The sequence below is a fragment of the Gordonia sp. UBA5067 genome (genome assembly GCF_002414845.1).
Lineage (GTDB): Bacteria > Actinomycetota > Actinomycetes > Mycobacteriales > Mycobacteriaceae > Gordonia > Gordonia defluvii.
The window spans coordinates 39,749-86,781 of the sequence record NZ_DIAX01000010.1 but is presented as its reverse complement, the minus strand read 5'-3'; the positions used below and the strand labels follow the sequence as shown (position 1 = coordinate 86,781).

At 67.1% G+C, this 47,033-nt stretch carries 51 protein-coding genes and 1 riboswitch; of the genes, 33 read left to right on the top strand and 18 right to left on the bottom strand.

What is annotated here, in order from left to right; all coding sequences use genetic code 11:
* Together aceA and B4M62_RS02000 are read right to left on the bottom strand one after the other, a co-directional pair.
* On the bottom strand, positions 1–952 hold a 952-nt coding region (gene aceA / locus B4M62_RS02005), incomplete at its 3' end, for an isocitrate lyase (RefSeq protein ID WP_290704398.1).
* A gap of 347 nt (positions 953–1,299) precedes the next feature.
* Complete coding sequence (locus tag B4M62_RS02000; RefSeq protein WP_290704396.1) at positions 1,300–2,079, bottom strand: hypothetical protein; 780 nt, start codon at positions 2,077–2,079, stop codon at positions 1,300–1,302.
* Between the two features lie 24 nt (positions 2,080–2,103).
* Here B4M62_RS02000 and ramB point away from each other — a divergent pair, with 24 nt between their 5' ends.
* The 9 genes from ramB to B4M62_RS01955 all read left to right on the top strand — a co-directional run bounded on the left by ramB (position 2,104) and on the right by B4M62_RS01955 (position 9,730).
* On the top strand, positions 2,104–3,564 hold the full coding sequence (ramB, locus tag B4M62_RS01995; protein WP_290704393.1) for an acetate metabolism transcriptional regulator RamB: 1,461 nt from the start codon (positions 2,104–2,106) through the stop codon (positions 3,562–3,564).
* A gap of 113 nt (positions 3,565–3,677) precedes the next feature.
* A complete protein-coding gene (locus B4M62_RS01990) occupies positions 3,678–5,102 on the top strand; it encodes a lipase family protein (protein WP_290704390.1) in 1,425 nt (474 codons plus the stop codon).
* A 78-nt stretch (positions 5,103–5,180) separates the two neighbouring features.
* Complete coding sequence (locus B4M62_RS01985; protein ID WP_290704387.1) at positions 5,181–5,711, top strand: carboxymuconolactone decarboxylase family protein; 531 nt, start codon at positions 5,181–5,183, stop codon at positions 5,709–5,711.
* 25 nt (positions 5,712–5,736) lie between these two features.
* Positions 5,737–6,378, top strand: a complete 642-nt coding sequence (locus B4M62_RS01980; RefSeq protein ID WP_290704384.1) for a class I SAM-dependent methyltransferase — start codon at positions 5,737–5,739, stop codon at positions 6,376–6,378.
* A 73-nt stretch (positions 6,379–6,451) separates the two neighbouring features.
* Positions 6,452–7,243, top strand: a complete 792-nt coding sequence (locus B4M62_RS01975) for a methyltransferase domain-containing protein (RefSeq protein ID WP_290704381.1) — start codon at positions 6,452–6,454, stop codon at positions 7,241–7,243.
* A gap of 74 nt (positions 7,244–7,317) precedes the next feature.
* The gene (locus B4M62_RS01970) at positions 7,318–7,683 is read left to right on the top strand and encodes a cupin domain-containing protein (protein WP_290704379.1); all 366 of its coding nucleotides are present in this window, start codon (positions 7,318–7,320) and stop codon (positions 7,681–7,683) included.
* Positions 7,684–7,699: 16 nt separating this feature from the next.
* The gene (locus B4M62_RS01965; RefSeq protein ID WP_290704377.1) at positions 7,700–8,167 is read left to right on the top strand and encodes a hypothetical protein; all 468 of its coding nucleotides are present in this window, start codon (positions 7,700–7,702) and stop codon (positions 8,165–8,167) included.
* Positions 8,168–8,171: 4 nt separating this feature from the next.
* Entirely contained in the window at positions 8,172–8,945 is a 774-nt protein-coding gene (locus B4M62_RS01960; RefSeq protein WP_290704375.1) for an ABC transporter ATP-binding protein, read from the top strand.
* The gene (locus B4M62_RS01955; protein ID WP_290704373.1) at positions 8,942–9,730 is read left to right on the top strand and encodes an ABC transporter permease; all 789 of its coding nucleotides are present in this window, start codon (positions 8,942–8,944) and stop codon (positions 9,728–9,730) included. The genes B4M62_RS01960 and B4M62_RS01955 overlap by 4 nt, the downstream gene beginning before the upstream one ends.
* Positions 9,731–9,842: 112 nt before the next feature.
* Here the strand turns inward: B4M62_RS01955 and lpdA are convergent, their stop codons facing one another.
* Entirely contained in the window at positions 9,843–11,228 is a 1,386-nt protein-coding gene (gene lpdA, locus B4M62_RS01950; protein WP_290704371.1) for a dihydrolipoyl dehydrogenase, read from the bottom strand.
* Positions 11,229–11,338: 110 nt separating this feature from the next.
* Between lpdA and B4M62_RS01945 the strand changes: the two genes are divergently transcribed.
* The 4 genes from B4M62_RS01945 to B4M62_RS01930 all read left to right on the top strand — a co-directional run bounded on the left by B4M62_RS01945 (position 11,339) and on the right by B4M62_RS01930 (position 16,474).
* Complete coding sequence (locus B4M62_RS01945) at positions 11,339–11,902, top strand: TetR/AcrR family transcriptional regulator (RefSeq protein WP_290704369.1); 564 nt, start codon at positions 11,339–11,341, stop codon at positions 11,900–11,902.
* Between the two features lie 48 nt (positions 11,903–11,950).
* Positions 11,951–13,153 (top strand): NADH:flavin oxidoreductase, encoded by a 1,203-nt coding sequence (locus B4M62_RS01940; protein WP_290704367.1) that lies wholly within the window; start codon positions 11,951–11,953, stop codon positions 13,151–13,153.
* 122 nt (positions 13,154–13,275) lie between these two features.
* On the top strand, positions 13,276–14,382 hold the full coding sequence (locus tag B4M62_RS01935) for a linear amide C-N hydrolase (RefSeq protein ID WP_290704365.1): 1,107 nt from the start codon (positions 13,276–13,278) through the stop codon (positions 14,380–14,382).
* A 25-nt stretch (positions 14,383–14,407) separates the two neighbouring features.
* A complete protein-coding gene (locus B4M62_RS01930; RefSeq protein WP_290704356.1) occupies positions 14,408–16,474 on the top strand; it encodes a prolyl oligopeptidase family serine peptidase in 2,067 nt (688 codons plus the stop codon).
* On the opposite strand, the gene B4M62_RS01925 is transcribed toward B4M62_RS01930, so the two are convergent.
* The 7 genes from B4M62_RS01925 to B4M62_RS01895 all read right to left on the bottom strand — a co-directional run bounded on the left by B4M62_RS01925 (position 16,471) and on the right by B4M62_RS01895 (position 24,486).
* Positions 16,471–17,349: an SGNH/GDSL hydrolase family protein gene (locus B4M62_RS01925; protein WP_290704351.1), complete on the bottom strand. Its 879-nt coding sequence runs from the start codon at positions 17,347–17,349 to the stop codon at positions 16,471–16,473. The genes B4M62_RS01930 and B4M62_RS01925 overlap by 4 nt on opposite strands.
* Positions 17,350–17,897: 548 nt before the next feature.
* Positions 17,898–18,410, bottom strand: a complete 513-nt coding sequence (locus B4M62_RS01920) for a DUF6764 family protein (RefSeq protein WP_290704348.1) — start codon at positions 18,408–18,410, stop codon at positions 17,898–17,900.
* Positions 18,407–18,847 carry an SRPBCC family protein gene (locus tag B4M62_RS01915; RefSeq protein WP_290704345.1) on the bottom strand — a complete coding sequence of 147 codons (441 nt, stop codon included), beginning with the start codon at positions 18,845–18,847 and terminating at the stop codon, positions 18,407–18,409. Before B4M62_RS01915 ends, B4M62_RS01920 begins: the two co-directional genes overlap by 4 nt.
* Positions 18,848–18,881: 34 nt before the next feature.
* Positions 18,882–19,556, bottom strand: a complete 675-nt coding sequence (locus B4M62_RS01910) for a DUF4166 domain-containing protein (RefSeq protein WP_290704342.1) — start codon at positions 19,554–19,556, stop codon at positions 18,882–18,884.
* A gap of 170 nt (positions 19,557–19,726) precedes the next feature.
* Positions 19,727–21,352, bottom strand: a complete 1,626-nt coding sequence (gene groL, locus B4M62_RS01905; RefSeq protein WP_290704339.1) for a chaperonin GroEL — start codon at positions 21,350–21,352, stop codon at positions 19,727–19,729.
* A 209-nt stretch (positions 21,353–21,561) separates the two neighbouring features.
* Positions 21,562–23,016 (bottom strand): alkaline phosphatase, encoded by a 1,455-nt coding sequence (gene phoA / locus B4M62_RS01900; protein ID WP_290704336.1) that lies wholly within the window; start codon positions 23,014–23,016, stop codon positions 21,562–21,564.
* A gap of 60 nt (positions 23,017–23,076) precedes the next feature.
* Positions 23,077–24,486, bottom strand: a complete 1,410-nt coding sequence (locus tag B4M62_RS01895) for an amidase (RefSeq protein WP_290704499.1) — start codon at positions 24,484–24,486, stop codon at positions 23,077–23,079.
* 96 nt (positions 24,487–24,582) lie between these two features.
* On the opposite strand from B4M62_RS01895, the gene B4M62_RS01890 reads away from it, so the two are divergent.
* The 8 genes from B4M62_RS01890 (at position 24,583) to B4M62_RS01855 (ending at position 30,225) form a co-directional block, all read left to right on the top strand.
* Positions 24,583–25,782: an acyl-CoA dehydrogenase family protein gene (locus tag B4M62_RS01890; protein WP_290704334.1), complete on the top strand. Its 1,200-nt coding sequence runs from the start codon at positions 24,583–24,585 to the stop codon at positions 25,780–25,782.
* A 15-nt stretch (positions 25,783–25,797) separates the two neighbouring features.
* On the top strand, positions 25,798–26,928 hold the full coding sequence (locus B4M62_RS01885) for an acyl-CoA dehydrogenase family protein (RefSeq protein WP_290704331.1): 1,131 nt from the start codon (positions 25,798–25,800) through the stop codon (positions 26,926–26,928).
* Between the two features lie 4 nt (positions 26,929–26,932).
* Positions 26,933–27,358, top strand: a complete 426-nt coding sequence (locus tag B4M62_RS01880; protein ID WP_290704328.1) for a DUF350 domain-containing protein — start codon at positions 26,933–26,935, stop codon at positions 27,356–27,358.
* A 73-nt stretch (positions 27,359–27,431) separates the two neighbouring features.
* Positions 27,432–27,905, top strand: a complete 474-nt coding sequence (locus B4M62_RS01875) for an SRPBCC family protein (RefSeq protein ID WP_290704325.1) — start codon at positions 27,432–27,434, stop codon at positions 27,903–27,905.
* Positions 27,906–27,907: 2 nt separating this feature from the next.
* Positions 27,908–28,621 carry a phosphatidylserine decarboxylase gene (locus B4M62_RS01870; RefSeq protein ID WP_290704322.1) on the top strand — a complete coding sequence of 238 codons (714 nt, stop codon included), beginning with the start codon at positions 27,908–27,910 and terminating at the stop codon, positions 28,619–28,621.
* 104 nt (positions 28,622–28,725) lie between these two features.
* A complete protein-coding gene (locus tag B4M62_RS01865) occupies positions 28,726–29,535 on the top strand; it encodes a CDP-alcohol phosphatidyltransferase family protein (RefSeq protein WP_414651756.1) in 810 nt (269 codons plus the stop codon).
* Between the two features lie 25 nt (positions 29,536–29,560).
* Complete coding sequence (locus tag B4M62_RS01860; protein ID WP_290704319.1) at positions 29,561–29,965, top strand: DUF302 domain-containing protein; 405 nt, start codon at positions 29,561–29,563, stop codon at positions 29,963–29,965.
* The gene (locus B4M62_RS01855; RefSeq protein WP_290704492.1) at positions 29,965–30,225 is read left to right on the top strand and encodes a metal-sensitive transcriptional regulator; all 261 of its coding nucleotides are present in this window, start codon (positions 29,965–29,967) and stop codon (positions 30,223–30,225) included. Before B4M62_RS01860 ends, B4M62_RS01855 begins: the two co-directional genes overlap by 1 nt.
* Before the next feature lie 4 nt (positions 30,226–30,229).
* Here B4M62_RS01855 and B4M62_RS01850 read toward each other — a convergent pair whose 3' ends face one another.
* Complete coding sequence (locus B4M62_RS01850) at positions 30,230–30,673, bottom strand: hypothetical protein (RefSeq protein WP_290704318.1); 444 nt, start codon at positions 30,671–30,673, stop codon at positions 30,230–30,232.
* Between the two features lie 87 nt (positions 30,674–30,760).
* Here B4M62_RS01850 and B4M62_RS01845 point away from each other — a divergent pair, with 87 nt between their 5' ends.
* From B4M62_RS01845 to B4M62_RS01820, 6 genes are read left to right on the top strand one after another with little or no spacing between them, the layout of a single operon-like run.
* Entirely contained in the window at positions 30,761–33,598 is a 2,838-nt protein-coding gene (locus B4M62_RS01845) for a Na+/H+ antiporter subunit A (protein ID WP_290704315.1), read from the top strand.
* Positions 33,598–34,260, top strand: coding sequence for a Na(+)/H(+) antiporter subunit C (locus B4M62_RS01840; RefSeq protein WP_290704312.1), 663 nt, complete (start codon positions 33,598–33,600; stop codon positions 34,258–34,260). The genes B4M62_RS01845 and B4M62_RS01840 overlap by 1 nt, the downstream gene beginning before the upstream one ends.
* The gene (locus B4M62_RS01835; RefSeq protein ID WP_290704309.1) at positions 34,257–35,933 is read left to right on the top strand and encodes a Na+/H+ antiporter subunit D; all 1,677 of its coding nucleotides are present in this window, start codon (positions 34,257–34,259) and stop codon (positions 35,931–35,933) included. Before B4M62_RS01840 ends, B4M62_RS01835 begins: the two co-directional genes overlap by 4 nt.
* A complete protein-coding gene (locus B4M62_RS01830) occupies positions 35,933–36,643 on the top strand; it encodes a Na+/H+ antiporter subunit E (protein ID WP_290704305.1) in 711 nt (236 codons plus the stop codon). The genes B4M62_RS01835 and B4M62_RS01830 overlap by 1 nt, the downstream gene beginning before the upstream one ends.
* Positions 36,640–36,912 carry a monovalent cation/H+ antiporter complex subunit F gene (locus B4M62_RS01825; protein ID WP_290704302.1) on the top strand — a complete coding sequence of 91 codons (273 nt, stop codon included), beginning with the start codon at positions 36,640–36,642 and terminating at the stop codon, positions 36,910–36,912. Before B4M62_RS01830 ends, B4M62_RS01825 begins: the two co-directional genes overlap by 4 nt.
* On the top strand, positions 36,909–37,244 hold the full coding sequence (locus B4M62_RS01820) for a monovalent cation/H(+) antiporter subunit G (RefSeq protein WP_290704299.1): 336 nt from the start codon (positions 36,909–36,911) through the stop codon (positions 37,242–37,244). Before B4M62_RS01825 ends, B4M62_RS01820 begins: the two co-directional genes overlap by 4 nt.
* A 3-nt stretch (positions 37,245–37,247) precedes the next feature.
* Here B4M62_RS01820 and B4M62_RS01815 read toward each other — a convergent pair whose 3' ends face one another.
* From B4M62_RS01815 to B4M62_RS01800, 4 genes are read right to left on the bottom strand one after another with little or no spacing between them, the layout of a single operon-like run.
* Positions 37,248–39,194 carry a hypothetical protein gene (locus tag B4M62_RS01815; protein WP_290704296.1) on the bottom strand — a complete coding sequence of 649 codons (1,947 nt, stop codon included), beginning with the start codon at positions 39,192–39,194 and terminating at the stop codon, positions 37,248–37,250.
* Between the two features lie 8 nt (positions 39,195–39,202).
* The gene (locus B4M62_RS01810; RefSeq protein ID WP_414651758.1) at positions 39,203–39,892 is read right to left on the bottom strand and encodes a superoxide dismutase family protein; all 690 of its coding nucleotides are present in this window, start codon (positions 39,890–39,892) and stop codon (positions 39,203–39,205) included.
* 5 nt (positions 39,893–39,897) lie between these two features.
* On the bottom strand, positions 39,898–40,392 hold the full coding sequence (locus tag B4M62_RS01805; protein WP_290704290.1) for a LytR C-terminal domain-containing protein: 495 nt from the start codon (positions 40,390–40,392) through the stop codon (positions 39,898–39,900).
* A 47-nt stretch (positions 40,393–40,439) separates the two neighbouring features.
* Positions 40,440–40,778: a DUF3263 domain-containing protein gene (locus tag B4M62_RS01800; RefSeq protein ID WP_290704288.1), complete on the bottom strand. Its 339-nt coding sequence runs from the start codon at positions 40,776–40,778 to the stop codon at positions 40,440–40,442.
* Between the two features lie 158 nt (positions 40,779–40,936).
* Between B4M62_RS01800 and B4M62_RS01795 the strand changes: the two genes are divergently transcribed.
* From B4M62_RS01795 to B4M62_RS01775, 5 genes are read left to right on the top strand one after another with little or no spacing between them, the layout of a single operon-like run.
* The gene (locus tag B4M62_RS01795) at positions 40,937–41,554 is read left to right on the top strand and encodes a peptide deformylase (RefSeq protein ID WP_290704285.1); all 618 of its coding nucleotides are present in this window, start codon (positions 40,937–40,939) and stop codon (positions 41,552–41,554) included.
* A gap of 3 nt (positions 41,555–41,557) precedes the next feature.
* On the top strand, positions 41,558–42,205 hold the full coding sequence (locus tag B4M62_RS01790) for a hypothetical protein (RefSeq protein ID WP_290704282.1): 648 nt from the start codon (positions 41,558–41,560) through the stop codon (positions 42,203–42,205).
* An 11-nt stretch (positions 42,206–42,216) separates the two neighbouring features.
* Entirely contained in the window at positions 42,217–42,717 is a 501-nt protein-coding gene (locus B4M62_RS01785; protein ID WP_290704279.1) for a ribonuclease domain-containing protein, read from the top strand.
* Entirely contained in the window at positions 42,714–43,193 is a 480-nt protein-coding gene (locus B4M62_RS01780; protein WP_290704276.1) for a barstar family protein, read from the top strand. Before B4M62_RS01785 ends, B4M62_RS01780 begins: the two co-directional genes overlap by 4 nt.
* Positions 43,194–43,196: 3 nt before the next feature.
* Positions 43,197–43,979: an exodeoxyribonuclease III gene (locus B4M62_RS01775; RefSeq protein WP_290704273.1), complete on the top strand. Its 783-nt coding sequence runs from the start codon at positions 43,197–43,199 to the stop codon at positions 43,977–43,979.
* Positions 43,980–44,022: 43 nt separating this feature from the next.
* On the opposite strand, the gene B4M62_RS01770 is transcribed toward B4M62_RS01775, so the two are convergent.
* From B4M62_RS01770 to B4M62_RS01760, 3 genes are read right to left on the bottom strand one after another with little or no spacing between them, the layout of a single operon-like run.
* The gene (locus tag B4M62_RS01770; RefSeq protein ID WP_290704270.1) at positions 44,023–45,123 is read right to left on the bottom strand and encodes an alpha/beta fold hydrolase; all 1,101 of its coding nucleotides are present in this window, start codon (positions 45,121–45,123) and stop codon (positions 44,023–44,025) included.
* Positions 45,124–45,159: 36 nt separating this feature from the next.
* On the bottom strand, positions 45,160–45,918 hold the full coding sequence (locus B4M62_RS01765; protein WP_290704267.1) for a siderophore-interacting protein: 759 nt from the start codon (positions 45,916–45,918) through the stop codon (positions 45,160–45,162).
* 54 nt (positions 45,919–45,972) lie between these two features.
* Positions 45,973–46,347 (bottom strand): GNAT family N-acetyltransferase, encoded by a 375-nt coding sequence (locus tag B4M62_RS01760; protein WP_290704264.1) that lies wholly within the window; start codon positions 46,345–46,347, stop codon positions 45,973–45,975.
* A 137-nt stretch (positions 46,348–46,484) separates the two neighbouring features.
* Positions 46,485–46,597: riboswitch (TPP riboswitch) on the top strand.
* Between B4M62_RS01760 and B4M62_RS01755 the strand changes: the two genes are divergently transcribed.
* Positions 46,587–47,033 (top strand): phosphomethylpyrimidine synthase ThiC (locus B4M62_RS01755; protein ID WP_290704260.1); only part of this gene is annotated, 447 nt, incomplete at its 3' end. It overlaps the preceding riboswitch by 11 nt.

Below are 47,033 nucleotides of genomic sequence, written 5' to 3'. Positions count from 1 at the left end.
GCGAGCAGTTGTAGGCCAGCAGCTGGTCGGGGAACTCGCTCTTCACGGCCTCGGCGAACTTCTTGGCGACCTCGAGATCGGGCTTGCCGGTCTCCATCCAGATGAGGTCGGCGTACGGGGCGTAAGCCTTGGCACGCGCGATGCAGGGATCGATGCCGTTCTTGATGCCGTAGAAGCCCTCCGACGTGCGGGTGCCATCAAGGAAGGGGCGGTCACGCTCGTCGACATCAGAGGTCAGCAGCGTTGCGGCCTCGGCATCGGTGCGGGCGATGACGACGGTCGACGTGTTGGCGACGTCGGCGGCCAGGCGGGCCGCAGTGAGGGTGCGGATATGCTGCTGGGTCGGGATCAGCACCTTGCCACCGAGGTGGCCGCACTTCTTCTCCGAGGCCAGCTGGTCCTCCCAGTGGGTACCGGCGGCACCTGCGGCGATCATGGCCTTCTGCAACTCGTAGACGTTGAGCGCGCCACCGAAACCGGCCTCGCCGTCGGCGACGATCGGGACCAGCCAGTTGTCGACGGCCTGGTCGCCCTCGACGCTGGCGATCTCATCAGCGCGCAGCAGTGCGTTGTTGATGCGGCGGACGACGGCCGGAACCGAGTTGGCCGGGTACAGCGACTGGTCGGGGTAGGTGTGGCCCGAGAGGTTGGCGTCGCCGGCGACCTGCCAGCCGGACAGGTAAATGGCCTTGAGACCGGCACGCACCTGCTGCACGGCCATGTTTCCAGTGAGGGCGCCCAGTGCGTTGATGTAGCTGTCGTCGCCCTTGGTCACGCCTTCCCACAGGATCTCGGCGCCTCGGCGCGCGAGGGTGTGATCCTCGACGACGGTGCCCTGAAGCTCGACCACCTGGTCGGCGGTGTAATCGCGCGTGATGCCCTTCCAGCGGGGGTTGGTATCCCAGTCCGCTTGGATCTCAGCGGCGGTGCGTGGCTTTCCGACGTTGCTCATTAGTGCATTCGCTTTCTTCTACTTTCGAAAGGCCGAAGCGGATTGCGAAGAATCCGAAGCCTCTAGGCGGTGCCTGATGCAAGGGTGCCACAGAACAAACACGCAGGTCCATTCGGTGCTGGGTGTAAATTTGAGCCATCTTTTGCCGGAATTTTGCAAAGTTTGCGAAACTACGCCTGTGAAAGCCGCGGTCGGGGGGCTTAAAAAGTACGCCCGTACTGGGATTTCTTCCGCACACCGACCGGCCGGCCGCGGTGCGGCCCGCCGAGGACCTCGGCCTGCGCCCACACCTCCCCGACGCAGTATGCAACCGGTCACACTCGTCGCGTCGCCCCCGGTGCGAACGCTCAGCGCTGCGCCGCGGCCGCGAGTGCCTTGCTGAACAACTCGACGAACTCCTGGTCCGACATCGGCTCGGCAACCTCGGGAAACGGTGTCGCGAAGGGAGTCGAGTCGCCGGCCACCGTCACCGCAATCGTGTAGTCGCCGGTCGCCGCCGGCCCCGGCGTGCGCGCCGCGGCATAGGCGGCGAACGACACCGCCCGCGAGGTGGCGCCGTCGGGCAGGGTGGTCGTGGTATCGGTCCGGACGACGAACATCTGCGCAATCGCTAGCCGACCGAGCCGGCCGAGCCGGCCGGGCGCCACGCCGTTGAGAATCGGGGGCGCCAGCCTGCGGTGCTCAGCGGTGACGACCGCACCCGCACGGGCGCCGCCGACGATCGTCGTACGCGTCGTCGCACAGGCACCGGTTCGTTCGCGTACATCAGCGTCAATGTCACGGGTACCGGCGAAAACGAGGTTGCTCAGCGCCGCCGCCGAGCTGCGCGCGGCGAGCACCGCCGCATTATCGTCGTCGAGTCGTTTGTTGAGATCGGCGTCGGCGGTGGGCCGGCATTCCAGCGGTGCGATCGGGGCCCGCGACGCGGCCGCCAGCGGACCCGCGTTGGCGGCCACCAACTCGGCCACTGTCGCGGCGACGGCGGTGAACCCGGCCGGCAAGGCCGTGGGCGCCAGGAGCATCGACGCAGGTTTGGGCGGACTCGGGTCTACCGTTGGGGAACAGCCCACCAGCCCGGCGGCCACGACCACGGCGGCCACCGCCGACAATGTTCTTGGAGAACCCATGCGCGACACCGTACCGGCAACCACATGACCAGTTCACCGTCGCCGGCCAAGGGTAACGATGTGCGCCGGCCCGCTGGCCAATACGTCGGCTCCCGCCTCCGGGCATTGCGGGCCGAACGCGGTCTCTCACAGGTTCGCCTGGCCGCCGATCTCGGCATCTCAGCGTCGTACCTGAACCAGATCGAACATGACACCCGGCCCCTCACTGCCCCCGTGCTGGGCCGGATCTCCGAGGTGTTCGGGATCGACGCCCGGTTCTTCGACCCGCAAGACGACATCCGGCTCGTCGCCGAACTCCGTGAAGCCCTCATCGAAGAGCACGTGGAAGCGGCCGAGACCGCGACCGACCCCCAAGAGCTCGCCGACATGGTGGCCGCGCACCCGGCCATCGCCGAAGCGGTCGTCAACCTGCACCGCCGCTATCGAGTCGCGACCGATCAGCTCGCCGCAGTCATCGACGAGCGCGGCGACCGCAGTATGCGGGGGTCGATCAGCGCCCCCCACGAAGAAGTGCGCGACTTCTTCTCCGCGCATCACAACTATTTCCACGACCTCGATGTCGCCGCGGAAGAGATGGTGACCCGGATGCGCATGCACTCCGGCGACGTCCGGGCCGAAATCGGCAACCGGCTCGAAACCGTGCACGGAGTGCAGATCGTCCGGCGGGTAGACCTGGGCGACGACGTCCTGCACCGCCTCGACGCCCACACCGGCCGACTCGAAGTCTCCGCGGCACTGGGTCCCGGGCAGCGGACGTTCAAACTCACCTCCGAACTGGCCTACCTGGAGTACGGCGACCTGATGCGCAAGCTGGTCGAGGAGGCGAACTTCACCTCCGACGATGCCCGCACCCTCGCGATGTCGGGGCTGGCAAACTACGTCGCCGCCGCCGCCGTCATGCCCTACGAGCAGTTCCACGGTGCAGCCGAGGACTTCCGCTACGACATCGAACGGCTCTCCGCCTTCTATTCGCTGTCCTACGAAACGATCTGCCACCGGCTCTCGACACTGCAACGTCCCAACCTGCGGGGCATACCTTGGTCCTTCGTCCGTGTCGACCGGGCCGGCAACATGTCGAAACGCCAGTCCGCCACCGGTTTTCACTTCTCCGCCAGTGGCGGCACCTGCCCGCTGTGGAACGTGTACGAGACCTTCGCCTCTCCCGGCAAGATCCTCACCCAGGTCGCGCAGATGCCCGATGGCCGCGAATACTTCTGGGTGGCGCGCACCGTGGAGCGGCGCGCCGCACGCTTCGGCCAGCCGGGCAAGACCTTCGCCATCGGGCTGGGCTGCGAACTGCGCCACGCGGGTCGCGTCATTTACTCCGACGGCCTGGAGATCGGGCCGCAGGCGCGGGTCACCCCCATCGGTTCGGGCTGCCGGACCTGTGAGCGCGTGCAATGCCCCCAACGCGCGTTCCCCCCGCTGGGCGTGCCGCTGCACATCGACGAACATCGCAGCAGCATTTCGCCCTACGACGCCTGATTCCCGCCGACTGTGCCCAGAATTTCGCCGACCAGACCCTAGATCTGAGAACAGTCGTCACCCAGACGTTCTATTCTGTAGTCACACTTCACGGCTGTGTAGAGGCAGGTGAAATGAGACCGCTACCGCTCGCCCTCGTCGCGCTCACCGCCATGACTCTTGTGCTCGGCACCGCACAGCCGTTCCCGCCCGCGGCGAACGCAGAGCCGTTCAATGTCGCCCCGGCGCCGCCGGCGGTGCGGGACTTCATGAACAGGGCCGTGCCACCGCCCCGTGTCCCCCGCCCGATGCGCCCCGATCCGCGTGCCGCGTCGCCCACAATCGACCGGCAATCCCAAGCCCTTCGGGCCGCCCTCCTCCCCTCCCCGACTGGTGACCCCTTCTTCGACCGGTGGCCGGCAAACCTGGCCCGGATGCGCCCCGGCACCGTCCTCACGGTTCGGACCGTCACACCCACCGCAGGTCCCGCGCTCGACCATCCCATTCGGCGAGCAGTGCAACTCAAGTTCGCCACCACCGATTCCCACGGCGCACCCTCGGTCGGCACGGCCACCCTGGTCTACCCGACGGTCCGCTGGCCCGGCCGCAAACCGACGCCGGTGCTGGTGAACAACGTCGCGATCGATTCACTCGGGATGCGGTGCACACCGGGCTACACGATGTCCCACGTGCGCGACGCGGGCACCAACGCCCCCGACCGGGTGCCGCCGACGATCCAGTGGGCACTCGACCGCGGCTTCATCGTGCTCGTTCCCGATCACGAGGGAGCCCGGATGGCTTACGCCGAGCCGATTGCCGCCGGCCGGGTGGTGCTCGACTCCATCCGGGCGATGCTCAACCAGGACGACCAGACCGGCGGCAACCTCGGTATCGGCACCGCACCACTGGTGATGTCCGGGTTTTCCGGTGGCGCGATCGCGGCCCACGGGGCGGTGAAGGAGCTCGACCGCTACGCGCCTGAGCTGACCGGCCGAATCCTCGGCACCGCGCTCGGCGGCCTCCCCGCCGACTTCGCCATGCTGCCCGGGTCGATGAATGCGAATTTGGCCACCGGCGTGCTCCACGTCGCAACACTGGGAATCATCCGGGAGCGCCCCGAACTGCTAGCCGACGCGAACAACCTCGCACAGTGGATGATGATGTCCCCGATCAAGGACGCGTGCACTGTGCCGGCCGGACTGCTCGGTCCGACGATGTGGCCGATGCAACTGCTTTCCAAGAGCGGCGATCCATTCCACTCCCCCTTGGCCAAACAGTTGTATGCGATTACCGCGATGCGCGGGATACCGTCCGCCACACCGCTTTTCGTGTATCACGGCACGTTTGAGTGGTGGGTGCCCGCCGCTGGGGCACGACAGTTCGTCGCCGAGCAGTGTCGGCTCGGCGTCTCCGTCGAGTACCACGAGTTTCCCGCCGAACACTTCGGCAGTGCCTTCCTCGGCTATCCCGACGCGCTGACCTGGTTGGCGTCGCGGGTCAATCGAACCCCGTTCCGGCCGTCGGTGATTCCCCGCACGATCAGCGGCTGCGCGAACTGAGCACGCGCCGATGCCCGGGTCCGCCATCCGCGGCAAACGCCACCCCCGCCACCGCGCGCCTCGCTACGGTTGAACGCCATGAGCACTCCACGCATCGAACCCGGCGGCTTACGTGAACTCGGCTTGTTCAACTGGGTTTTCGCCCGCGGGGCCTCGAAGGTCCAAGGCGTCGACGACGCGCACATCTTCTCGACGCTCGGTCGGTCCAAAGGGCTGTTCCGCGGCTGGCTGTACTACTCGTCGCGAATGATGCCGTTCGGCAAGCTGTCCCGCAAAGACACCGAGATGATCATCATTCGCGTCGCACACCTGCGTTCGTGCGACTACGAGATGGATCACCACCGCAAACTCGGCAAACGCGCGGGGATCGACGAGGCGACGATGGGGCGGATCCTCGAGGGCCCCGACGCCGGGTGGGGGGACCGGGAGCGATCGCTCCTACTCGCCGTCGACGAGATGGTGCAGGCCCGGGATATCTCGGACCCGACGTGGGCCGGGTTGGCCCGCCACCTCGACGAGCCGAAACAGATATCCCTCGTCCTGCTGGTCTCCCAGTACGACTCGCTCGCCACGACGCTGGGCGTCCTGCGCGTGCAGCGCGACGCCTGACCGGCGAATCGGACAGACCCGAGCCATGGCCACCCTCGCCCAACGCTTCATGACCAACCCGGTGTTCTCCGCAGTCTATGAGGGATTGTGGCGTCCGGCGTTCACCCGGCTGTTCAGCCTGGGTGGGCCCGGGACCGCCGAATTCGACAAAGCCCTCACGGCCTACCTCGCCCGCTCCGGCGACCGCACCATCCTGGACGTCGCGTGCGGACCCGGGCTGTACACGCGACGCTTGGCCGCCAACTTGACAAGCGACGGACGCTGCGTCGGCATCGACTTTTCCGGCGCCATGCTCGCGCAGGCGGTATCTAAGCCGCTTGCGCGAACCTCGTACGTCCGAGGCGACGCGCACCACCTCCCGTTCCGGGACGGTGCTTTCGACACGGTGGCCTGCTTCGCCGCGCTCTACCTGATCCCCGACCCGCTGCCCGTCGTCGACGAACTCGTCCGGGTCACCCGCCCAGGCGGAGAAATCGCGATCTTCACGTCGGTCACCACGCCGGTATCGCAACTTCCCGGGGTCGAAACCATCGGCAAGCTGGCCGGATTCCACTTTTTCGGCCGTCACGAGATCACTGATCGATTGCGCGCGGCCGGGGTCACTCGCATGGAACACACAATTGTCGACCAGGGGCAATTCGTCCTTGCCACCAAGGACCAAAGTTAATTAAGGCTAGCCAAATTAGGGTGACATAACTTACCGTAGGCTTATCCTCCAGAATCAAAGGAGTGTGAGCCCGATGGCCACCACCGATCTGCCCTACGCCGACCGCCGCGACGAAGACATGCCCGGACACTGGATCCTGGCCAAGCTCGGGAAGCGCGTCCTGCGCCCCGGCGGACTGGAACTGACCGAGCACCTGCTCGCCGATGCCGACCTCGCGGACGCCGACGTCCTGGAGATCGCACCCGGTCTGGGGCGGACCGCCACCGAGATCCTCGCCCGATCGCCGCGCAGCTACCGCGGCGTCGAGGCCGACGAGGCGGCCGCGATGCTCGCCCGCGAAGCCGTCGGCGACCGCGGCACCGTCACCACCGGCGAGGCCCAGGCCACCGGCCTCGCCGATGACAGCGTCGACGTCGCCATCGGCGAAGCCATGCTCACCATGCAGTCGGACAAGGTGAAGACACAGATCGTCGACGAGGCCGTCCGCGTCCTGCGCCCCGGCGGGCGCTACGCGATCCACGAACTCGCACTGCACCCCGACACCCTCACCGATGAGCAGAAGACCGAGATCCGCCAGTCGCTGGCACGGTCGATCAAGGTCAACGCGCGTCCACTCACCGAAGCCGAGTGGCGCGAACTGCTCACCAACGCCGGATTCATCGTCGAGCAGGTGCGTTTCGCGCCGATGGCGCTGCTGCAGCCGCGACGGATCATCGCCGACGAGGGGCTCGGCGGCGCCTTGCGCTTCGTCGCGAACGTCATCCGCAACGGCGACGCACGCAAGCGTGTTCTCGGCATGCGCCGGACGTTCCGCAAGTACCAGGGCAACCTGGCGGCGATCGAGGTCATCGCCGTCCGCACCTGAGGCAGCCGAGGTTCTACCCTTCACCTAGACCCCGGCTCCGGATTCCCCGGCGGCCCCAATGAAGGAGAAGCACAATGTCCGAGTCCCCCGCCGAAACCGTCATCACCGGGCTCGCCGACACCGCCGTGAGCCGACCCGACTCCGGCGGTCCGGACATCAAGGCCCTCGCCCACCTCAACGGCGCAACCGTTGTCCGGCTCAGTTTCCGCAGCGGCCAGACGATGGCCGAGCACAACGCGCGCTGGCCGATCCTCGTCGTCAGCCAGGCCGGGCGCGTCGAGTTCACCGTCAATGACGAGACAACGGTGCTGACTCCCGGCACCGCGATCCACGTCGAAGCCGAGATCCCACACTCGCTGACCGCGACGACGGACTCGGCACTGTCCTTGATCGTATTGACCCCCAACCACACCGAGCACGCCACGCACCACTCCAAGTAGTCCCGAAAGGTCACCGATGAGATTCCTGCACACCACCCTGATCACCGGCGTGGCCGCACTGACCGCACTGGTCGGCGGCGCCACCATCGGGGGCACTGCGGCGGCCCTCCCGGCCAACTTCACCGTTTCGGCCACCAATCCGTCGGTCGCCGATTTCAACAGCATCGTGCAGTTCCTCGTCGCGACGCCGGCGTCGGACACGGCGAAGGCCGCCAACATCGAAGGCGGCGAAAGCGCCGTCGTGGTCCCGCGCACCGTCTACAACCTGGGCCTGTTCCGGGCCCCCAAGGGCTCCGCCGGCGTCAGCGGCCCGATCGTCCGTACGGACAGCCGCGCGACGCTGAAAATGCACGCCCGCTCGGCCGGCCGACCCGACATCAGCATGCCGATCGACTTCGTCTACCAGGGCAACTGGAAGTTGGCGTCGAGCTCGATGTGCCAGGGCGTGAAGACCGTCGGACTGCCGATCTACTGCAACGCCTGATGCAGTGAGCCTTTGCGCCCACGACCTGACGAAGCGTTACGGCGGGCGCACCGTGTTGCGCGGTGTTTCCGCGGTGGTGCCCGACGGGTCCCTGACCTATCTCCTCGGCCTCAATGGCGCGGGCAAATCCACCCTGCTGCGCTGCATGAGCGGGATCGCCACACCAGACCACGGGACCGTCGGGATCGACGGCCCGACGCTGGGAACGAGAGTGAACGGTCAGGGTTCAACACGCCCGGCCCGCCCCGGACCGCGCCTGCGGGAGCTGGGCGTGCACCTCGATCACGATGCCTTCCTCCCCCGCCACACCGGCCGGCGCCACCTGCGCTGGCTGGGTCGTTCGGCTGGGATCGGCCCGGGCCGTGTCGAGGAGGTGCTGGCCCTCGTCGGGCTCGCCGACGTCGCGGACCGCCGGATCGGCGACTACTCGCTGGGCATGCGGCAACGCGTCGGCATCGCCGGGGCGCTGCTCGGCGACCCACCGGCGCTGATCTTCGACGAGCCTTTCAACGGGCTCGACATCGCCGGCATCATCTGGCTGCGCACGCTGTTGCGCGAACTCGCCGACGACGGGCGGGCCGTCCTCGTCGCCTCCCATCTGCTCGACGAGGTGCGGCGCAACGCAGACCGGATTTTGGTGCTGCGCGACGGGGAGCTGATCGCCGACGACAAACTCAGCGGCTTCCTCAGCGACGCGGTCGACCTCGAATCGGCCTACCTGCGCACCGTCGGCGCGGCGCCACCGGCCGCCGGGCCGGGGACCTGTGGCGCGCCATGACGACAATCGCTCCCGCGGTCGCCGCCGAAGCGACGCGCGCCGGCGGCCGGCGCAGCCCATGGTGGTTGGTCGCCGTGCCGCTCGGGGTCGCCGTGCCAGTGGGGACGACCTACGCCGTTGCGGCCATCTCGGAACGCTTCGCAACGATGACCACGACGACGATCAGCGTCTCGGCGGCCGAGTCCACTAATTCGGTCTACTGGGTGATCAATCTGGGCGTACTGATCCTGGCGGTCGGCGCGGCCTACGCGCAGGCGTCGGCGACCCGCGGCGCGACCGCCGATACCGAGCGCTACCTGTTCGGCTCACCGTCGACAACCATCGCCGCGCGCGTCCTCTTCTACGGGTCGATCGCGGCAGGCCTGGCCCTGGCCATGGTCATCGGGCTGATGACGACCCTTCCCCGGCTGTTCCCCGTCGTGTATGGCACTGTCCGCCTGGCGTCGTCGGCCGGTCTCCGATTCTGCTGGACCGTCCCGCTCTTCGCGTTCTGTGCCGCTGCGCTCGGAGTCGGCTTGGCGGCACTTCTCGACTCCGCGGTCGCCACCGTTGCGGCTATCCTGCTGTGGGTCGGCATTGTCGAGAACGCCATCGCCCTGATTCCGAACGGCATGCGGGTACAGCAGTACATGCCGTACCTCAACGGGATCTACGGGACTGGCCAGCAGCTCGGCCTCAGCCCGCCGTGGGGGATCAACGGCGCCCTGGCGTACTTCTGCGGGATCGCCGCGGTGGCGGTCGCCGGTGGGATGGCGGCGGCCGCCCTCCGACGGATGCGGGACTGATCGCGCGTAGGTCGCACGGCCGCTACCCGGACTACCGCGCCACGCGAGGACAACCCCTCATCGTTTCGTCCATACAACACCGATTGGTGTTGTATGGACGAAACCATGCGGGTTAGAGGTTGATCATGTGGCCGATCGCGCCGTGGAAGACCTCTTGCAACGCCTCCGACATGGTCGGGTGCGTATGCACGTTGCGGGCCAGTTCATTAGCGGTGAGATCCCATTTCTGCGCGAGCGTCAGCTCCGGCAGGAACTCCGACACGTTGTCCCCGACGAGGTGCGCGCCGAGCAACTCGTCATGCGTCGTGTCGGTGATCAGCTTGACGAAGCCGGCGGTCTCGGCCAAACCCTGCGCCTTGCCGTTGGCCGAGAATGGGAACTTGGTCACCTTGACCGCATAGCCCTCGTCGCGCGCCTGCGCCTCGGTGAGCCCGAAGGAGGCAACCTGCGGCTGACAGAAGGTGGCGCGCGGCATCATCCGGTAGTCGCCGAGCGTCATGGTCTCAGCGCCGGCGATGGTCTCGGCCGCGACCACGCCCTGCGCCTCGGCGACGTGGGCGAGCTGCAGCTTCGCGGTGACATCGCCAATCGCGTAGATGCCGGGCACGTTGGTACGCATGTGGTCGTCGATGGCGATGGCACCGCGACCGGTGAGTTCGACGCCGGTGGTCTCGAGCCCGAACCCGGCGACCCGCGGTGCAAAGCCGACGGACATCAGTACCCGGTCGACGGTGAGCTCGCCCGGCTGATCCTTGGCGTCGGCGTACGTGACGGTGACCGACGAGCCGTTGTCGGCGACGGTCTGCACCTTCGTCGAGGTCAACAGCTTCACGCCGAGCTTCTTGTACTGCTTGGCGATCTCCTTGGAGATGTCCGCATCCTCGTTGGGCAGGACCCGATCCATGAACTCGATGATCGTGACGTCGACGCCGTAGTTGGCCAGCACGTAGCCGAATTCCATGCCGATTGCCCCGGCGCCGACGATGGCGATCGACGACGGCAGGTCACGGCTCATGATCTGGGTTTCGTAAGTGACGACATTGTCGGACAGTTCGACGCCGGGCAGCAGCTTCACCTCTGAACCGGTGTCGATGATGACATTGTCGAAGGTGATCTCGCGGTCGCCGACCATGATGGTCTTGGCGTCCCGAAACACTCCGTAACCGTCGATCTCGGTGATCTTGTTCTTCTTCATCAAGAAGTGGACACCCTTGACGATGCCGTCGGACACCGTGCGGCTGCGGTCGAAGGCGGCACCGAAATCGAAGGCCACCTCCCCGCTCATCCCGAAGATCGACGCCTGGTGGTTGAAGATGTGCGCCAGTTCGGCGTTGCGCAGCAATGCCTTTGACGGGATACAGCCGACGTTGAGGCAGACACCTCCCCACCACTTCTCTTCGATGACGGCAGTGGTGCGGCCGAGTTGGGCGGACCGGATCGCGGCCACGTACCCGCCGGGCCCAGCACCCAGGACAACGGTTTCAAAGTGTTCTGACACGACCTCAGCGTAGCGTCCGCGTCGTCGCGTCGCAGGGGACCCACGCCTACCCGTGAGTAACTTTCAATCGTCGATTGAATCACTGCTTGAGAAGTGGTGTACTGAGACCCGTGCCACCTGAAGCCGCGACCCGTGAGCGCCTCCTCGCCAGTGCCGAGGAACTGTTCACCACTGCCGCGTACGACACGGTGTCCGTACGCGCGATCTGCACCGCCGCACAAGCCAACGTGGCGGCCGTGCACTACCACTTCGGGACCAAGGAGGACCTCGTCGTCGCTCTTCTCGACGACCGGCTGGTCCCCCGCTGGACGTCGGCACTGACAGCGCTGACCGCGTCGTCGACCGTGCCCGATCTCGTCGACGCCGTACTCAGCCCCTTCACCGAGATCCAGTCCGAGGCCCTCGGCAGGACCTACCTGCACCTCCTCGCGCGGATCGTCGCCGATGCCCCACAGACTCGGTGGCCGGCCGCCTCGGGCGGCTGGACGTCACTGCGCCAGTGGAGCGGCCGACTTCCCGGCCTTGACGAGAAGGCCGCCCGCACGCGCTGGTCCCTCGCCTTCGATTTGATCCTCACCGCGTTCGGTCGCGCCGACCGCGCCCCGCTCGCCGACGATGAACTGCGCGCGCTGCGCGCCTTCGTGATCGCCGGCCTTGCCGCCCCACCCGTCTGACGCACCTCCCCCGTTCCATCCGCCCATCCCACCCCGAAGGCAACCACCATGACGACACCGATCCGCGACCCCTTCGCCCCAGCCCGACTCGGACCGCTGCGCACCCGCAATCGCCTCATCAAATGCGCCACCTTCGAAGGGATGACGCCCGACGCGCTGGTCACCGATGAGCTGATCGAGTTTCACCGCGAGGTCGCCGCCGGTGGTGCCGCCATCAGCACCGTCGCCTATTGCGCCGTCGCGCCGGAGGGCCGCACCGACCGTCATCAGATCTGGTTGCGCCCCGACGCGGTCGCAGGGCTGCACCGCCTCACCGACGCGATTCACGCCGAAGGCGCCCTGGCCGCAGCACAGGTCGGGCACGCCGGCGCGGTGGCCAATTCCGCTTCCAACGGCGCCCGGGCCCTGTCCGCAAGCCGCATCCCGGCCCCGATGGGGATGTCGATGACTCATTCCCCCGATGCCGATGAGATCGCCGCCCTGGTGCGCACCTTCGCCGACGGCGCCCGGCTCGCCGTCGACTCCGGATTCGACGCGCTGGAACTGCATTGCGGCCACAATTACCTGCTGTCCAGCTTCCTGTCACCGCTGCTCAACCGCCGCCGCGACGGTTACGGTGGTTCCCTGGTCAACCGAGCACGCTTCGCCCGCGAGGTGGCGGCAGCCGTGCGGGACGCGGTCGGCGACGACGTCGCGGTGTGGGTGAAGCTCAACATGTACGACGGGACTCCCCGGCGTGGGCCGCTGCGCGGGTTCGACGTCGACGAGGCCTGCGAGGTCGCCCGGCTCTTCGAAGCCGACGGACACCTCGACGCCATCGAGCCGACGGCCGGCAGCTCGCTGCTCAACCCGATGTACCTGTTTCACGGCGACGCGCCGCGCAAGGAGTTCGCCCAGGCTTTCTCCGGTGCGATGCGCTGGGGCCTCAAGGCCGGCGGACCGATCTTCTTGAAGCACTACCCATACCACGACACGTACCTGCTCCCGCTGGCGCGAGAGCTCCGCGCTGCGGTGCGAATGCCACTCATCCTTCTCGGCGGCGTCACCGATCGGGCATCGATCGCGACCGCGATGAACGAGGGGTTCGACTTCGTCGCCATGGGCCGGGCGCTGCTGCGCGAGCCGGACCTGCCCAACCGGCTGGCGCTCGACCCGACCGTCCAGTCGCGTTGCACTCACTGCAACTTGTGCATGCCAACGATCTACACCCACACCCGCTGCCCGATCCGTACCGGCGAAGTTCCCGAGTGAGGACCACGTCTTCTCGGCTTGACCGACAAAACCGCTGAGACAGCCGTAGCGTCATCGGCAGGTGGGCCCGGAAACCACGGCACCGGGATCAACGACACAGAAAGTAGTAGGTGGCAACACGTATGTGCACTCGTGTGATGTGGCCCAATGCCAACGGCGCCGTCGTCGTCGGACGCAACATGGACTTCCACATGGATCTTCGCACCAACCTGTGGAAGCTGCCCCGCGGCGTCAAGCGCGACGACCGGGTCGAGGGAAAGCTCAGCTGGACGGCCAAGTACGGCAGCGTCATCGCCGGCGTCTTCGACATCCTGTCCACCGACGGCATGAATGAGAACGGGCTGGCCGGGCACATCCTGTGGCTCGCCGAGTCCGAGTACGGCGTGCCGGACGACTCGCGCCCCCAGCTCGCCATGTCGGTGTGGCTGCAGTACTACCTCGACAACTTCGCGACCGTTGCCGAGGCGGTCGACTGGACGCAGGAGAACGACCCGCAGATCATTCCCATGGCCGACCCCACCGGCGGCAGCCAGCCGGCATTACACCTCGCACTCGATGACGCGGCCGGCGACTCGGCGATCTTCGAGTACCTCGACGGCACGCTCAATATTTATCACAACAAAGACTATGTGGTGATGACTAACTCGCCCAGCTACGATCAGCAGCTCGAGTTGGTCAAGAAGTTCTCCGGACTGGGTGGCGACGATCCGCTCCCGGGGACGTGTGACGCCGCCGACCGGTTCGCCCGCGCGCTCTACTACGTCGGTCGCCAGGTGCAGCCGACCACCCCGACCCAGGGCATCGCGGCGATGTTCAGCATCATCCGCAATGCCGCACAACCGTTCCGGACGCCGGAGCCGGGCAAGCCCGATGCCTCGCAGACGGTGTGGCAAACCGTCAGCGACCTCACCAACCTGCGTTACTTCTTCGAGTCCACGACCCGCCCCAATATCGTCTGGGTGGATCTGAAGGAGATGGACTTCAGCGACGGCTCCGGCGAGGAAAAGCTCGACCTCATCAATCGACTCGAAGTCGAGAACGGGCTCTCGGGAAACGTCACCAAGAAGTTCAAGAAGCATCACCGGCTGCACATCGTCTCAATCAAGCAGGCCAAGCTCCTGGGCGAGGCGGTCGTAACGGCGAAGGCCCTCGTCGGCGACGCCAAGAAGCACACCGAGGTGCAAGACCTCGTCGACGAGAAGCGCGCCGAACTCCTCGCCGCCGAGTAGTACCGGGCCCTGACATGATGGACCGATGACCGACACCGATCCCAACGCATGGCTCGAAGACATCGACGGCGAGCGGCAGCTCGAATGGGTGCGCGAGCAGAATGAGCGGGCGCTGGAAACCCTTGCTGCCACACCGCACTTCGAGAAGATTCGCAGCCAGACGCTGGAGATTCTCGACGACGACAACCAGATCCCCGGTGTCGTGCGCCGCGGCGAGCACCTCTACAACTTCTGGCGCGACGCGACGAACCCGCGTGGATTATGGCGACGCACCTCCCTCGATTCTTATCGGACCGACGCGCCCGACTGGGATGTCCTCATCGACGTCGATACCCTCGCCGAGCACGAGCAGGAGAACTGGGTGTGGGCCGGCGCCCGAGTGCTGCGCCCCCGCGACGGGTCCGGTCTGTGGCGCCACGTGCTGGTCTCGCTGTCGCGCGGTGGGGCCGACGCCTCGGTGATCCGCGAGTTCGACTTGCATACGCGCACCTGGGTGGCACCCGAAGCCGGCGGATTCGCGCTGCCGGAGGCGAAGTCGACGATGAGTTGGCTCAACCCCGACACCGTCTACGTCAGTACCGACTTCGGCGAGGCGCCCGATGGACATCGGTCTCTCACCGAATCGGGCTACCCACGCATCACCAAGCGGTGGGTTCGCGGCACCCACCTGGCCGATGCCAACACCGTCTTCACCGGCGAGTACACCGATGTCTCCGCGGGCGCCTCGTACGACAGCACGCCCGGCTTCGAGCGACACTTCGCCGCACGCTCCACTGACTTCTACAACTCGTTGACCTATCAGTTCGAACCGGGCACCGGTGAACTAACACTCATCGACGTGCCCACCGATGCACACGCCGCGCCCTATCGTCAGTGGCTCTTCGTCATCCCACGATCGCCGTGGGAGAGCGGCGGCACCGTTCACGTGCCGGGCAGCCTGCTGGTCTTCGACTACGAAGCATTTCTCGCCGGCGACCGTACCGCCGTCGTGCTCTTCACCCCCGACGCCTCGACCAGCCTCGCCGATTACGCGATGACCCGCTCGCACCTGATTCTGACCACGCTGCACGATGTCTCGACCCGGGTCTGCCTGCTGACCCTGGGGGAATGGGAGCGGGCGACGCTCAACGGCCTGCCCGAACTGGCGACCATCTCGATTCTCGGCACCGATCCCGAGGACGGCGACGAACTCTTCGCGTCAGCAAGCACGTTCACCACGCCGCCGACGCTGCTCCACGGCACCACGGTCGACGGCGTGGAGCCGATCAAGCACTCGCCCGAGTTCTACGACGCCAGCGATGTGATCGCCGAACAGTTCTTCACCCCCTCCGACGACGGGACGGCCATCCCCTATTTCGTCGTGCGCCGGCGGGACGTCGAATCGGGCCCGACCCTGCTCTACGGCTATGGCGGATTTCAGAATGCGCTGGTTCCCGGCTACGCGGCCGGCCCGGGCCGGAACTGGATCACCGACGGCGGGATATACGTCATTGCCAATATCCGGGGGGGTGGCGAATACGGGCCGACCTGGCACACGCAGACCCAGAAGTCCGGGCGGCACAAGGTCTACGAGGACTTCTCGTCGGTTGCCAAAGCGCTGGTCACCAACGGCCTCACCACCGTCGCACAGTTGGGGGCGATGGGCGGGTCCAACGGCGGCCTACTGATGGGAGTGATGGCGACCCGTTATCCCGAACTCTTCGGCGCATTGGTGTGTCAGGTGCCGCTGATCGACATGCGCCGCTATCATACGATGCTCGCCGGGGCATCGTGGATGGCCGAGTACGGCGACCCCGACGATCCCGACGAATGGGCGTTCATCGAGCCGTTCTCGCCGTACCACAACGTCCGGGCAGACGTCGACTACCCGCCGATTCTCATCACGACCTCGACGCGCGACGACCGCGTGCACCCGGGGCATGCGCGCAAGTTCGCCGCGCTACTGGAGCAGACCGGACACCACGACGTCTGGTACTACGAGAACATCGAGGGTGGACACGGCGGGGCCGCCGACCACAAACAGGCGGCCTTCCTCGCCGCGCTGGCGTACGAGTTCCTCTGGCAGCGGCTGCGGGCCGGCACCGACGGTTAATGGTCCATCGTTGCGGCGACGTACCGGCCGATGGCCACCATGCCCAGCGCTGTCGGGTGCAGCGGCGCGCCGACGCTCGCCGGGACGAGGCCGAAGAAGTACTGCCGGTTCGGCGGTGCGCACATGTCATGGCCCGCGCTCATCGCGGCAAGGTCCACGAACTGCATCCCGCGCCGCTGCGCCTGCCCGGCCATCACCGTGTTGGCATGGGCGACCACCGCGCGCAGATAGTCGGCGTCGGCGGGGGTGACCGGCTGGGACGCGCACCCGCCGGCGCGCACGTAAGTGCCGTAGCCGACGACGACGACCTTCGCGTTGGGGGCGGCGCGGCGGATCGCATCCAGCGTTTGGCCCCACTTCGGCCGCTGGCGGTCGATGCGGATCTCGAGTTCGTCGATCCCGCCCCGGCGATAGCGCTGACTACAGGGGACTGACCCGGGCAGTTCCGCGCAGGACAGTGCGACGGAGAACATCTTCACGTCGTTGAGGCCGATCGTCAGCGTCACCAGGCGGGTGTGCACCGAGAGCAGCGACGTCTGCACCGGGACTGTTCCGGCCGGGGTGCGCTGCAGGACGGCGGACACGTTCTCCGACGTTGCCGACGAGCACGTCGCATCGCGCAGCCGCACCCCGATGCGGTCGGCCAGGACGGCCGGATAGTTCCGCTGCGCGCGCAGACATCCGGGCACAGTCAAGTCCTGCGGCGCAATCAGCGGACCGGCCGCCGCGGAGTCGCCGAGCGCCACGTACTCGCCGCGGAGCGGCGTCGCGCCAGCCGGCTGCGCGCACAACGTTCCCAGGGCCAACACTGTTCCGATGACCAACACTCCGGCAGCGATCGCCGCGAACCGCGGACCTCGAGGCAACTGAGGCACCACACCCCCTTCAGATCACCCAGGTGAATTGATACGCGGTCGAGACGACGATCAGCCCGCCGAAGCAGGGCACCGCGATCTCTCGCGGCGCCCTGCTTCTCGAGGACTCGGCGTGGCAAGCCGTGCGCTAACCGCGAACGGCGCTACGGACTACGCCTGGATCAGATACACCAAACCAACGCTGCGGAGCCAGGCATCGGGATGGTGATGCAGAAGTTGAGTGAACCCTTGACAGGGGTCGCCTTTACCGCCGGGGACGGCGCCGTGGCGGGAGCGGCATAGGCGGCCGGAGCGGCAAACACGCCAACAGCCAAGGCGCCGCCGACGATGCCCATCGCGAGTGGAATTCGATTCATCATGACTTCTCCTGTTGTTCCAGACTGGGCCGGTTCTCCGGTCACTGACGCCTGACTCGTCGAGTGTATTCCTCGATCGCCGCCGATCGGGGACGTCGGATCAAAAAAAATGTGCGCCGCCATTTTGCCGTGCTGGTTGGTGATTGGCTGTTCGATGGAAGCCGACGCCGGCGGCCCCCGGTTGGCGGCTGCTCAGTTCGAGTAGCGAATCGAACCGCTGCTCAGGCACACCTTGCCGGAGTTGGACTCCCAGGCGAAGGCGAAGCCGCCGGCGCACGCGGTCCCGCGTGGCGTCGATATGGCTTTGCCGCCCCAGCCGCCGACGGCCAGCGACTGCCCGCCGCGATCGGCCTGCGCAACGGAGAAGGCGCCGGGCCCGGTAGCGAACGATTGTGCGTTGCCGCCGCGCTGCGCGCCGGCCAGTGCCGTCGACTTGCGATCCAACGTGCGGGCATCTGCTCGGCCGCGACTCGTGGCGACGGCGACGGCGGTCCCCTCCCCGCTGGTGTCCTCGGCACGGGCGGTGCTGCCCTGCCCGGCACGGGCACCGCATCCGCTGTCGCCCAGCACCTTCTGCTGACTGGAACCGTTCACCGCCTGGCACAGGGTGCCCGCCGACGCTGACGTGGCGCCACCGACAACGACGGAGAGCCACGCCCCCGCCGCGATCACGCCGGCAGCGGCGACGACTCGGGCGACCATCATCCTTTGGCCCGCTTCAGCACCTCTTTGGTCAGCCCCTTCTTCGCGGTGTCGACGGCGGTCTTCTGACCCTGGCGGACGATCAAGCCGGGCAGTTTCACCTTCAGCTCGATATCAAGCGAAAAGTCGACCCGCGAACCCTTGTCAGTCGCGGTGATGGTGTAGACGCCGTGCTGCTCGGCCAGCTGGGTGCCCTCGATGAGGTCCCAGGTGCACGAGTTGTCGGTCCACTGGTAGTTGAGTGTCTGCTCATCGGTGATCGGGCCCATCGACACCTTGACCTTGACCACCTTCGGCAGGCCGTCGTCGTACTCTTCGAGGACCTCGGCCGTCTTGTGTGGACCCGACCATTCGGGAAGCGACTCAATGTCATGCAGAACTTCCATGACCACTGACGGTGGTGCGGCAATATCGAATTTCGTATTCGCGGAGACTCCCATGGCAGTCAACCTACCTTGCCGGGGCCCCTGCGCGTCACGTCTCCCGGTCGATGAGCCGGAATGGCCAGGCTTCGTCAGGAATCTCCGCCGTCGTCATTGGTTTGTCGACCGCGGTGAACCATCCTCGATAGTGCAGGATCTCCCCGATCACCGGATTGCGGACGGTCGCATCGCACCGGAAACGCTGATGCTTTTCGTCCCAGCCTTCGATGTATTTCATCTGGACCACAAAGGGTCCCCGCATCGAAATCTTGGGTCCGCGCAACCAGCGCGCCGGACCACTCTCCAGCAGGAGTGAGCCGTCCTCGGTCACCGATGGCTCGATGGGGTACAGCAATTCGGGTCCGTCGCCGAAATAGTCGACGAAGCCGTCACGCCCGTCGACGATCACCGAGTTCAGGTGGCGGTCGCCAGTCGAATAGCCGAAGGTGCGCAGAACTGCCAGACACTCGCGGCCCAATTCGTCGCGGTAACAGTAGTTCCCCGCCTCAAAGGGCACCATCCGGCTGGTCTTCGAGGGCATGGCGTTGCGCTTGCCGTAATACCAGACCAGGGGCGGTGCGAAGGCGGGGGTGATGTAGATCGATTCGATCAGGCCCGTCATCAACTGCGCGACGCCGGCGGTGGAGTCGATCCCATAGCGCCACTGCATATTGGGGTGCAGTCGGTCGAACTCAGAACCCAGCGCCACACGGTAGACCGGCGTCATCGGCTGCACTCCCTTCGGCGAATCGACCGAAAGAATACATACTACTAGTCATACCCGACCCGGGTGACGGCCACCGCAGGTGGGCCGGTGGCGCGCCTCGAACAAGCGTCGGGGCCGACCATCCGCCTTGGATGACCGGCCCCGATTGCGCTCGTTGACGAGAAGCGGGCTTAGAAGCCCATGCCACCCATCTCATCGCCACCCGGCATGGCCGGGGCCGCGTTCTTCTCCGGCTTGTCGGCGACGACGACCTCGGTGGTGAGGAACAGTGCCGCGATCGACGCCGCGTTCTGCAGCGCCGAGCGGGTGACCTTCACCGGGTCGTTGATGCCGGCCTTGAGCAGGTCCTCGTACTCGCCGGTGGCGGCATTGAGGCCGGTGCCCTTCTTGGCATGGCGGATCTTGTCGGCGACGACGCCGGGCTCGAGACCGGCGTTGATCGCGATCTGCTTGGCCGGAGCCTCCAGTGCGACGCGCACGATGTTGGCACCGGTCGCCTCGTCACCCTCGAGATCGAGCTTGTCGATCGCATCCTCGGATTGGAGGAGTGCTACGCCACCGCCGGCGACGATGCCCTCTTCGACGGCTGCCTTCGCGTTGCGCACAGCGTCCTCGATCCGGTGCTTGCGCTCCTTGAGCTCCACCTCGGTGGCCGCGCCGGCCTTGATGACCGCAACACCGCCGGCCAGCTTGGCCAGACGCTCCTGCAGCTTCTCCCGGTCGTAGTCGGAATCGCTGTTCTCGATCTCCTGGCGGATCTGGGCCGTGCGGCCATCGATCTGCGCCTTGTCGCCGGCACCGTCGACGATCACGGTCTCGTCCTTGGTGACGACGACCTTGCGGGCGGTACCCAGCGACTCGACTCCGGCGCCCTCGAGCGACAGCCCGACCTCTTCACTGATGACCTCGCCACCGGTGAGGATGGCAATGTCGGCAAGCATGGCCTTGCGACGGTCGCCGAAGCCCGGTGCCTTGACGGCGACGGACTTGAACGTGCCGCGCAGCTTGTTCACGACCAGGGTCGAGAGGGCTTCACCCTCGACATCCTCGGCGATGATCAGCAGCGGCTTGCCGGCCTGGATGACCTTCTCCAGCAGGGGCAGCAGGTCCTTGACGGTCGCGATCTTGCTCGAGACGAGCAGGATGTAGGGATCCTCGAGGATGGCTTCCTGACGGTCCGGGTCGGTGACGAAGTAACCCGAGATGTAGCCCTTGTCGAACCGCATGCCCTCGGTCAGCTCCAGCTGAAGGCCGAACGTGTTCGACTCCTCAACGGTGATGACGCCTTCGTTGCCGACCTTGTCCATCGCCTCGGCGATGAGATCGCCGATGGCCGGGTCACCGGCGGAAATGCCTGCGGTGGCAGCGATCTGCTCTTTGGTCTCAACTTCTTTGGCACTCTTCAGCAGTGCCGCGGTGACCGTCTCGACGGCCTTCTCGATGCCGCGCTTGAGGCCCATCGGGTTGGCACCCGCGGCAACGTTGCGCAGGCCCTCGCTGACGAGCGCCTGGGCCAGCACGGTGGCCGTGGTGGTGCCGTCGCCGGCGACGTCGTCGGTCTTCTTGGCGACTTCCTTGACCAGCTCGGCGCCGATCTTCTCGTACGGCTCCTCCAAGTCGATCTCCTTGGCGATGGAAACACCGTCATTGGTGATCGTGGGGGCGCCCCACTTCTTCTCCAGAACGACGTTGCGGCCCTTGGGTCCCAACGTCACTTTGACTGCGTCGGCGAGGGTGTTGAGACCCCGCTCGAGGCCACGGCGGGCCTCTTCGTCGAACGCGATTTGCTTGGCCATTGGTAAGTGATCCTCCGGTAGGGGGTGACACTAGGTTTCGTATGTCGGTGCGATGCCCGCGACGGACGACCGGCGTGTCAACGACCGGTCTCATCGTCCCAACTGGCACTCACGGTAGGAGAGTGCCAACTCCGTTTCTAGCACTCCCCCTGTAAGAGTGCAACGTCAGAGGCCGAGGGGCCCGGTCCACCCCGGGCCGCGATTCGCCTTCAGTTCGTCTTTCGGTTGAGTCCGAGCTGATCGGTGATGACAGCGAACGGGTCGGTTTGATCGGTGAGCCCGACGACGTTGGCCGCGCCAGGGCCGTAGGCCGCAATACGCACCTGGCCGCCGCTGTGCTGCTGCTCCCCAGCCTCCACGGACGTGCCGTAGCTAACCGTCATCGGCGCGCCGTCGGCCGTCATCAATGTCCGGGTGAGCCCCGGGGTGTCGGTTCCGCCCCCGACGATCTGGGTGGAATGCGCATGGTCGCCGGTGACGATCACCAGGGTGTCCTTCTGTTTGCGCGCGTAATCGAGCGCGACAGTCACCGCGTCGGACAGCTGTACCGTCTCGCCGATCTGTCCACACGGGTCCGCCTCGTGCGCCGCCTTGTCGATCGATGCCGACTCCACCTGGAGGAAGAAGCCCTTGCCGTCCCGGGCGGCGCCGAGCAGACCGATCGCGCTGCGCGTCATGTCGCCGAGCTTGGGCGTCTGCGCGGTAAACCGGGGGTTGGGGGCGCACCGGAGCGCCGGCGCGACTGCCCCGTGCGGCGTCGCTGTCGCCTTGTCCCAGATGCGCGGCAGGTTGCCGTCCGCGAAGAGCCCCAACAGCGGTTCGTCCTGATCGGCCGCCGTCACCGCACGCAACTCCTGCGCCGACCGCACTATCCGGTACCCGCGTTCCTTGGCCTGCGCCGCCAGAGTCCGGTCACGGTATCTGCCCGCTGTCGCCGTCTGCGCGAACGTCCCCCAGCCGCCGCCCAGCGTCACGTCGGCGCGGGCGGCCAGCAACTGCTCGGTAATCGATCCCGCGCCACCGTTCTCGGCGGCGTTCGCCGGGCACTTCTGCGCTGTCTCCGCCGGCCCGTAGCACTTGCGGTGGGTCACGTGGGCGACTTGCACCGCGGGCGTCGCATCCTGCAGCTCGGCAGTGGTCACGTTGCCGGTGGCCAGACCATTCGCCTTGGCGAGCTCCAGAATCGTTCGCTGCGGACGCCCCTCAAGGTCGACCGAGATCGCGCCGTTGTAGGTCTTGGTCCCCGTCGACCAGGCGCTGCCCGCGGCAGCCGAATCGGTGGTGTAGTCCGGTTTCCCGGTCGTCTTGTCCAACGAGTAGGTGGTGTACTCGCCGGTGAGCGGTAGGTCGTCGACGCCGGGAATCCGGCCGGCCGCTCCCCACTGGTAGTTGCGGGCCATGGTGTACTCCTGATTCGCCGCGCCATCACCAATGATCAGAATGACGTTGCGAGCCCCCGCCCGCTGGATCGAGTCGGCGATCGCTCCGGTCTGATCGCCGGTCAGGCGTCGCGCCCCTCCGTTCTCGGCCAGACGTCCCGCACCCGTGCGGTCGATCCGCACTCCCGCCGCCGTCTTGCCGTCGACCCCTGGTCCCGGGGCGCCACAACCGGCGAGGGTCAGCGTGAGTGCAGCGGTGGCGACGACGAGCGGCGTGGTGCGCATCCGGTCACCCCAGCACGCCAGGGTGAACAGCACGGAAACGACGGCGCGCGGCGAAGCCCGTCAGTCCTGGATCCGCGCGAATGGACGCTCGGCCTCCAACTGGTAGGCCAACTCCAGGAGCATCTGCTCCTGACCCAGGTCGGCGCCGAAGTGCAAGCCGATCGGCAGGCCGTCTGCGCTCTGCGCCAGCGGCAGGCTGATCGCCGGCGAGCCGGAAGTATTGTTGGCCGGGGTAAAGGTCACGTAGTTGATCAGTCGCTCAAAGATCTCGTCGAAGTCTCCGCCGGGATCGAGGTAGCCGATCTTCGGCGTCGTATGACCCAGCGTCGGCGAGTACACCACGTCGAAGTCCTCAAAGAGCGCATGGAACTGCTTAGTCGACTTCTGCAGTCCCATCAGCACTCCCGGTGTTCGCCAGAACCGCTTGATGAACGTCCTCGACAGACCTGCGGTAAACGGGTCGAGCTTCGATCGGTCGAATCCCTTGTCCAGCACGCGCTTTCCGAAATGATCGAGACTGAATGCGAGTAGCGCCCAATAGTCGGTGAACTGCTGCACGTAGTTGCGGTTCACGGGCAGCGGAACCCGGTCGATCATATGACCCTGCGCCGCCAACAGTTCGGCGACCGACTCGAGCGCCACGGAGGTCTGGGCGTCGAGCAGTCCGCCAGTGATCGACTCCGAGATCAGCGCGATTCGCAGTTTGCGGCCGCTCGGCCCCTCGACGAGCCCCAGCTCGGGCATGTTCTTACCGGGGGCGTACCGCTGGGTGTCGGCGAGAAAGTGTGCCGTGTCGCGCACTGTCCGCGACACGATGCCGTTAGAGATCAGGTCAATCGGCATGCCCTTCGCCTCCGCCGACGCAACGACCCGATCGCGGGTGGGCTTGAGCCCGACGAGGCCACAGCAGGCGGCCGGGATCCGGATCGAGCCGCCGCCGTCGTTGGCGTGGGCAATCGGCAGCGCTCCGGCGGCGACCAGCGCGGCCGCCCCACCCGACGAGGCTCCGGCGGAGTACTCGGTGTTCCAGGGGTTGCGGGTGGGCGGACGGTCAACGAATTCGGTAGACGCGGTCAGACCGAAAGCAGGCAAGGTCGTCGCACCGAGGATATTGATCCCCGACGCCAACATCTGGTCGGTGAACCCCTCATTGCGATCGGCCGGGGTCGGCGGCACGGCGGCCGACCCATGCTGTGTCGGGATCCCGGCGAAGAGCGTGTTGTTCTTGATCATCGATGGGACGCCACGCAGCGAGCCGTCCGGGAAATCTCCCGCCGCGGCCCGCGCCAGCCCCCGCCGGCGGTCGTCCTGCGCCACCGCATTCAGCTGGGGCTCCACCGCATCGATCCGTGCCAGCGCGGCACGTGCTGCTTCCTCGGCCGAGAAGTTCCCGGCCCGCAGGGCTTGGGCGATGCCCACCGCATCCAGCTCGCCCAGGCAGTCGTCGGTAAAGGCACTCACCTTTGTCATGGCAGCTGTCATGGCAGCCGAGGCTACACGGGTGGTCGTCACACGATCGGCACGGTTCCCGGCCACTCGCCAACCGAACGGGGGTATCAAGGAACCATGCAGCTGAAACTCTCCGCCGACGAGGTCGCCTTCCGCGATGAGATCCGCAGATTCTTCACCACCGAGATACCCGCCGACGTCCGCGAGCGCGCTGCCGCCGGCCGGGTTCGCTACCCGGACGACATCGCGACGACGATGCGGATCCTGGACGGGGGCGGCCTGTGCGTCCCGCAGTGGCCGGTCCAGTGGGGCGGGCAGGACTGGAGTCCCATCCAGCACCACATCTGGCGCGAAGAACTGGCGCTCTGCTCGGTCCCCGACCCGCTGCCGTTCAATACCGCCATGGTCGGCCCGGTCATCGCCGAGTTCGGGTCGCAGGCGCAGAAGGAACGCTTCCTGCCCTCAACCGCGAACTGCGACATCTGGTGGTGCCAGGGCTTCTCGGAGCCGGAAGCCGGTTCCGACCTCGCGTCGCTGAAAACGCGCGCCGTCCGCGACGGCGACGAATGGGTCGTCAACGGCCAGAAGACGTGGACAACGCTCGGGCAGTACGCCGACTGGATCTTCGCCCTCGTGCGCACCAACCCCGACGCCCCCAAACGACAGGCCGGTATCAGCTTCCTGCTCATCGAGATGAACTCGCCCGGCATCGACGTGCGGCCGATCGAACTGATCGACGGCGGCTACGAGGTCAACGAGGTCTTCTTCAACGACGTGCGGGTACCCGCCGATCAACTCGTTGGCGAGGAGAACGCCGGCTGGTCGTACGCGAAGTTCCTCCTCGGCAACGAGCGCACCGGCGTCGCCCGCGTCGGCCAGACCAAGATGGCGCTCGCGCGCGCCAAGAAGCTCGCCGGGCAGACGAAGGCCGCCGGTGGCAGCCTGCTCGACGAACCACTGTTCGCCGCGCGGCTCGCCGAACTCGAGAACGAACTCCTCGCCCTCGAACTCACCCAGCTGCGCGTTGTCGCCTCCTCCGCCGATGGCCGGCCCAACCCCGCGTCGAGCCTGCTCAAGTTGCGTGGCAGCGAACTTCAGCAGGCGGCGACAGAGATCCTCGCCGATATCGCCGGAACCAACTCGCTCGCCGTCGCGCCGCCCGACCCGGCCGCGGCCAACGGGACCGCCGACATCGCCGCCCCGCCCTGGGCGCAGCAAGCCGTGCCCACCTACCTCAACTACCGCAAGGTCTCGATCTACAGCGGCAGTTCCGAGGTCCAGCGCCAGATCATCGACAAAGCCGTCCTCGGCCTCTAAGGAGCGTTCGACACCATGGATTTCGAACTCAACGCAGAACAGGGCATGCTGCGCGACACCGTGCGCGACGCGCTGACCAAGACTTACGACATTGAAACGCTGCGCGCGGTGACCGACACCGAGCGCGGCTGGGACCCGACGGTGTGGAAGTCGCTGGCCGACATCGGCATCCTCGCCCTCACCATCGACGATGCCGACGGCGGCATGGGCGCCGGCCCGGTTGAACTGGGTGCGGTGCTCGGCGAGATCGGCCGCAGCCTCGCACCCGAGCCCTACCTGTACGGCGTCGTCGTCCCCGCCGCCCTCCTCGCCGACACCGACGAAAGCCCCCTGCGCACCGAACTCCTCGAGGGACTGGCGGGGGGCGACCTGCTGATGGCGTTCGCCAACACCGAGGAGAACGACCGGTGGCCGAGCACGGCAGTCACCACCGCCGCAGCCGGTTCCGGCGATGCCGTAACCCTGACCGGCACGAAGACCGAAGTGCTCGCCGGTGATAGCGCAGACCGGCTGATCGTCTCGGCCCGCGACGATGCCGGCACCATCGGCCTGTATGCCGTCGAAGCCGGCGCAGCGGGGGTCATGCGGACCCCGTTCCGCACCCACGATCGTCGCCGTGGCGCGCAGATTGTCCTGGCCTCCGCGCCGGCGACCCGGCTCGCGTCGGGTGATCGCGCCGGCGAAGCGCTGCGCCGCGTCGACATCCTCACACAGACGGCGCTGTGCGCCGAGGCGGTCGGCGCCATGGAGCGGGCGCTGGAGCTGACCGTGGAGTACTTGAAGACCCGTAAACAGTTCGGCGTGACCCTGGCCACCTTCGAAGCGCTCACCCACCGCGCCGCAGATATGTATGTGCTCCTCGAATTGGCCCGCAGCCTCAGCTCGTACGCGACCGGAACTCTGGCCGAGGGAACCGCCGACGAGATCGTTGCATCACGGGCCAAACTCCAGATCTGCCGATCGGCCCGCCAGATCGGCCAGGAGGCGATCCAGATGCACGGTGGAATCGGCATGACCGCGGAGTACCCCGTCGGCCACTACGTCAGTCGGCTCACCGCGATCGGCCACACCCTGGGCGACGCCGACGCGCATTTGTCCCGCCTGGCCAACTCGATCACGGACTGGGACATGGTGTCGATAGGGTGAGCGCATGAAGAGTCTGTTTTTTGACAACCTCGCCGACATCGCCGCCTATGGTCTGCTCGGAATCGTGGTTCTCATCGTCGGCTACGTCGCACTCGATGTGGTGACACCGGGCAACCTGCGCACTCTGCTGTGGCGGGAAGACCACCCGAACGCAGTACTCCTGACCTCGGGGTTTCTCATCTCCCTCGGCGTCGTCTACGCGGCCGGTGCGCGCGCCGGCATGATGGCCGACCAGCGATGGCAGGGCCTGCTGTTCGCCGCGCTCTATTCGCTGGTGGCGATCGCGGTGATGTGTTTCTCATTCGTCCTCGTCGACTGGTTGACGCCCGGACGTCTCGGCGAACTGCTCCTGGGCGGCAACACGGCCGTGGTCTGGGTCAACATCGTCGTGTTCGTCATCCTCGGGGTATCCATGGGTGCGGTGCTCTAGGCGGGCGCAGTAGGGTGGCCCGCAACTGATCCGTCGGGCGGAACTGACCGATGGCGCGACGAAAGACGACTCAATGGCTGAAGCGACCGAACTACTCGAGGCATCGTTGACGATCGACGCCACCCCCGAAGCCGTATGGGCCGTTGTCTCCGACCTTCGCCGGATGGGCGAATGGAGCCCGCAGTGCCGCAAGATGTTCATCCGCGGCAACCCGGTGGGCGTGGGCACCCGCACCATCAATATCAATCGCCGCGGCGCACTGGTGTGGCCGACGCAGTCGACGATCGTCCGTTACGAGAAGAACAACACAATCGCCTGGCGGGTTGCCGAGAACCACACCGTGTGGTCCTACCAGATCACCCCGCAGGGTGACGGCGTGCTACTCACCGAACGCCGGGAGGCCCCCGGCGGTCAAACCACCGCGGTGTCGAGCGCCCTGGTGAACATGTTGATGGGTGGGCGGCACGATTTTGAGGCGGAGCTGCGCGTCGGGATGGCCGACTCCCTCGACAAGATCAAACGCGCCGCCGAAACCGCGGCCAAGTAGCCGTGGCCCGCCGCCCGCACCACCCCGGCGCCCCCGCGGAAACCGGACTCGCACACCTTTCCACGCTCGCCAAACAGACCATCCCGCCACTGCATCCGGCGGGTATCCCGTTCGTGGCGGCCCCCGCCGCCGTCGCGGTGCTGGCCCGGCGCCGCAAGTGGATCGCACGGCCGGCCTGGGCGCTGTCGGCGGCGTGCGCCGCGTTCTTCCGCCACCCCGGCCGCGTCCCACCGACACATCCTGGAACCGTGGTCGCCGCCGCCGATGGCGAGGTCGCGCTCGTCGATACCGCTGTTCCGCCGGTCGAGCTCGGCCTGGGCTCGGTCGAGTTGCCCCGCGTCTCCACCTTCCTCTCGGTCTTCGACGTCCATGTGCAGCGGGTTCCGGTTTCGGGCACCGTCACCGCGCTGCAGCACACCCCGGGCGCATTCCTCTCCGCGGATCTGCCCGAGGCCAGCTGCGCCAATGAGCGGACCTCGATGACCATCCGCACCGACTCCGGCGCGCAAATCGGCGTCGTCCAGATTGCGGGCCTGATCGCACGGCGGATTGTCAACGACGCCAACGTCGGCCAGCAGCTGACCATCGGCGACACCTATGGACTGATCCGCTTCGGGTCGCGTGTCGATGTGTACCTCCCGGCCGGAACGACGCCGACGGTGCTCGTCGGACAGCGGACCGTCGGCGCCGAGACTCCGCTGGCAGTACTGCTGTGATGCGGGTCGCGGGGGTTCACCGGTCAACGCGCCGCTCGCGCCGAGGCCCCGCCGCGCCGACCGCCGGACCGCCGCGCTCGGCGCTAATGATCATCCCGTCGGCCTTGACGATCCTCGCCGTCTGCGCCGGGCTGACCGCGGTGCGCTTGGCGGCGGTGAACCGGCTCGACCTCGCCTTGGTCCTCGTCGTCGGTGCGGCACTCCTCGACGGCATCGATGGCCGTGTCGCACGATTGATGAACGCCACCTCCAAGATCGGCGCCGAACTCGATTCGCTGGCCGATGCCATCAACTTCGGCGTCGTGCCTGCGCTCATCCTGTCCGCGACATTAATGAGCGGCCACGATCTCGGGTGGGCCATTGCACTGGTCTATTGCTGTGCGATCATCCTGCGGCTGGCACGATTCAACACGCTGACCGACGACGAGAACGCGCCGGGCTACACCCGCGACTTCTTCGTCGGCGTGCCGGCACCCGCGGCGGCACTCATCGCACTGGGTCCGGTCGGTCTCCACCAGGGGCTGGGGGACGGTTGGTGGAGCTCGTTTCCCGCGGTCGGCGTATGGACGCTGCTGGCCGCGTTCCTGGCCATCAGCCGCATTCCGACCTCGTCCCTCAAGGCAACAACCAAGCTTTCCCGGTCGGCCCTCGCGCCGGCCCTGGTTATCTTCGCCGCCGCGGCGGCTTTGCTCGTGACCTACCCCTACGCGCTGATGGTCGCCGTCATCGCGGCCTACCTCGTGCACATTCCGTTCGCATGGTGGGCCAACCGCTGGGTTGCAGCACGCCCCGAACACTGGGAGACTCTGCCCGCCGAGCGGCGCCGCCACCGGCGGATGACGAGCAAGCGGCGCCCCATCCTGCGGAAGTCACAGGCGCGACTCGGTCTGCGGCGTCCACCCACTGGAAAATAACCCCCCAGGGGGTTATTGTGGTGGCATGGAATTCACCATCGCCGCCGACCTGCCCATCCCCTACGACGAGGCCGTTACCCGAACCCGCGCCGGGCTCGCCGACGCCGGTTTCGGGGTGCTCACCGAGATCGACATCAAGGCCACCCTCAAGAAAAAGCTCGACGTCGACGTCGCACCGAAGATCATCCTCGGGGCGTGCCAGCCCTCGTTCGCTCACGCCGCACTGCAGGCCGACCCGCGCATCGCGGTCATCATGCCCTGCAACGTCGTCGTCTCTGCCAACGGCGAGGCGGGCAGCCGGATCGAGATCCTCGACCCGGGCACGATGGAAAAGTTCACCGGGGCCGCCGAACTCGGCCCGATCGCAGCAGACGCCCGCGCACGACTGACCGACATGCTCGACTCCCTGGTCACCGGGGCCGGTGCGTGATGCAGCTCCCCGCCGACGAACTCAAGCCGATCCTGACCCGCTTACGCCGGGCCAACGGACATCTCGCCTCGGTGATCCGCATGCTGGAAGAAGGCTCCGAATGTGAAGACGCCCTGACCCAGCTCGCCGCCGTCGACAAGGCGATCGCCCGCAGTGGCTACGCACTGGTGGCCACCGGTCTGCAACACTGCATGCGCACCGAGGGCCCCGACAACGTCGACCCAGAGAAGCTGGAGCGCCTGTTCCTATCGCTGGCGTAAACCGTCAACTCACATTGACCTGGTAGAACACCGAATTCGGTCCGCCCGCGGCACGCGGCGAACTGCCCACGGTGACCCAGTACGTCTGCCGGTCCTTCGTGGCCGACAGAATCACTGTGCGCGTCCCGCCTTCCTCGGTCCGGCTGGACTCGGTGAAACCTGACTTCATCAGGGTGTCCACCGCGGCATCGAGCACATTGGGTCCGCCGTACCCGCCCTGGACTGTGAGCGACCATCCGTCGGCGCGCGTTCCAGTCGCCGCAATCAGCCGTCCGTCCAGCAGCGGGACCGCTTTGGCCGGGAAATCCGACGGCAGGGTCACGTCACCGGTCGGCCCCGACGACTCCGACGAGCTGCAGGCCCCGACCAGCCCGGCGATCGCCGCAATCAGCAGGACCAGCAGCGCGATCGCGCTGCGCCGGGTCAACCCTGAAGGAAAACGCGTCATACCTGCAACGGTAGGGTAAGAACCACGGGTGACCACGAAGTGACACCCCGCCGAAGACCGAAGTCGACCGATCTCGCCGGAGCGCCAGTGTTAGCCACCCTATTCGCACTCTCGCTCGCCGCGCTCGTCGCGCCGATCGTAATGTGGCGGCTGGGCCCCAAGGGTTTCTACGTCATTGCGCTCGCGCCCACCGCCGCGCTGGTCTGGCTGCTCACCCATTGGCCCACCGACGGACCGCGGGTCGAATCCGTTACCTGGATTCCGCGCCTGCACATGACGCTGGAAATGCGGTTGGACACGTTGTCGGCCGTCCTGGGCGTGCTCATCCTGGGCATCGGCGCACTCGTCCTCTGCTACTGCGCCAACTATTTCGACGCCATGCGCCCGCGCGTTGCGGTCTTCGGCGGCGAGATGCTCGCTTTCGCGGCGGCGATGTTCGGCCTGGTCACCTCCGACAACATGCTGGTCCTCTATGTTTTCTGGGAGGCCACCACCATCCTGTCGTTCCTGCTGGTGGGCTTCTATGGGATTCGCGCCAGTTCTCGGCGCGCCGCCACCCAGGCACTGCTCGTCACCACGCTGGGTGGCCTGGCCATGCTCGGCGGGATCATCGCCCTGGGCACCAAGACCGGCAGCTACCTGCTGTCAGACCTGGTCGCCCACCCACCCGCGGCATCGGTCTACGTCGATCTGGCAGTCGCGGCGATCCTCATCGGCGCCTTGTCCAAATCGGCCATCGTGCCACTGCACTTCTGGCTTCCCGGGGCCATGGCCGCGCCCACCCCGGTCAGCGCCTACCTGCACGCGGCGGCGATGGTCAAGGCCGGCGTCTACCTGGTCGCACGGTTGGCCCCGGGCTTCGCGACCCTGCCCGTGTGGCAGGTCATGGTCCTCGGCCTGGGTGCACTGACGATGCTGATCGGCGGTTGGCGATCCCTGCGCGAACTCGACCTCAAGCTGATCCTCGCCTTCGGCACCGTTTCGCAACTCGGATTCTTGATGGTCCTCCTCGGCTTCGGCGACGCCAACGTGGCCCTGGCCGGGATCACCATGCTGGTGGCGCACGCGATGTTCAAGGCGTCGCTATTCATGGTCGTCGGCATCATCGACCACTCGACCGGCACCCGAGACCTGCGCAAACTGGCCCGTCTCGGCCAGAAGATGCCGGTACTCGCGCTAATCGCCGCGGTTGCCGCGGCGAGCATGGCCGGGCTTCCGTTCACCTTCGGGTTCGTTGCGAAGGAGGCGGCCTTCGGGACGATCTGGACGTCGGGCGCACTGCCGGAGTGGCAATCGCACGGTATCGATCTGGTGTTGCTGACCGGCGCAATCATCACCATGGCGTATACGACGCGGTTTCTGTGGGGCGCCTTCGGGCGCAAGGTGCGGCCCGGACCGAGCCTCGCGGTCACCCGCGCCCTCCGCCCGGCGCCGATGTTCCTGCTGCCCCCGGCTGTTCTCGCCGTGGCCGGCATCGGCAGTGCCTTCTCTGCCGGCCTGCTCGGCAAGGTGTTCGAGCGATACGCCGACACCCTGCCGACCTGGGGTCACCCGATCGAACACCTCGGCCTGTGGCACGGCCTCGGGTTGCCGCTGCTGTTCTCAACCGTTGCCATGGTCGGCGGCATCAGTATGTTCCTGGTGGTCCGCGCACTGCGCGACCACCTGTTCGTCCGGCCGGCGGTCGTCAATGCCGACCGGATCTACGACGCGGCGCTGCGCGCGGTCGACGCCGCCTCGCTGGCAGTCACCCGCAGCACCCAACGCGGCTCGCTGCCCATCACGCAAGGCGTGATCCTCGTGACCGCCGTGGTCGTGCCGATGACGGCGCTGTTCGCCGGTGCGCGTTCGGTGATCGAACCCCAGGGGTTTGATGCCGCCACCCAAGGTGTCGTATCGGTCCTTATGCTCGCCGCGGCAATCGGGGTCGTCGTCCTTCGCAACCGCCTCGCCGCTGTGATCGCGATCGGCCTCAACGGCTACGGCTGCGTCGTTCTGTTCGCCCGTCACGGCGCACCCGACCTCGCGCTCACCCAGGCACTGGTGGAGACACTGACCCTGGTGATTTTCGTCCTCGTGCTGCGCAAGCTGCCCGCCGAGAGTCCAGCCCGCACCCGGGGCGCCGCGCCCACCACCCGCGCCGTTCGCGTGACGGTCGCTACCGCCGTTGGCGCCTCCGTAGCGGTCCTGTCGGTCTTTGCCGCTGCGGCCCGTAGTTCTCGGCCGCTGCACGAGATCATCCCCGATGTCGCCTATCGCGTCGGGCACGGCGCCAACGCGGTCAACGTGCTCCTCGTCGACATCCGCGCCTGGGACACCCTCGGCGAGATCTCGGTGCTCATCGTCGCCGCAACCGGCGTCGCGTCGATGGTGTTCCGCAATCGCCGCTTCGGGGCGGCGCCGCGTGTCGCCGACGCGACCAGCATCGGCGACACGCACCCGTCGGACCGCACGACCTGGCTCCTCGGCAGCGATCTGCGCGACCCCCGCCACCGGTCCCTCGTCCTGGAGGCCACCACACGACTGGTCTTCCCGACGATGGTCGTGCTGTCGGTGTTCTTCTTCTACACCGGCCACAACGCGCCGGGCGGCGGGTTCGCCGGCGGCCTGACGATGGGATTGGCCCTGGTCCTGCGCTACCTCGCCGGCGGTCGCTACGAACTCGGCGAGGCACTGCCGGTCGAGGCCGGCACCATCCTGGGCACGGGCCTGGCGATTTCGGCGGGCACTGCGGTGACATCCCTGTTCCTCGGCGCCCCCGCCCTCTCGTCGGCCATGGTCGAGCTCACCCTGCCCGTGTTGGGCGAGGTGAAGGTGGTCACGGCGCTGTTCTTCGATTTGGGCATCTACCTGATCGTCGTCGGGCTGGTCCTGGACATTCTGCGCAGCCTCGGGGCGCGCCTCGACGTCGAGTCGGGTGCCTGATGAGCGTCAACGTGCCCCTGGTCGTCGTCCTCGGCGGCATCGTCGCCTGCGGCGCGTACCTGTTGATGGATCGTTCGCTGATCAAGATGCTGCTCGGGCTGATGCTCATGGGCAATGCGGTCAACGTCCTCATCCTGGTGATCGCCGGTGGAAGCGGCAACCCGCCTGTTCGCGGCCAGGAGACCGCCGGACGAACCGTGGACGCCGACCCGCTGGCCCAGGCCATGATCCTGACGGCCATCGTCATCATGATGGGCGTGGCCGCCTTCGTGCTCGCCCTCGTCTACCGGTTGTTCGTCCTCAATCGTGACGAGGGCGACAACGACGACGATGTCGACGACGATCCCGAGGACGTCAAGATCCTCACCGGATCGCTCGACACCGCCGGCGACCGCGATCGCAGTGACGATCCCCTCACCCTCGCCGACACGACGGCGGGCGATCTGTTCGACGATGAGGGCCACCCACTCACCCCCGAGCAGTTCGAGGCACTGCACCGTACGATCATCGAAACCGACCTGCTCATGAGTGACGCCGACAGTGTCGTCGACGAGCTGCACAGCCCCGATGAAGACGACTTCTGCGTGCTGCCGAGCCCGGATGACGACGAATGCACGCCCGACGGTGCGACCCGCCGCGACGAACAGGGGTTCGACGCATGACCGTGCCCATCTCGTGGTTCCCCGCCCTCATCGTCATGCCAACCCTGGTGCCACTCATGGGCGCGGCGATCACGCTGGTCGCCGCGCGCAGTCCCCGACTGCAGCGCGTCGTCACCGTCCTCGCCATCAGTCTCAGCCTCGGTTCGTCGGTACTCATGCTGTTCGGGGTCAGCAAGCACGGCACGCAGGCCATTGCCATCGGCGGATGGGACGCCGACGTCGATGGTGCGCGCGGCAAGCGGCTCGGACCATTGGGCATCACCCTCGTCGTCGACCATTTGTCGGCGATGATGCTGGTCGTCTCGGGGACCGTGCTCCTCGCGGTTATCCTGTACGCCATCGGACAGGGTCTGCGCGACGGGACCGAGTCGCAACCGGTTTCGATCTTCCAGCCGACCTACCAGATCCTGTGCGCGGGCGTGTGCAACGCCTTCTTGGCCGGGGACCTGTTCAACCTGTATGTGTCATTCGAGGTGCTGCTCACCGCGAGCTACGTGCTGCTCACCGTCGGCGCCAGCGCCGATCGGGTCCGCGCCGGCGCGATGTACGTCATGGTTTCGATGACGTCGTCGCTGATCTTCCTCGTCGGCATCGCTTTCGCCTACGCGACGACGGGGACGCTGAACCTCGCCGAGATGTCGCTGCGCCTCAACGACGGGTCCGTCCCCGACGGCACCCGCAATGCGCTCTACGCGGTGTTACTGGTCGCGTTCGGCATCAAGGCCGCCGTATTCCCGCTGTCGACGTGGTTGCCCGACTCCTACCCGACCGCCCCGGCCCCGGTCACCGCGGTATTCGCCGGGTTGCTGACCAAAGTCGGCGTGTACGCGATCATCCGAGCCCACACCCTACTGTTCCCCGGCGGTTCGATGGACTCGGTGCTCATGGTCGCCGGCCTCCTGACGATGCTCGTGGGTATCGCCGGCGCGATCGCCCAGTCCGACATCAAGCGCCTGCTCTCGTTCACCCTCGTCAGCCACATCGGCTACATGGTGTTCGGCATCGCCCTATCGTCGAAAATCGGCATGGCGGCGGCAATCTTCTACGTCGCGCACCACATTCTGGTGCAGACCACCCTGTTCCTCGTCGTGGGTCTGATCGAACGTCAGGCCGGGTCGGCATCGCTACGAAGACTCGGCGGACTGATCGCCAGCCCGGTGCTGGCGATCCTCTACCTGATTCCTGCGCTCAACCTGGGCGGGATCCCGCCGTTCTCCGGGTTCATCGGCAAGGTTGCGCTACTGCAGGCCGGTTCCGTCGACGGATCGGTGCTCGCCTGGACGCTGGTCGTCGGCGGCCTGGTCACCAGTCTGCTCACGCTGTACGTCGTCGCCCGCATCTGGACCAAGGCATTCTGGCGAGCGCGCGCCGACGCACCCGAGGGCAACCTGTCCGATGAACGCCCGTCCGCGCTGATGGACGAGAGCACCGACATCGCCTACTCCGACCGCGACGACGTCGGGTCCATGCCGCCGGGCATGGTGATCCCAACCGCGGCCATGGTTGCCGTCGGCCTGGCAATGACGGTCTGGGCCGGACCGATAATGAACTACGCCGACCGCGCGGCAGCGGACATCATCAATCCCCGGGTCTATATCCACGCGGTGACCGGCATCGGCGCCCGCTACCCGGACGACACGAAACGGTCCGGCCACCACGAAGGGGGTCGGTGATGCGCGCGGCAGTGACCAACGCCTGGCGCCTGGCGCTGCTGGGCGTGTTCTGGGGGTTCGGCACGATCTTCGTCTGGATCGCCGGCCATGTCACGGTTCCGGGGTGGCTCGGCGGCGACGTCCGCGAAGTCGGTGTGCGGTTGTGGACCGCATCCTGGTTGACCTTCGTCTGGGTCCTGCTGTGGGGGACGATTTCCTGGGCCAACGTCATTGCCGGTCTCGCCGTCGCGCTAGGCATCATGACACTGCTGCCGTTGCCCCGCGTCCCCATCGAGGGCCGTCTCCACCCCGTCTCCATCACCCTTCTGGTTCTGCGCCTGATCGTGGACTTCTGCCTTTCCTCCATGCAGGTCGCCTGGGCGGCGATCCGGCCGGCGCGGCCGCCGCTGGGCGCGGTGGTCCGGCGCCGCGTCGCAATCAAGTCCGACATGGTCCTGACCCTGGCCATCAACTACATCAACCTGGTCCCGGGGACTATCGTGGTCGAGATCGACCACCGCCGGCGGCTGCTCTACATTCACGTTTTCGACCTGTCGTCGCCGAAGAAGGTCGCACAATTCGATAAGCAGATCGCCTTTGTCGAACGGGCTTTCATCCATGCTTTTGAGCGCGACAGCGAGTGGCACCCGAGTCCCTACCACGGGATCGACGACGAGTACCACAACCGGGTGCTCGCCCAGCGCGACGCCGATGGAAGAGAGCCGCGATGAGTACCTTCGATCTACTCTGGCTGGCCGCCGGATCGATGCTCATCCTGGCCGGGATCCTCACATCGATACGCGTCTTGGGCGGCCCGACCACCCTGGACCGGCTCGTCGCGCTCGACATGGCGATCGCACTGACGATGTGCGCGCTGGCCCTGTGGGCCGGAATCAGCGGCGACTCCACCGTGCTCTCAGCCGTCGTCGCCATTGCCCTGGTGAACTTCATCGGGTCGATCGCCGTCGCCCGTTTCCGCGTTCGAGACGACCGCCAATGAGTGCCGTCGAGATCATCAGCACCGTCCTGGTGCTCGTCGGGGCAGCGGTCGCCCTGACCGCATCGATCGGTGTGTTGCGCTTTCGGGACACCCTCTCGCGGATGCACCCAGCGACGAAACCGCAGACCTTCGGGCTCCTGCTGGTGTTCTCCGGCGCGGGGGTGCGGCTCGGCCACAACGTCGACGTCGGGATGCTGATTCTGGCGGGTCTGTTCGCGCTGATAACCGCACCGGTCGTCGCCCAGCGCGTCGGACAGCTGGCCTATCGGGAGCAGCGCGCCGACAGCGGACTCACTCGCTCGCCCACCGAGGTCCCGACCCGCGACGAATAGCCGTCACCGCGCCGAGTCTTTCCGTCGCGCTTTGCGGAGCTGGCGCTTCTTGCCGAACTGACGGGACTTCGAGCGGTGCGACAGCCGGCGGCGCATGCGGCCGAAGACGAGCACCGTCGACATGACCACCAGCGCGAGAATCAAGCTCACCTGCACGGACTTGTCGCCGACAACGGTGACGACGCCGAGCAGCGCCACCGCCAACACCAGCAGGATCTCCCGCAGTTCGGCATAGAAGCGGTGCAAGCGCCCGGGCCGCACCCGGACGGTGCCGAGCGTCTGACCGTTGACGTTGAGCCGGGAGCGCAACTCCGCGTCAACGAAGGCCATCGGCAAATCCTGGTTGACACCGAGGGTTTCGGTGGCTGCGGGGAACCGCGCACCCCAGGAACCTCCGGTGACCCTGCGCCGGTTTTCCTCGACGTCGGCGGGGACCTCAAACACCTTGAGAACGACCGACGGGACCTCGCCATCCTCGTCCGGGGCGCCCTCCATCACGACGTAGTCGCCCCCCTCGACGCCGAGGATGTCGATCGCCAACCGCGACATGAGCACGATGTCGCGCTCGGCCGAGGCAGGGTCGGCCAGGGTTACCCGCATCGTCAGGTAGGTCGGCTTCCCGAGCATCCAGTCGAACCAGCGAATCCGGTCGACGCGCGCCGGCCGGATCGCAACGATGTCGCCCCGCTCAAGTCCGCAGCCCATCCGCAGGACGTGGTCGATTTGGGCGTGGCCGTCGGCCGGTTCGGCCGGATCGGCCGGGTCGTAGGGATGCAGCGCGGCCAGTGCCGCCGGCGCGGCCGATCCGTGCCGCGCGGCGAGTTGGGCAGAACGGATCGACACCAGCTTCGGATTGTTCAGCCGGGCGGCGTCGTCGCGACTCAGCCGGATGACGGATTTTCCGCCACGGTCGATCCCATCGGGACTTGCACCGACCCAGGCGAGCATCTCGCCGGCCAATTCGCCGGGGGCCGGCGCACGCGCGTCGTCGGGCGCACCGGCCGGCAACATCGAACCGTATCGACGGGGGACGCTGCCCATCTCGTCGGGCAGGTCGAAAAAGGGGTTGTCGGGCCGCAGTCGCCCGCAGCGCCCGATCGCCGCAGTCAACTCCGCGCCGGAGAGATCGCCTGGGGCGCCATCGGCCGGCGGGTTGATCTCGGGGTCGGCGTGCAACGACGCCATTAGATCGGCCTGGTTGAGCCCGGATTCCGGCGCAGCACTGTCGGTGCCCGGCAGCCACATCCGGATGGGCGTGCCGGCACGGTCGGCGAGGACCCCGCCGCCGGCCACATACGCGTAGGCGCCCGCCAGCGCCTCGCCGGTCTCAAGCGCAACGCTGACCCCCTGAGCCGCGTCGAGCCAGACGCGCCGGTAGTACGGCGACTCGGACTCGTCGAGTTCGGCCAGCTGACGGTCGTCGAGGAACTGCACCGCCAGCACCGCCTCGGCGTCGCGGTCCGGATAGGCGGTTGCCGGAACATAGCCGAACTGCGAGACGAACGGGGTGTACCCCACCGCCACGCCACGGACCCGAGCCCGGATGGACGGTACGAACAGCGTCTCGGGGCGGTCGCGGAACTTATGCCGCAATTGCGCGGGCGCAGCATTGGATCCGATGGCCAGCACCGGCGCCCGAGCGTCAATCGACGCGCATTTCTCACGTTCGGCGAGCCGGTTCAGCTGAACCGCCGAGGAGTCCTTCCGGTCCGCGGCCAACACGCTGCGCACCCGGCACACCCCCAGGCGGACCGGTGGAGTCTGCGCCCAGGCCAGGGCCGACCCATAACGATCGACAACCTTCCACATCCGGTCCGCAGCGACGACGACCGAGTCCGGCGGCCATACCCCCGGATAGGTCTGGGGCACCAGCCGCGGGGCCGCCTTCAGATCAAACAGTTGCTCTTCGTCATATGGCCCGGGCGCATTCGCCGCGCCGGTCTCCCCCATCTGGCGGTTCAGCCGGCGTCGATGACGCCGCAGGCGGCGCGGCCGCCGGCGTCGCCGGTGGCGAGGGTCTTCTCGTCGGGTCCGGGGCGTCCGTCGGCGCTGTAGCGGTCCGGAATGTTGCCGAAGTTGTCAGCACCAGCGTGGATGACCAGCGCTTTGCCGGTGATCTGCGCGAGGGTGACAGCCTCGGACGAAGTCGTGGTGGTGCCGGCACCGGAGTCGTCGATGTAGATCGAGACGAGGTCACCGCTGGACGGGTGACCGGTGTGCCCGTCGACCTGGAGGTGGCCGCCGGCGCTGGCGAATGGTTCGGCCCCATCGGGATTGCAGACGCCGTTGGAATGGATGTGCATGCCATGGAAGCCGGGAGTCAGGCCCCGCGCCACGTTGACGAAGACCTTGACGCCCTTGCCGGACTTGGTGAACACCGCCGTCCCGATTTGCTGCCGCTTGGCGTCGATGAGTTTGGCCGTCGCCTGGTCGGACTGACTCTCATTCTGCTCACTCCCGTGCCCGGGCTCGATAACGCCGCCCGGCGCACCCTGGTCACCGGTGACCACGGTGGGGTTGGTGCCCTTCACGTTCGAGGGTTCTTCAGAGTTGCTGCATCCGGCCAGAGCCAGGCCGAGCGCCGCAGCGGCCGCGACGACCGCGACGGGCCTGCGGTGAGTACGCAAAATGGTGGTGTTCACGGGTATGCCTCTCATTCGGTGATAGCGATGACCAGCACACCATCGGCGCATGCCGGGAGTTTCAACGAGTTCGACGGGCGCGGTTCGACGCTGTACCCGCCGCCGAGATCGGTGGCGACTTGCTTGGCCGCGACCTCGGTTCCCGGCCGGTAGAAGATCGTGTTCTCATTCAGTGTGCTCGACAACATGTTGGCCGGCTCGGCCGTCTTGTAGCCCTTCGTCTTCAGCTGCTCGGTCACCGAACCGGCGAGGCCGGAAACGCTGCCCGCGTTGACGACGCAGACTTTCGTCGACGACGCGGCGACCGACGTGTCAGCGACGGCCTCCGACGGCGGCGTGGCCCCACTCGGACGTGGCGCGCTCGGCGCGGCGACGGGCCCGGCCTGGTTAGTGGACCCGGTAGCGAGCCGGTGGGCGCCAAGGCCGAAGAAGACGATCGCCACGGCAAGCAACAGCATCGCTCCAGCACGCAGCGGCAGACGGTTGGTATCGCGTTCGGTTGTCATCAAATCCGAGTCTATCCCAGGGCCCGCATCGATCTCAGGGTCCAGCGCTACTGGGAGAGGTCAAAGCCCAGGCGCCGTGCGGCACGAGCCTTCTGGCGAGACGCGCGCAGTCGGCGGAGCCTCTTGACCAGCATCGGATCTGCAGCCAGCGCCTCAGGCCGGTCGACGAGCGCATTCAGCACCTGGTAATACCGGGTGGCGGAAAGGCTGAAGAGCTCTTTGATCGCGTCTTCTTTCGCGCCGGCGTACTTCCACCATTGGCGTTCGAACGACAAAATCTCATGGTCGCGGCGCGACAGGCCATCGGCGCCGACCTCGTTCGGGTCGAGATTGGGATCCGCCCCCGCCGTGTGGCTCTGCCGGCTTCGCGCAGTCGCCCCGTCCATTACGCTCCCTCGACGCTTCCCGATCTTCTGTCACATGCCGACTCATCCGCTACCGCCGGTGTGACTCGGTAGTTATCTAACCACGGCGGCGCCACGGATCCGCACCGTGACGCGCCGTGATTGCCGGTGTCCCAATCGAACTGCGTAATCTGTTCGGCATGGCGATTCTTCCTATCTGCATCGTCGGCGAACCGGTATTGCACGAGCCGACCACCCTGGTGCCCCTGGACGAGAACGGCAGACCCACCGCGGAAGACATCGCGCTCCTCGACGACATGTACGCGACCATGGACGCGGCCAACGGGGTCGGTCTCGCGGCGAACCAGATCGGTGTCGGTAAGCGCATGTTCGTCTTCGACTGCCCCGCCGGCGAGTCACGGGCGGGGACGCGTCGCCGCGGCGAGGTCATCAACCCGGTGTTGGAGACCTCGGACATTCCCGAGACGATGCCCGATCCCGACGACAATGACGAAGGTTGCCTGTCGGTGCCGGGCGAACAATTCCCCACCGGCCGGGCCGACTGGGCGCGCGTCACCGGCGTCGACCGCACGGGCGCGGAAGTGGAACTCGAGGGGACGGGCTTCTTCGCCCGGATGCTTCAGCACGAGACCGGCCACCTCGATGGGCTGCTGTACGTCGATGTCCTCGTCGGCCGCAATGCCCGCGCGGCGAAGAAGACCATCAAGAAGAACGGTTGGGGCATCCCGGGGCTGACCTGGATGCCCGGCGAGGTCGCCGACCCGTTCGGGCACGACGACCACGACGACGCCGACTGACCCATGTTCATCGGCGACCGGGTCGTGGTGCGGTATCGACTGGGCCCCGGCGCGCCCGGCGACTGGCGGGGAGCGGACGGGGCCACCCTGTCCGACGTCACCGGAGTCATCCTCGATGCCGGCGACCCGTTGATCCTGACTCGCGCGGCCCCGGCCGCGGTGGCCTCGGACGACAGGGTGCGCATCCCCGCCGAGCTCGTGTCGGCGGTGCGCCTCCTGCCCTATCGCGCGGTCCGCAACCGCGAGATCCGCGATGTCGCCCTGCGTGCTGTCGAGGCCGTCGAAACCGGCGAGATCGCCGGTTGGCGGGTGCGACTCGGTATTCCGCCGGACGATCCCCACCCGGTGAGCACCGCGGTCCCCGCGCGGCTCGGCGCCCGCCTCGACGCGGCCACCGAATCCGCGCTCCAGCAGTGGTTCGCACCACGCGGATTGCCGCCCATCATCGAACTCCCCGAGCGCCTCGTCGCCGGGGCCGCGATCGGTGTTGCCGTCGGCGGCGAGTTCCACCGGCTGGTACGGGTGGCCGGCGACGGCACCGAGTCCACCATTGTCACGGTTTCCGCCGACGATGTGCCGCGGGGCACCGCGCTGCGCGCCGACGGGTACGCACTGCACCACCGGGTGACCTACCGGCAGTTGGGGCCTTAAACTCAACCCCGATGCGCTCCTCAATCCCTGCTGCCGCGACCTGGTTGGCCCTCGGCGTCGCGGCCACCGTCCTCGTCGTCGGCCTCATCTGGCTTCTCGGCGGGTTCGGCAGCGGTGCCGACTCGCCGGGCAGCGCTGTCCGCGGCGGCCCGGCCGCGGTCCAGCAGCACCCGAACACCGGAAATGGCGCTGTCCATCGGGGGCCCGCTCACAAGGCCACCGTTCCGGACCGGGTCGTGCACACCCTGTCCCTCGTCGACGCCGGGCAGTGGCCCGCGGCAGCGAACGCCCCGGGCACGCTGGGCGGGCGCACCTTCCGTAACAACGAGGGCCGACTTCCCCGGACCGATTCGGCTGGGGCACGGGCCCGCTACCAGGAGTGGGACGTCAACCCCAAGGCACCGGGGCGCAGCCGCGACGCGGAGCGCATCATCACCGGCGCCGACGGGGCGGCCTGGTACACCCTCGACCACTACCGCTCGTTCCACCAGATCCGGGGGCCCCAGCAGTGAGCACTACCCACGCCACCGTCGACGACTTCCTGGCCGCGACCGCAACGGGCGGTTCGCCCATCGCGCTGCGCACCGTCGGCGCGCCGGCCCGGACGCCGCGCACTGCGCTGGTCGGGGTCGCCGCGCGGCGCATTGACGCCCACACGGCCCGCACCCTGCCCGGGCTGTACCGCACGATCGCCGCGGCCTGGGACTTCCCCGCGCATTTCGGTATGAACAAGGACGCCTTCGACGATTGCATGGGTGATCTTCCCGCTGCCAAGCGCGGATACCTCACCGAGATCGTCGACCCCGCCGCACTGCTGGACCAGTCCCCCGGGGAACTGTCGTGGTTCATCGACTCGATCTCCTTCTACGCCGGCGAGTACGCACCTGCCCGCCAGTTCGGGGTGCTGCTGCTCGCGCCGCGGGCAACAGTCGCACCCACCGTTCAGGCATGGACCGCGGCCGGTGCCGATGTGGTGACGGTGCGATAGCCCATGCGTCTGGCCTCCTGGAATGTCAACTCGATCCGCGCGCGGTCGGAGTCGGTTGTTGCCTGGGCGCAGCAATCCGATATCGACGTGCTCGCAATTCAGGAGACCAAGTGCACCGATGACGGATTTCCGGTGATGAGCTTCCTCGCCGCCGGGTACGACGTCGCGTTCACCGGGTCCGGGGGCTACAACGGCGTCGCGATCGCCTCACGCGTCGGACTCGACTCCGTGGAATATGGCTTCGAGGGCCAGCCAGCGTACGACGGTACGACCGAGGCTCGCGCACTCTCCGCGCTGTGCGACGGGGTGCGGGTGTGGAGCTTGTATGTCCCCAACGGCCGAGCGCAGGGCGACCCGCACTTCGCCTACAAACTCGACTGGCTCGCGGCCTTGCGCGATCGCGCCGCACTCTGGCTGGCGCACGACCCGGCCGCACAGATCGCACTCGCCGGGGACTGGAACGTCGCGCCCACCGACGACGATGTGTGGGATCCTGCGGCGTTCACCGGCAAGACGCACGTCACCGACGAAGAGCGGGCGGCGTTCGCCTCATTCGCCGACACCGGCTACGCCGATGCGGCCGCCCCCTACCTCGAGACGGCGAGAACCTACACCTTCTGGGACTATCAGCAGCTGCGATTCCCCCGCAACGAGGGCATGCGCATCGACTTCGTGCTCTGCTCACCCGCGCTGAACGACCGGGTCTTCGGGGCCAGTGTCGACAAGTCGGCCCGCAAGCTCCCCGGGGCGAGCGACCACGCCCCGGTGGTGCTCGACCTGCATTGACTCGACCTGCATTGAGAAGCGGCCCGAACACCGCGTCCGCGCCTCAGGTGGGCGCGACGGCCCCGGTGACGAGCGTGTCGACGCCGGCCAGAAAGTCGTCGATCGCGGGCCACGTGTGGATTGCCGCGTCGGGACCGGCGAGCAGCCCGAGATGACTGGATTCGACGGTGGTGAACTGCAGATGGGGTGATCGGCTCAGGAGGTCCACGCCGTGTCGTGCGGCGCCCCATGTGCACAGCGCGTCCCGATGACTGCCGAACAGTTGCACGGGGACATCGATATCGGCCAAGTCCACGGTGTGGCCGTCGAAGTCCAGCACCCCGCCCACGAGTTCGTCGCGGTAGATAAAGCACTCCCACATCTGCTCGACAAGCCGGCCCGGGTACCCGGGGAAGTCGCGTTGGAAACGATCGATCGTTTCCATCCGTCTCAGCGTTTCGGTCTCCCCGAGGTGAGTCGCAATGAACCAGGGCTTCTTGGCCTCTCGGTCCCAGGACGTCGCTCGATAGGCGACCTGGACCAGCGGGGCCGGGACCCCGCCGAGCAGTCGCAACAGAACCGTCGGCGCCATTCCGCCGGTCGGCTTGGTGAGCGCACGCGCCAGCGGATAGCCCGGCAGTTGGTTGTAGTCCAGCGGAGTCGCGACGGTGACGACACTTCGGACCCGCCGCGTCTGCACCGGTTGCGCGGCGGTGGTCAGCAGAGACAGGGTGCCGCCCAGGCTCCAGCCGTACAGGTCGACCTGTGGGGCCCGGTAGTCATCCAGGACGCGACCGATCGCCTCGGGAATGATGTCGGTGATGAAATCGCCGAACCCCATCGCGCGATCGGCATAGGAGATTGCACCGAAGTCGAGGACATAGGGAACGCGGCCGGAGTCGCGCAGGTGCGCGACCACCGAGTGGTCGGCCGAGAGGTCATAGCAACTCGCCGGTGCGGCAATCGGCGGTACCAGCAGGACCGGCATCCGTCCGGCCTCGCGCGCAGCACGCACCTGGTCGTCGTCGGCATACCGGCGCACAGTGCGATGGTCGCCGGTGGCGATGGCGATGCTGTCGGTGCGGTGGCGCGGAGCGATGCCGCCGCCCAGCGACAGGGCCCAAAGGTTGCGCAGGCCCCGGCCCGCAGCAGATAGATCGACCATCGCCCCATCTTACCGATGGGTCAGTTCAGGTGGCGATCACCTCGGCCGACCGACGGCCCAGTAGGCGCGCGACGTCACCGCGGCGCGGGGAAGACCGAACTCCTGGCGGAACAGGCCGGCGACCTTCCGGGTCGACCCCGCCTCCGCCGCGACCCACGCGTGATAACCGGTGGCGTTGAACGCGGCCGCACGCACCGCATCCACCATCGTCGACCCAGTCCCGGTGCGCGACAGCCACTCAACCCGGTGATGTTCGCGGACCCGCAGCGGAAGCGTGAACTCGTCCTCGTGCTGGTACTCCATCCAGATGGTGATCGGCACATCCGGCGACTCCGACGCCTCGATGGCGTCGAGCAACGAGTTGACCGCCGGCAACGCCGCCGCGTCACCGACGATCAGCCACCCGTCGGGCGACGGCTCGGGCAATGCATAGTTCGAACCCATGACAGTCGCCGGAATTTCGTCGCCGACAAACGTGGTCTGCGCCCAGCGGGCCGCCGCACCGTCGTGGATGGCGAACTCGACGAAGAAGGTTCCGGTCGCCGGATCGGGATCGACCACGGTGTACCCGCGTTGATGCAGCCTGCCGTCCCGCTCAAACCACAGCCGAATCCACATCGTCGGGTGCAGTGCCGTGCGGGCCAGTAGTCCGCCATCGGCAAAGTGCACGCGCACGTAGTGGTCGGTGATGCTCTCAACACCGGCCACGGTCAACAGAAAGTCGTCGGCGCGCAGCAGTTTGAGTACCGCGCCCTGCCATCCACGGGATGGAACTTGGGCAACCATCGACGTCATGATGATAGGTTATCATAACCTAATTCGACTGATGGAATCCCGTCACCGACGCCGTCACACAGCCGCGAGGCGAACCTGCCCGGGATGGGTCTCGAGGTAGTGCCGGGTGAACGTGCACACCGGTCGCAACCGGGCCCCCGTCTGCTTGATGTAGTCGACGGCCGACCGCGTGAGGCGCGTTGCCAGCCCGTGGCCGGTGTACTCGTCGTACAAGACCGTGTGCAGCACCGTGACGACATCGCCGTCGACCGCGTGCTCGGCGTGGTAACCGAGTACGCCGACAAGATCGCCCGCCACCCACAATTCGAACCGCTCCCGGTCCGGGTTGTGCGTGACCTGGCTGATCTGCTGCAGGATCTGCTCCGCCGCCTGTGGTGGCTTCTTCCGATGCTTCATCATGCCGGACTCCGTACTATCTGTGTCCCTCATAGGAGTAATCGTATGTGACCCCCTTCACATTACCTAGCGTGGGACAGGAGTGACCCCTGTGACAACACAGTCGCCATCAAGCTGAGACCCGGCAGTTACTGTCGTAGGCTGGTCATGCGGGGATTCCCGCACACAACCCCATAAAACGCGGGGGCTCTCACGCACCGAGGGCTGAGATGGCGACGGGCGGTCGCCGACCGCCTGAACCTGTCCGGGTAATGCCGGCGTAGGGAGAAGTCATGAGTTCGCGCACCGCCGACACGGCAGCCACGGTCACCACCGGCCCGATCGAGGGAAGCTCCAAGCACTATCTGACGGTCGAACACCTGCGCATCCCGCAGCGCCGGGTTCACCTCACCAATGGCGAGCACCTGGACCTCTACGACACATCGGGGCCCTACACCGATACGACGGCGACGATCAGCGTCGAAGCCGGCCTCGCCCCAACCCGCAACGACTGGGACCGACCGGACCCGGTCGATGGCGCCGCCACCCAACTCGCCTGGGCCCGCGCTGGAATCATTACCGACGAAATGCGGTTCATCGCCGCGCGGGAAGGTGTCGACGCCGAGCTGGTCCGCAGCGAGGTCGCCCGCGGGCGCGCCGTCATCCCCGCGAATCATCGTCATCCGGAACTGGAACCGACGATCATCGGCAAGCAATTCCTGGTCAAGATCAACGCCAAC

Bases quoted from the DNA above. Each gene is read 5' to 3' on its own strand.
- B4M62_RS01955 (WP_290704373.1), top strand. From the start codon at position 8,942: ATGACGACAATCGCTCCCGCGGTCGCCGCCGAAGCGACGCGCGCCGGC.
- B4M62_RS01890 (WP_290704334.1), top strand. From the start codon at position 24,583: ATGCAGCTGAAACTCTCCGCCGACGAGGTCGCCTTCCGCGATGAGATC.
- B4M62_RS01880 (WP_290704328.1), top strand. From the start codon at position 26,933: ATGAAGAGTCTGTTTTTTGACAACCTCGCCGACATCGCCGCCTATGGT.
- B4M62_RS01915 (WP_290704345.1), bottom strand. From the start codon at position 18,847: ATGGGAGTCTCCGCGAATACGAAATTCGATATTGCCGCACCACCGTCA.
- B4M62_RS01940 (WP_290704367.1), top strand. From the start codon at position 11,951: ATGACGACACCGATCCGCGACCCCTTCGCCCCAGCCCGACTCGGACCG.
- B4M62_RS01965 (WP_290704377.1), top strand. From the start codon at position 7,700: ATGAGATTCCTGCACACCACCCTGATCACCGGCGTGGCCGCACTGACC.
- B4M62_RS01790 (WP_290704282.1), top strand. From the start codon at position 41,558: ATGTTCATCGGCGACCGGGTCGTGGTGCGGTATCGACTGGGCCCCGGC.
- B4M62_RS01860 (WP_290704319.1), top strand. From the start codon at position 29,561: ATGGAATTCACCATCGCCGCCGACCTGCCCATCCCCTACGACGAGGCC.
- B4M62_RS01875 (WP_290704325.1), top strand. From the start codon at position 27,432: ATGGCTGAAGCGACCGAACTACTCGAGGCATCGTTGACGATCGACGCC.
- phoA (WP_290704336.1), bottom strand. From the start codon at position 23,016: ATGCGCACCACGCCGCTCGTCGTCGCCACCGCTGCACTCACGCTGACC.
- B4M62_RS01975 (WP_290704381.1), top strand. From the start codon at position 6,452: ATGGCCACCACCGATCTGCCCTACGCCGACCGCCGCGACGAAGACATG.
- B4M62_RS01800 (WP_290704288.1), bottom strand. From the start codon at position 40,778: ATGGACGGGGCGACTGCGCGAAGCCGGCAGAGCCACACGGCGGGGGCG.
- B4M62_RS01980 (WP_290704384.1), top strand. From the start codon at position 5,737: ATGGCCACCCTCGCCCAACGCTTCATGACCAACCCGGTGTTCTCCGCA.
- B4M62_RS01910 (WP_290704342.1), bottom strand. From the start codon at position 19,556: ATGACGCCGGTCTACCGTGTGGCGCTGGGTTCTGAGTTCGACCGACTG.
- B4M62_RS01855 (WP_290704492.1), top strand. From the start codon at position 29,965: ATGCAGCTCCCCGCCGACGAACTCAAGCCGATCCTGACCCGCTTACGC.
- B4M62_RS01785 (WP_290704279.1), top strand. From the start codon at position 42,217: ATGCGCTCCTCAATCCCTGCTGCCGCGACCTGGTTGGCCCTCGGCGTC.
- B4M62_RS01990 (WP_290704390.1), top strand. From the start codon at position 3,678: ATGAGACCGCTACCGCTCGCCCTCGTCGCGCTCACCGCCATGACTCTT.
- groL (WP_290704339.1), bottom strand. From the start codon at position 21,352: ATGGCCAAGCAAATCGCGTTCGACGAAGAGGCCCGCCGTGGCCTCGAG.
- B4M62_RS01815 (WP_290704296.1), bottom strand. From the start codon at position 39,194: ATGGGGGAGACCGGCGCGGCGAATGCGCCCGGGCCATATGACGAAGAG.
- B4M62_RS01775 (WP_290704273.1), top strand. From the start codon at position 43,197: ATGCGTCTGGCCTCCTGGAATGTCAACTCGATCCGCGCGCGGTCGGAG.
- B4M62_RS01760 (WP_290704264.1), bottom strand. From the start codon at position 46,347: ATGAGGGACACAGATAGTACGGAGTCCGGCATGATGAAGCATCGGAAG.
- B4M62_RS01930 (WP_290704356.1), top strand. From the start codon at position 14,408: ATGACCGACACCGATCCCAACGCATGGCTCGAAGACATCGACGGCGAG.
- B4M62_RS01805 (WP_290704290.1), bottom strand. From the start codon at position 40,392: ATGACAACCGAACGCGATACCAACCGTCTGCCGCTGCGTGCTGGAGCG.
- B4M62_RS01985 (WP_290704387.1), top strand. From the start codon at position 5,181: ATGAGCACTCCACGCATCGAACCCGGCGGCTTACGTGAACTCGGCTTG.
- B4M62_RS01920 (WP_290704348.1), bottom strand. From the start codon at position 18,410: ATGATGGTCGCCCGAGTCGTCGCCGCTGCCGGCGTGATCGCGGCGGGG.
- B4M62_RS01935 (WP_290704365.1), top strand. From the start codon at position 13,276: ATGTGCACTCGTGTGATGTGGCCCAATGCCAACGGCGCCGTCGTCGTC.
- B4M62_RS01840 (WP_290704312.1), top strand. From the start codon at position 33,598: ATGAGCGTCAACGTGCCCCTGGTCGTCGTCCTCGGCGGCATCGTCGCC.
- B4M62_RS01820 (WP_290704299.1), top strand. From the start codon at position 36,909: ATGAGTGCCGTCGAGATCATCAGCACCGTCCTGGTGCTCGTCGGGGCA.
- B4M62_RS02000 (WP_290704396.1), bottom strand. From the start codon at position 2,079: ATGGGTTCTCCAAGAACATTGTCGGCGGTGGCCGCCGTGGTCGTGGCC.
- B4M62_RS01795 (WP_290704285.1), top strand. From the start codon at position 40,937: ATGGCGATTCTTCCTATCTGCATCGTCGGCGAACCGGTATTGCACGAG.
- B4M62_RS01895 (WP_290704499.1), bottom strand. From the start codon at position 24,486: ATGACAAAGGTGAGTGCCTTTACCGACGACTGCCTGGGCGAGCTGGAT.
- B4M62_RS01825 (WP_290704302.1), top strand. From the start codon at position 36,640: ATGAGTACCTTCGATCTACTCTGGCTGGCCGCCGGATCGATGCTCATC.
- B4M62_RS01970 (WP_290704379.1), top strand. From the start codon at position 7,318: ATGTCCGAGTCCCCCGCCGAAACCGTCATCACCGGGCTCGCCGACACC.
- B4M62_RS01835 (WP_290704309.1), top strand. From the start codon at position 34,257: ATGACCGTGCCCATCTCGTGGTTCCCCGCCCTCATCGTCATGCCAACC.
- B4M62_RS01850 (WP_290704318.1), bottom strand. From the start codon at position 30,673: ATGACGCGTTTTCCTTCAGGGTTGACCCGGCGCAGCGCGATCGCGCTG.
- ramB (WP_290704393.1), top strand. From the start codon at position 2,104: ATGACCAGTTCACCGTCGCCGGCCAAGGGTAACGATGTGCGCCGGCCC.
- B4M62_RS01830 (WP_290704305.1), top strand. From the start codon at position 35,933: ATGCGCGCGGCAGTGACCAACGCCTGGCGCCTGGCGCTGCTGGGCGTG.
- B4M62_RS01885 (WP_290704331.1), top strand. From the start codon at position 25,798: ATGGATTTCGAACTCAACGCAGAACAGGGCATGCTGCGCGACACCGTG.
- B4M62_RS01770 (WP_290704270.1), bottom strand. From the start codon at position 45,123: ATGGTCGATCTATCTGCTGCGGGCCGGGGCCTGCGCAACCTTTGGGCC.
- B4M62_RS01765 (WP_290704267.1), bottom strand. From the start codon at position 45,918: ATGACGTCGATGGTTGCCCAAGTTCCATCCCGTGGATGGCAGGGCGCG.